The organism is Candidatus Buchananbacteria bacterium, assembly GCA_013359225.1.
In the GTDB taxonomy this organism is placed as follows: Bacteria; Patescibacteriota; Patescibacteriia; order Buchananbacterales; family UBA6539; genus JABWCG01.
Genome location: JABWCG010000001.1, coordinates 1 through 56618, shown reverse-complemented (window position 1 = coordinate 56618; position 56618 = coordinate 1). Strand labels below are relative to the sequence as shown.

Sequence of the window (56618 nt, the reverse complement as noted above, 5' to 3'; positions counted from 1 at the left end):
AGATGACGGGCTTCATAAATCCGTCGACGGTATGATTGAAAAAATGTTCAGTGTCCTGCAATTTCTCTGTCATGGAAAATAACAATCCGGCAATAAAAGCAGCTAAATATCCACTACCGCCAAACGCCACGGCCGCCGTAAAAGAAATCATCGGCACAAAGATAAAGAAAGCGGCGTCAACACCATATTCGCGGCGCGACCGCTGCTTTAGGCGCAATAATAGTTCCAATAATAAATACCCCAGGCCACCAAACAACAAGCCGAAAAACACTTCTTTAACCAAAAGTTCCAGTGCTTCGATGGTGAACAATGACTGGTAGCCCTGCCAAATTGTAGCAACCACCACACCACCGCTTAACAGCGACAAAAACATAATTGTCAGCAAAGAGCCGGTTACATCAGTCAGCGCGCTTTCGGCAACGATAATGTCTTTTGTTTCACGATTATTAAAGCGCAGATATTTCAGAACGGGAATAATGGCTGCCGGGTCGGTTGATGCCAGGGCGCTACCCAGCAAAATTGCCGCCATTACGCTGATTGGTGTACCAACCCACCAGCCAAAATACCACGTGACGTATGAAAGTAATAACGCAGTTAAAAATAATCCGATGAAAGACAGAGAATTAATTTTCCAAAAAAGTTTACGAAAATTACGAAGCGGCGTTTCTAATCCGCCGCCAAATAAAATCATCGTTGCTCCAATACCGACCAGTGCCCCCATTGAGTCAGGGTGAGAAATAATTGGGTTTAACAACGGCTGAGCGACCAACCCAAAAAAGATTGCCACCACAAAAGAAGGAAATTTTGTCGATAATGACAAATAATGAATGGCAAAACTCAAGCCGCAGATAACGGTGATTTGAAAAAATACAACCAGCAAGTCACGGTCCGAAGCATGATTAAAAAGCGCATAAACGCTGCTGGCGTTAACTGAAAGTAACGCCAAAATACCCAAGCCGGTACCTAGACGCATGTAAGGCAGCGGCTTTCTTAGTCTTTGAAGCATACATTAGAAAATTTAAATAAGGTTGAAGTTTTTATTGTAAAATATCATCCGAGAATGTCAAGAGTCATATTCTCAACCCCGGTAATCAAAACAAAAATGGCCGTAAATTACGGCCATTTTTATCTTTAAGGTAAAACTTACAGACTTCCCCGAGGGGTACTAACGCTAGAATTTTTCATCTCATTGCCATTCTGATCTTCAACCGTACCGCCAGTCTGGCTGGCGTCGCTTAAACTTTGACTAGTAATTTTAACGTCCGAACCGCCGGTGATGGTAATAGTCAACACTTTGCCAGTTGAATTTAACGCCAACTTGGAAGTGAACGTTCCTGGAGCTAAAACAGATCCGACGTCAAAAATGGCAATGTTCTGAATAATCACCGCGCCGGCTGAAAAAACACTCACACCACCGGTTAACGAGTACGGAACCCCCGTTACCGAATCCCCCTCTTCCAAGCTGCTGTTGATTGATTCCGGGTCAATGGCTTCACTAAACGTGATTTCGATTTTATCACCAATATCAATATACCCAGCATCACCGCCGTTAGTTGCCTGAATAGTCGTGATCGAAGGGTTGCCGCCGTCGTTACTGCCGTCATCAAGGCTGCCACCAAACGTTCCAGACGGATCATTGATGGTGGCATCACTATTCATCTCATTATCATCCTGATCCCTTAACGTACCACCGGTCTGGCTAGCATCCGAAAAGTCTTCATCGTTAATTTCCAGATCATTGCCGCTGGTTAAAGTAATAGTCAAAATCTTACCGGTTGAATTCAGGGCTAATTTAACCGTATAGGTTTCCGAATTTTCTACACCGCCGATATCAAAGGCAGCAATGTTATTGATAGTCACCTGCCCTGAAGAAGACACTCGAACCCCACCAGTTTCCGAGTATGATACTCCAGTCACTGTCTGGCCGGCTTCAAGATCATCATTGATTGATTCCGGGTCAATCGCCTCATTGAAAGTAATAGCAATCGCGTCCCCGACATCAACATATCCGTTATCGCCGCCATTAGTAACGGACATCGCCGTAATGTATGGATCGCTGCTGTCGTCGTTGCCGTCATCAAAACTGCCGCCAAACGTTCCGGTCGGGTCTGAGATACTGGTGTCACTTTCCATTACATTACCGTCTTCATCCTTAATTGTCCCGCCGGTTTGTTTAGCATCGTCAAAATCTTCGTCAGTAATTTCAACGTCCGAACCGCCGGTCAAAGTAATGGTTAACACTTTGCTAGTTGCGCTCAACGCCAGTTTAGCCGTAAATGTTTTTGAGTAAGCAACTGAACCGACATTAAATGTGGCAATATCACTGATAATCAATTCACCGGCTGAAGACACTCGCACGCCGCCGGTTTCTGAATACAATACATTAGTTACCGTCCCACCGGCTGACAAATCGTCATTGATTGATTCCGGATCAACGGCTTCGTTAAACGTAATTTCAATAGTATCACCAACGTCAATATATCCTTCCTCGCCACCGTCGGCCACTTCAATCGCCGTGATGTATGGATCGCTGTCATCATTATTAGCATTGCCGCCAAAGCTACCTGTCGGTTCACCAATACTGGAATCACTTGCCATTTTATTACCGTCCTGATCCTTGATAATGTCACCAATCTGGCTTGCCTCGCTAAAATTCTCGTCAGTAATTTCTAAGTCCGACCCGCTAGTTAAAGTGATAGTCAATACTTTGCCGGTTGAATTTAACGCCAGTTTAACCGTAAAGGTTTCCGAGCTATCAACTGCACCCATGTCAAACGAAGCGATGTTAGTGATGGTGACTTTCCCCGAAGAAGACACCCGCACGCCGCCGGTATTAACATAGGAAACGTTAGTGATATAGTCACCGACTTCCAAATCGTTATCAATTGACTCTGGATCAATGGCTTCACTAAACGTAATTTCGATCTTGTCGCCAGTATCAATATACCCGTCTTCCCCGCCATCGGCTACAGTGATGCCGGTAATATACGGACTTTCAGTTTCCACACCGCCAAACGTTCCGGTCGGGTCAGAAATACTAGAGTCACTTTTCATCTTACTGCCGGTTTGATCCTTGACGGTGCCGCCGGTTTGGCTAGCATCCGAAAAATCTTCTTTGATTATTTCAATATCAGAACCAGCAGTTAAAGTGATACTTAACACTTTACCGCTCGCACTTAAAGCCAGCTTAGTAACAAAATTTTCTGAGTAGTCAACCGACCCCATATCAAAGGCTGCGATATTCGTAACCGTCACCACTCCCGATGACGCCACCTTCACGCCGCCGGTTTCTGAATACGAAACATCGGTGACATAATCATTGCCCGCTTCCAGATTGGCGTTGATTGAATCAGGGTCAATTGTTTCGTTAAAGGTGATTTTAATAGTGTCGCCAGTATCAATATAGCCTTCTTCGCCGCCATTTGACACCTGAATTGCTGTGATATACGGTTCACCATTTACACTGCTGGGCGTGTCGTTAGCTGTATCGTCAGTCGTATCATCAGTTGTGTCGTCGTTGGTTATATTCGCACACTCACGAGCTTTTGAAGAACTAATCAGTCGGCATTTGACGGTTCGGGCACGCTTGGCATTACCCAGCGCTAAACCGTGGTTTGCTTCAATCGTATCAACTCCGGAAACCTCATCATCGGCGTTAAAATCAGACGTACTATCAATTGACTCTCCAATTTTATAGTTCACAAAAAATGAATCCGGAACATCGTCTATTAAGAGATTCCAGTTATCGCCATACAGATACTTTGCTATTTCTTCAGTTTCCACCCAGCGCAATACGCCGTTTTTAGTAACAGCATAAATTCGAGGATCTGTTTGAATCTTCACCAGTAGCACTCCCGGGCGATACAACACATTACCGCCAAGTGGCATTGAAGACATTTCCTCATATGTTAAAGTCACCACATCACGAAAGTCCGGAAACCATGATTTGAATATCTTTTCATTCGGAAAAACATATCGTTTGCCGTCGGAAGCAACATAATATAAAGAGCTTGAACCGCTCATTTTAACAATTTGACCGTTGTGGCTAGCCGCCTGGACCGGCATAGTAAACGAAAGACACGCCGACACAATAAAGGCGGCGACCAAAAAAGAGGTGGTAAATCTTTTTGTCATATTTTTTTAGTGAATAATAAACAAAAGTTAATATATAACACACCTAAATTATACCAAAATCCGACTTAGTCAACAAGAAATTCTGCCGACTTGGCCTAAATTTTCAAAAAATAAAAATTCTCTCACCCACCATATAATACCTAAAAACACCAAAAAAGTTACAAAAATACCTTGAATACCTAAAAACCGGGCAACAGACCCGGAGTTTTAGGCTTAAAATCAACTGACGGTAATGGTGTTTACTGATCAAAAAAATCGTTTTTCAAATAAGTTGTCAGATCGGCGGCTTTACTTTTTGCTAACGAAGCTAACTTATTTAAAGTCTTATTAACCTCATCTTTAATATATTTGACATTATTGTATTCAGACGGGTAACCGACCAGCTCCATAAAACCAAGGCCGGTTACTTTTTGGCCGGCACACTCACCGCTCACCCGCAGCGGACCTTCCCAATAATTAATCGAGCCAAACAGCATTTCCTGGTTATCAATTTTTGCCTGAAGTGCCAAATTGATTTTTGCCTTTGGAATTTCTATCGTCCAGTCCAAAGGGTAGACTGCCTTACTCTTAGGGCTCGTCCATACCCTGTCGCCGGGGATTATTTTAATTTTTTCATAATGTTCTTGCCGGCCGTCGGGGTAAGAGATATCTGCTAAATAATTTTTGACTTTACCGGCGTCGTACATATAACAAACAATTTCCGTGTCGTTATCTAGCTGAATTGAAAACCAATCCCAGCGGTCCTTGGTATATTGTGTATTCGCCCATTGATGATCCATCCACGACTTACCCGTGACATCAATCCAGACATCATTAATCTTTATCCGGCCTTTTGTTTTCAAATTGGTCAATGAGTAGTAATAGGTGGTTTTTGACTGCAAATCAAGAAATCCGGTGCCACCTTCAAGCAACGGAGCCTTAACCGATGTTAACAATAAATCCAAGTCTTCATTTTTTACGCGATAGGTTGATTCGCCGGTTTTTTCAATCAGACAATTATCATAACTTTTTTTAATTTCCGGATTAACGTATTCCACATAAAGCAGCGGCTTAGTGAAGCTGAGTTTAGAAACAATTGAAAACGGCGTAATACGATGATAAAAATACCGGGCGGCCAAATCAGTGACAAGCGAATGGGAAAAATAAGATATCTTTAACGGCACCTTGCTCAAAAAAGGTATCTTAACTTTTTTGACGTCGACCTTAAAAAGACAATTCATAAACGAATACTCCTTGCCGCTATGGTCCGTTAAGTGCCCGTTAAAATACCACCACTCAACGATGAAATCATGAGATGATTCATCTTCAGGAAATTGTATTGGTTTATACTCTGCTGTCATATTTTTAAAGCCTAATGATTGAAACTTACTGCTGCCAAATTATCTTATCCCCTCCTCAATAATAATTTCTTCTGACACCTTTTCTACCAGCCGGTCCTCGGTGGTAAGTTTCTTCTTCTTCCAATCCCCTTTAGCATACCAAGCAACAGTAATAAAAGCGATTAAAACGTTAGAAACTGGAAATGACCACCATAATCCACTAACACCAAGGCTGGTGTGTTTAGAAAACAAATACGCAGCCGGAAATTGAAGCACCCACTGCGAAACCAATGAAATAATCATAGTCGCCAACATGTTTCCTGACGCTCGAAATACTCCCATGAGCGCCAAATGTACTCCCATAAACCCAAAACTTAGCGCCATAATGCGGACAAAAGCTGTCCCGGTTTGAATAACCATTTCATCGCCGGGGACAAAAAAAGTAATCAGTTGTCTGGCAAAAATAAAAGCCACCAGCCCAATTATAGTGAGACTCGCAAAAGCAAAGACGCTTCCGAAGCGCGCAATATCCGAAGCGCGCCTGATGTTGCCGGCGCCAATATTTTGTCCAACCAAAACCGAAATTGCCATCGACAGGCCCATACCAGGAATAATAACCAGCTGAAGAATATTCGCACCAACGCCGTACGCCGCCATCGTCAGGGTGCCAAAGCTGGCAATCAAAAAGGTCATCACCATCAGGCCCAACGCTCGCGCCGACTGTTCAATGGAAGATGGAAATCCAAGAAAAAAAGCTTTTTTAATAAATTTGTAGTCTGGTTTAAAATCAGACAGTTTCAAGTGAATACCATATTTCCCCGTCAGTAGCAGCATAAACCCCACTGCCGCCGCCAGCGCCTGCGTTCCAAATGTCGCCATTGCCGCCCCCATCACCCCATATCCTGGGACACTGCCCCAACCAAAAATAAATAAAGGATCAAGGACGAAATTAAGCAATACCGTTGCTAATACAATATACATTGGCATAGTGACTTCGCCGATACCCCGCATGACTGATTGGAACATCGCGAAACCAAAAATAAAAACAATACCCAAAAACGACACCCGCATAAAGCCCAGGGCGCTGACAAACACCACCGGTTCTACATTCATCAACCGTAAAATCCCCGGTGCAATCAAATACCCAATCACCCCAAGCACCACCGAACTAAACGCAACCATCAGTAATGTCTGAGCCGCAACATGGTTTACCATTTTATGATTTTGTGCGCCAAAATACTGCGCCACCAATGTTGAGCCGGCAATAGCAAAACCGGCACCCAAAGAGATTAGCAAAAACACCACTGGAAAACTAACAGATACCGCCGCGACAGCCGCACCACCTAGTCGACCAACCCAAAAGGCGTCTGTCAACTGATACGCTGTCTGCAAAATATTTGCTAAAACAATCGGGATTGCCAAAGTAATTAATGACTGAAAAATTGGACCTTCAAGTGATTTTGAGGCTTTTGATTTCATAGTGTTAATAATTTTGTCCGGTTAGTTTGCGATGCAACGCAACATATTTAAGCAGTTCGTCATCGGTAAAAATATCAAAAAGTTTTGCAATTTCCTTTAGCCGTCTATTCTTTAGTGCATTAAAAGTTTTTCGAGCCCGGGACGAGAGTTCCAACATCGAAGCCCGGCCGTCGTCCGGATGGATCCGACGAACCACATACCCTTTTTTCTCAAGAATATTAACCAGTTGCGTCACCGCACTACTACTGATACCTAAAACCGTTCGAAGATCACGGATGGTTGGCTTACTGTGTTTGGCAATAAATGTTAACACCAACCACTGCGATTGAGTAATTGGGCAAGAGTTTGGTTCGATTAAAAATGAAGCATGCAGCTGCTGATACAAGCCCTTAAACCCGGCGACAATATCTTCAATATGTTTTTCTCTTTTTGATTGATTCATATATATGTAAGTATCTTACATATATATGAAAATAAAGTCAAATCTGACCAAGTGTATTTAATCGGCTTCCAACCTAAGCTGGCCATTTGCTGCCTTAAACGGATGTAAAGTATACTCAACTCCTGCCTTAGAAATATTCAACGAAACTGCCAAGCCCTCTTGGGTAAAATCCGAAAAATACTGATCAAAAATAAAATTACCCAAAGAATAAAAAATGGGCTTACTTTTGTATACTTCAACTTCTTGGACCACGTGCGGATGATGGCCGATAATCACGTCCGCGCCGCTGTCAATTAGCTCATGCGCCATTTGCCGCTGAAGCTTATTAGCGGCGGTATCATATTCCTCACCCCAATGAATGTTCACGATAATCCAATCCGTTTCCGCCGTAGCTGAACTGATTGCCTCTCGCACTTTTTCTGAATCAATTTTTCCTGCCGCCATATTCAGTCCAACCAAACCTATCTTTTTATGTTTAACCGGTATGACAGTTAAGCTGCAGGCCGAAATTGTTGCATCGGGACAACCTGAAAAATTAATCCCGAGCGCCGCTAAGTTTTTTTTAGTTTCCGCTATCCCCCGCTGCCCCTGGTCATTAAAATGGTTGTTAGCAAGATTAAAAAAATTAAACCCATATTCGGACAAACGGGCAACAACGGCCGGATCAAACGCAAAATCAAATTCCTTGGCCGGTTCATAGTGCTGCCCGCCGTCAGTGACCGCACCTTCAAGATTGGCGCCAACCAAATCATAATCGGCAAAAAAGTTATTGCTGACCAAGTCATCAAGAATATACTCAAATCCCTTCTGTTCAATCAGTGTTTTTACACCCCGATCAAGCATAATATCGCCCACAAACAATAAATTAATGTCTTGCCAAACAACGTACCCCGTCACGTAACTTGTCGTACTAGTCAGATCTGCTCGCCCGGACAACAACGCCGAATTAGAATTGTCTAGAAGCTCAAAACCGGCGCCGTTCAGCTGACTGAATTTAAGTAGCGTATAAATTGACGGCGGCGAATCAACATCTATATCGTAGATGCTGGAAAAATCAAAATTAGTAATCGCGGCAATTGACCTAACGTCATCGCGCTGGGCCTCCTGACTGGTTTTATAGTGAGAAAAATCAGCACTAACTAAAACCAAAATCTTTTTATCCTGAGAAATTTTAAATAACGTTTCCGCTAATTCCACTGCCTGCTGTTGATTAACCCCTGGTTTCAAAATCAACGGTGTGAATTTAGCTTGTGGAAAAGTCTTTTTGATAAAAGCTACTTCGCTACTTATTGCATGTTCACCCTGCACCACACTCTCCTCAACACCAACGTCCAGGCCGGAGACAAACAATAAATCATGCAACGTATCGTCATCATGCTCCAGGATGCCGTATGGCGTCTGCCAATCATACGCCGAAGTAATAATATCTGACTGGCCGGATAAAAAATGATTTGGACCAAGCAAAATGATTGAATCATAATTTTGACCTTCTAGATTATGGAAAAAATCAGCAATCAGGTCAGCGGCAAGCAAGTGGTGTGGAATAATCCCCGCCACGACGCGTTTACCGGACAGATCAATATTTTTGTCGGCAAAGTGATATGCCGTTTCAAAAAAATCTTTATCATCAGGATTGGCCGAATGCAATTTCGGTTGAATATCGCTGACGCTTGATGCTGACGGCCTGGTCAAAACTAAAAAAATAGCAAACAGGCCTGTTAACGACAGGCCTGCAATTATGGTAATAACTAACCTCTTGTGACTTTTAATCATGCTATTTTATTAACTGGGTTGACCAGGCGTCAGCCGCAGGTAACACACCATTATCTTCATAAACAGTGGCCTGCCAATCTTCATCGGATAATCGTTCACCAAACTTATCACTGAATTCATAATGGTTAAACACCACGCCGCGCGTCAACCGAGTGCCGTTGGCATCTTTGACAGCAATATACGCAATATACGGTTTACCGGTTGCTTCATACAATATCTGACCTTTAATGCCGTCCGTATGAATATCGGCAATAATGCCAGCGCGCTTTTCTCGTTTGGTCAGTTCTTGCCCAGGAATCGGCTCAACAATCCGGCCTAAAGTAAAACTAATAGTCCGAAGCTTCTCAAAATCTTCATCACTAATCTTTTCGTTCTTTAGTTCTTGCTCGGCCAACTGGCGGAAAAATTTACTGGTATCAATAAACAACTCATATTTGGTTTCGTAGTCGCCCGGAAAGACGCCGCGGCTCTCAAGTCCAGTTTTGGTGATTTCGGCCAAATCAATAATCTTGTTCCAAAATTCCAAATCCGGCTCCACGTAACCTTTTACTACCGGCGGCAATTGCGGGTTTTCACCTGGCCCGCCGCCGAGTTCAGCGTATGATTGTTTGGCATATAGCAGCGTATCGTGTTTAAGCTCGGTGAACGAACCCAAGGCCGTACCCAGATTCTTTTTTTGCCAGGCGTCTGTCTGCATAAAAGACGGATACCCCTCACCATACTTTTTCAACAAAGCCTTAAAAGCATCCAGCCAGCGCCAGTAAATATTTTTTGACCAAATAACTGCATCGTACCCGGCAAACTCCGCTTTCAAGCTACCTAACACTTTCGCAATCACCTTGTCAGACTGCCGGCCCTGCTGCTTGATTCGCACCGGATCATTAATCCACTGATCAAGATAGGCTTTCACCACCTCGTTATCAGGCGCCAATAAATGCATTGACATTAAAGCAGTCGGCATTGAGGGCAACATCTGACCGGTTTCTGGTTCGGGCAGCCCTTCCCCTTGCGTCAAATTATTAATAATATACGCGTCGGGCGTAAACCGCTGGCCCATAAAGCGAAACTGCTTAGTGCTGGCTAATAGCTCATCTCGCTGCCCGCCATTATCAAATACCCACAATAATTCAGAAACAATTTTCGGGGTCGGCAAATCCTTTTTAGCTTTAGCAATAAAATTATCCAATTGCTGTTCATCAGCAAAACTCTCGGACGTAACTTCGGCGCCATATACGTCGTTAATCACGCCGGTGTAGTGATAGGCGGTCAAGTCGTCAACCTCACCGACAAAAAAATCAATAACCGTCGCCATATCAGACCACAATTTTGACAAATCCTGATCGTTAACTTTCAGATTGTTAATTTGAGCCGTAATCAATAGCGCATCACGGGTCAGGGCCGGACTGTTCAACGGAAAGCCCATGCGGCCGTACCACATCATCGCCACAAAATAACTTTTTAAGACATCATTTTTAGTGTAGTGAGATCGCGGTTTAAATTGAGAATAGTCGTTTTCAAATTCTACCCGCAATGGCGTAAACAGCGGCGACGGCGCTTTGCCTTCGGCCTTTTGAATCAATGCCAATTCCGCGCTGGCTAAATCATAAATCTCATCACTTAAAACTTGGCCGTCATAAATCTTGTCGGCCAATGAAAATGTTAAATCGGCGGCGCTATTTTCTATTTTTTTTGCTTTCACCGCATCAAGATACTGGGCAAAAGTATCAAAATCTTTCGGATCAACATCCACCTGTGCTGACACGCTACCGGCATCAAGCGCCACTAGCGGAATTAAATAATAAACGGCTAGCCGCTTATACGAGTCTTTTAAGGCCGGGGCTGTAGCGGTATTATATTTTTCAAGAGAATCAGCAAACAAAGATTTGGTCATTGCCCGCAGCATTGGCTGAAACTTGGTTTCTTCAATACTTTGGAAACTGCGATCAATTAAAATATGGTAAAGATGCAATGCCAGGTCGCTAGTGATAAACACCGCATCGTCGCCCTGACGGTAATACTGATTGCTTGAACCGTCAAATTGGTCATACATGTCAACAAAATCGTCACGAATGGGTTCTTCGCCCACTAAATCATTGCTGGCTAAAAAGAAGCCGCTATCTTCCAAAGCCGCTTTTTGATCATCAGAAAGCACCACATTACTGTCGGCGGTAAAGCTACCAATATTTTCAATTTGCGCCACTGAAACCTTAGCAAACGGCACGGCCGGTTTGACCATAACGTTCTCCTGTCCGGATTGAGCAAATACCGGCTGAACCAAACCAAAATTCCAGCGCGTGGCATGCACCTGCTGATTTGTATTATTGACCGCCTGATCTGTTTTATTGGTGTTAATTAAAAAAGTATACATAACGCCAGCAACGGCCAAAATAGCTATAATAACAGCCGGCAAAATAAACTTGTAGATATTTTTACCGGCCCGGTTAGGAGTTAGTTGCGGCGAACTATCGTTTTGTTCAGGGTTCATATTTTTATAGAGTTAATTGATTTCATTATAGCAAAAAAATAAATAAAAGACATTTTCAGATAGTGCTGACCAAATGTCTTAAAAAAACAGCTGATTAAACTTCCAAACTCAAAACGATTCTATCCACTACGGCGTCCAGATCAAAAGATTCCCGTTCATTTTGGCACTCAGTTTGCGCTGGCTCGTCGTAGTTGGTGCATTGCGGATATCGCAAAACAAAACTGACCGTAACCAACCGCTCATGCCAAACCGTTGAATAGGCGTATTTAGTATAAACCGACCCGGCCGCGCCTTCGCTTGCGGCGTGGACACAGTAAACCCTGTCGTCAACCTGCCGGCGGATTATCCGAGCAGACAAACTTTTTTCCGGCGCGGTCTCCTGGCAATTTAATTCCTGAATGCTGGCATCCGTCATCACAACCGGCGGCCATTCAACAATAAAGACATATTGAGCTAACAATCGTTTGGGATATTTAAATTTAATGCCTTGATTATCATCAATAACAGTTTGCCACAAATCATCATCTGCCTGCTGCTTGCTTGACTCTTGTTCCTCCAGCTCAAAACCGACAGCGCTCGAACTAATTTTGGCCGACCAATCACCAGCCGGGTTAAAAAATATGCCAAGCTTCATGTCCGACATACCGCGCAAAAATCCTAGCGGAATTCTAAATAAAGTAAAAGATTCAACTTCTGCGCTCAAAGGCGTAGCGGAAACGATACGGCTTTCACCTAGCCATAAGGCTAGACGCTCAAACGGATTGTCGTAATGAGTGCTAACTGCCTGCATGACGTTTTTCCTGAAACTTTCGTCAACCGAAACTGTATCAAAAACAGTCAATTTGGTAATTGCCAGACCTGTTACCAAAACAATAATTACTATTGTAATAAAAATTAAAACGATTCTTATCTTTTTAGTCATATAAGCTGTATTAACTATTTAAATTTTGTTTTAAATATTTTAAATTTCACCGGATGAATTTTTTCTGATTAAAATAGCCATCCTCATATGCCTTTTCTTGGCAGTACACTATACCAAGTAACTTTATTTTTTTAGCTTCATATTCTACGCTACCTCAAACCGTGGTCGGAGATACTCTGAGAGATATGGTAACTGGGTTTGGTAGTCAGCAACTCCGCCTCCGTCAAGGCTTCGGCAGAGAAGCGTAATCGCTGGCGTATTCACTTAATACCATTTTAGTATAGCAAGCCTAATGCAATTTTTAAATCAAATAAAAAGAAATCGACCCGCAACAGAGTTAACCGTGCGGGTCGACGAATTCAAGTCCAAGGACTAAGTTCTCAGACCAAGAGTCCAAGTGCTTAAGTCCGTAAGGACTCAGTTACTTGCGGGAACCGCGACCTGGCCGTCGCCGCCGAACGGCAACCGCAGCCGGGGCGGGGGTGCCGAAGCGGTCGCAATCAAGCTGACGGTAGATCCAGCTCCACTTGTCGTTGAGACAGAAGAGGCAACGGACAAGCAGCCGGTCGCGCGAGTTTCGGTAAATCGTTCCCCAGAAGACGATGACTTTGCCCTTCCATTCATCGGGGATAAGGTTGGGGTGGGCCAGGTAGAAGTCCAGTAGGTTGGCGTTGTAGACCGGTTGGCCTTTGAGCTTCTCGCGAAGCTTATTGGCGATGATCACGCCGCCTTCCTTCTGCTCTTCATCGAGATGTAGCCCGACTTTAACCTGGTCAAACTCGAACTGACCGCCCTTAATGTGCTCTTCGACTTTCCAGTCACGGTAAACCATCGGGTCAGCGTCCAGATCAACGATGTACTTGGTGATGGTCACTTCGCCGAGTCCTCGCAGAACCGGCAAAATGCGGGTGAACATGTCACCCTCGGAAAGTCTTTTGAGATCGGTGTTGGTAGCACCGGCGCGCACGGCGGCGAGTTTGATCTCGTTGGCTTGTCCGACATCGAGCATGAGCTCCGTGCCCATGATAGATCTCCTGTGCAACTGTGTTCTTGTGAACTGCGTTGCCATTTTGGGATTGTGCTAGCGGACTACGGAATTGTAGTCATAGCCAGAAACCACACACAGGATCATTTTAAACTCGATTTTAGATCTGATAATTGGGTGACTTTTGGCTATGACTACATGTCTTTTGCAAGTAAATATATAGCTAAAAAGAGCGAATAATAAACTATACCATAAATGGTTAATTATGTCAAGCAAACCACTGAACACGTTTCAATTCTTGGTAAAGAAGAACAAAAGGTTTAAAGTAAAAAAGTTTATATTAAAACGTATACTAAATATCTTCTACAGAATGGCAGTATTTCCGATAAAAAAGATTTACTGATAAATTTGAAAAGTAAATTAATACTAACCGACAAAAAGCTTAAACTAGTAAAGTAAGTTAATACAAAAACACGGAAGCTAATCCGTATTTTTGTTTGTTTAAATATTTCAGTAACCACGTGGGTCGCCTGAAACTTTATATTCATGGCAGGGGTGGTAGGAATCGAACCCACGCTAACGGTTTTGGAGACCGCTGTACTACCACTATACGACACCCCCATATACTACTATTAAATTACTTTAGCCCAAGCCTCTTTATCAAAGAATTATAAACTGAACCACTAGTTTTCAGTCCTCGCTCTCTTTTTAAGGCTAAATATTTATCAGCAAACGCCTCATAATAAAATAACATTGGACTTTTACCTTTAGTGGTTTTAACGTTTCCTGATGTATGCTCTTTCAAGCGCTTCCATAAATCCGACGTATAACCAATGTAAAAATTTTTATCTTTTACACCATCAATTTTTAACAGATACACATACCACATAGATTTTGGAGACACCCCCTTGGCAAATAAGCCCCGGGAAGGATTCGGGACTTATTTGGTTTCTTTGTGCATGGTGTGTTTTTTGCAGTGCTTGCAGTGTTTCTTCATTTCCATTCTGTCTTTTAGAGTTTTTTTATTTTTTCGAGAAAAATAATTCACTCTCTTGCACACGGTACACTCCATTTTGATCAGATTATCCTGTGACATAGCAGTTATTAAATTATTAGTTTTTAAATTATTTAATCCAATGGAGCCAGCGGAGGGATTCGAACCCACGACCAACAGTTTACAAAACTGCTGCTCTACCAGCTGAGCTACGCTGGCTTGCTGGGTAATTACTTAAAGATACTATTAGTGGTGGGCCGGGAGGGATTCGAACCCCCGTAGGCTATTGCCAGCAGATTTACAGTCTGCCCTCGTTGACCGCTTGAGTACCGACCCAATTTTTTAAATGGAGCCGAGGCCGGGATTCGAACCCGGGACCCCTTCCTTACCATGGAAGTGCTCTACCAACTGAGCTACCTCGGCACATTACCCCTGTTTCATTCTACCCCGCATTTTCCTCGGGTTCAGTATTTTGCGTTTCCGGCAAATTGTTAATTTCTTCCTTGATTTCCGGCAATTTTGCATTTTCCGGATCAGCCTGCTCTAAACTAGAAAAGACCTCAAGGGCCAATTTTTTATTCTTTAATATTATACTGATTTTCATCAATAAGTCAAGAAATCTCGGATTGTTTGGCTCCAGCTCAACCGCCTTCTGATAATTAGTCAGCGCGTAACTATATCGGTGTTCAAGCTCGTACACATATCCCAGATCACCATAGCAGTTTGCCAAGCGGCGGCGCAGGAGGCTGCCTTCGTCAGCGGCTTTTTGCTGGTTAAATAATTTTAACAGATACTTGGCAGTCTCCCGCGCTTTCTTGTACTCGCGGCTTTTAATATAGATTTCAACCAGTAGTTCATAGGCTTCCAAATTTTGATTATCAAGTTCAATCGCTTCAATGCCGATTTCTTCAGCTTTCTCCAACTCCCCTTCTTTAAGAAGACGAGACGCCTCCGCAAGTTTATCTTGAGTTTCCTGATGTAAATCAATTTTTTTCAGCGGCTGTTTGCTAGAAACTGTTTTCTTTTCCAATTCCAGAATTTTTTGATACATTTTGGCCGAACCTTCTTTAACTTTTTCACCAACCGGTTTTAACAAAACGCCGACATTCTTTTTTAGGTTAAGCGAACTGCGGACCAGTCGTTCGGCCATAATGCGATTACGAACTCTAGTTTCTTTTTCCTGAGCGATTGTCTCAACATCAATCATTGCCAAATCGGGCAATTTTTTAAAAACCATAAAAATAATCGCCCCAAGGCTAACAACAATGATAATGGCGGGAATGATATAAATAATCATACTTGTTTTAAAAACTAATAAATCGGCGTCACGCGAGCCGAATTACTGGCTTAAATGTATCAAACGTTTTTGATAATTGATTTAAATGCCTCAACCTGAAGACTGGCGCCGCCGACCAGCACGCCGTCAATATTTTCCAGTTCCGTAAAGTAAGAAATATTTTCGCCGTCAACACTGCCGCCATAGATAACTGAAAAATTGTTATTAATGCTGGGCGCAGGGAAAATATCAAATAAACTCTGCCGGATAACCTGGTGCGACGCTGCCGCTTCTTGCGGATCAATCGCCTGTCCTGAACCAATAACCCACACCGGTTCATACGCGATAATCACACGCTGGTCGGGTCCGACTTCAAGCCCTTCCAAGGCTTTAGTCGTCTGCTCAATAATCACATAATCTTTGGCGCCGTTTTGCCGCTGTTCAAATGTTTCGCCAACACACAATACAGGAATTAAATTTGCTGCCAACGCCATTTTGATTTTTTTATGAACCATCTCATTAGTCTCGGCCAAATACTGCCGGCGCTCTGAGTGCCCAATAATAACAAACTCACAGCCCGCTTCCCGTAAATAATTTGCGGAAACTTCGCCGGTATACGCTCCGGACGCTTCCCAAAAACAGTCTTGCGCGCCGAGCTTTACCACGCTGCCCGAAAGCACCTTTGCCACTTCAGTCAAGCTGACAAACGACGGGCAAACCGCCACCTCAACATTGTTTGCGGAAATATTTTTTAAGCCCTTGGCCAGGTCCACGCTCTGCGGTACGCCAAGTTTCATTTTCCAGTTTGCAATGACAATTTTTTTTGACTGTCCCATAGTTTTCATCTATGAAAAACGCAAAAATACGGCCTCGGCCGATTTGAATTATCCATTAAAAGTCGCGCTAATATTATACAATTTAACTAAGAAAAATTCAAGACTGATTTAACGGCCACTGATAGTTGTTTAGCACCCAATCAACCAGCCCCTTAGCCTCCTGCCAACGATCATCAATCGTTTGCGCTCCCAATAATGCCACCAGCAATTCGACGCTGTCAGCAGTTTTAATTTTCATCACCAAACAGTAGCCGGCTTCATCCAAATAGCCGGTTTTGGCACCAACAATATCAAAGCTATCGCGATTCAAAAAACTGCTCAATAACTGATTAGTGCTTTTAGCCGCGCTGGGCCGGTTGTTGTTTATAACAGTAAACTCATACCGCTGAGCGGTTAATGCCTCAGTAATCGTCGGATTGTTAAACGCTGCGTTTGCGAGTTTTAATAGGTCGGCGGCCGTTGACGTATTGCGCGGATCAATGCCGCTTGGTTCAACAAAATAGCTATTAATCATCCCCAACTCCGCAGCCTTGCTGTTCATGGCAGCGGCAAAGTCAGTAAGTTCCAAACTGTCAGCCAACGCCAGAGCTGCTTCGTTGGCCGAACCAACCAGCATAATAGCAAACAAGTCTTTGGTGGTTACTTGCTCGCCGGGCAAAAGGTACACCTGCCCACCCTCGCGCTGATCCTTGGTCTTTACTTCAACAACCTTATTCCAATCCGGCTGGTGGTCAACCACCACCAAGGCCGTCAACAATTTGGTAATGCTGGCAATCGGCGTTATTGCAGCAGAATTTTTATCGTATAATGCCGCACCCGATTTCGAGTCGATGACTAAAATACTTTTAGCAGTGGTTTTTAAACCAAAGCTGTTATTCGCTAGCCGCACCGGAGCGTCAAGGACCGCTGAGTGATTGCTCACATATGAATAGTCAATTGCGTGACTGGTAAAAAAGTCAAAGCCCGCTGGAAAAAGCAGGCTTGTTAAAACAATACTGGCAATCAGGTTGATCATACGCTATTTTCTGACGGCTGAACTTCAGCCTGCTCAATAATTTTTTGCAAATTTTCATCTGAATTGAGCTTGTCGTAATCAGGCAGCTGTGATTGCTGATTAACTCCCAAAAATTTCAAAAAATCAAAGGTGATATTGTAGACACTTTGCATCTTTTTTTTGTCGTCCCGGCTTTCAACCAGGCCGCGCATTAAAAGATTGCGTAAAATCACCGCACAGTTAACCCCTCTGATTTGCTCAATTTCCGAGCGGCTGATCGGCCCGCGATATGCGACGATTGTCAGGGTTTCTAAAGCAGCTCGGCTCAATTCTCCGGTCGTTTCCTCTTTAATATATTCTTTGACCATTTTAGCATTGTCACCGGCCGTGGCCATTTGCACCTTATCATCAATTTTTTGAATCATCACGCCGCCGGCCCGATTAGCATACTCGGCCAATAGTTCATCCACGGCCAGTTTTACCTGGTCTTTATCGGCCTTGGTAATGTCGGCAAGTTTCTTCAAACTAAACGGCGTATTGGAGATGAAAAGCAAACTTTCAATTTTTGATTTTAGACTGGACATATGTTTAGACTATAGCAAATATTATTAGCTTTTTCCAGCCATTGTCGGCTGCCACCACCAATACCAAATAGCCAACCCCACAGCTGAAATCAAGCCGGAAAAAGTTACCGCCCACCACACGCCGACATACCCCCACAAACTGTTCCACCAATAGGCTAAAATTACTAATAAAATGACGCGTAAAACCGTGCTAATAAAAGAGTACATTGATTTGCCGAAAGCCTGAAATGCGGCCGACAGCGTCATGATTGCTGAACCGAAAATAAAACCCGGTGCCTGAATTTTCATCATCTCGCCCCCCACCACCAAGACTTCAGGCTCCTGATTAAAAATACCAATTACTGACCGAGAAAAAATAAATATCAGACCAGCAAACACCGACATGATTATCAGGCCAATACCGGTACTAACCCAGCCGCTGAGCTTAGCTCGTTGTAATTTCTGCGCCCCAAGGTTTTGGCCAACCATCGTAATTGTACCGGTGGCAATAGCTACCACCGGTAGTACCCCAAAGCTCTGGACGCGAAAGCCAATGCCATAGGCGGCAACAACTGCTGCACCATAAGTTGCAATAATCTTGACTGTAAAAAAAACACCAACCGCGTTTGAAATATTTCGCAACGACGCCGGAAAACCAATATAAAATATTTCTTTAATATATCCAAAATTAAAATTAAATCCTTGGTATTTAATCACGGTAAGCCATGGATGTGATTTTAAATACACTACATACAGCAAAAGGCTAACACCGTTTGCCAAAGCAGTTGCTAAAGCCGCACCGGCAACGCTCCAGCCAAAACCGAGAATAAATAGCGGATCAAGCACCATATTGACTATGTTAATAGCAATGCCAATTTTCATCGGTGTTGTTGTGTCTCCTTCGCCGCGCAAAATTGAGCTGAAAATAAAACTCATAAACATGCACACTGAAGAGATGAAAAAAATGTTTGTATACTGCAGGGCCAAATCAAACACTTCACCGGTTGCACCTATAAACCGAAACAGCCAGGCCGATACCGCCAAGCCGCTTATAGTAATGCCTGCCGACAGCAATAAACCGGCAATCACCGAATTTTGTGCAACTATATTTGCCGTCTTTAAATCTTTGGCACCATAATACCGAGCCACCAATGCGGTCACACCAATACTGGCGCCGCTTGCCAACGCAATGACAATAAAAATAATTGGCCAGGAAATTGAAACAGCAGCCACTGCTATAAAACTCACTTGGCCAAGCCAGAAAGTATCAACGATATTAAGCAAAGACTGAAAAAACATGGCAAAAATAATAGGAGTTGATAAACTAATCACTCCTTTAGCCAAACTGCCTTCAAGAATATACGGATTATGCTGTTTCATGCGGGTTAATCCAGCCGTCTAATTTCAATATCCTCAAAATTTTTCACCTGATGAGCACTGACTGTTTTTTGTTTAATTAATTCAAGCAGCGCCAAAAATGTCACAATTACTTCTGTGCGATCCTTTGCCTCTTTCAAAATTTCACTAAACTTTGTGGTCGCCTCACGAAAAATTCTGCTCCGGATGTGGGCAATTTTTTCTTGAATATTAATAGTCTTACGCACCACCTCGGTCGGTAAATTCAAAAATGGATTTAATGCCTTAATCACGTCACGCAGAGTATCAGCTAATTTTTCTTTAGTTAATTTCATCGGCGGCGCAAAACCGATTTCTTCTGCAGTTAATAGTTTTTGTCGTGAAAAACTAAACCGCTTTTTCCCAATCATCGCCTGAATAGCCTTAGTTGCCTCAAGATATTCTTTATAAATCCGGAGTTGGGTCGTTAATTCCTCAGTTTCATCATCCTCATCCCATTGTAAAAACGGCAACAACGCTTTCGACTTAATCAACAGTAGTCGAGCAGCAACCACTAAAAAATCAGCCAACTCTTCAGCCTTAATCTGGTCTTGAGATGACTGATTTAGAATCTGAATATACTGCTCGGTAACCTGTGCTAAGGAAACCTTGGTAATTTCAAGCTTCTGCTGCTCAATCAACTGTAGTAATAAATCGAGCGGGCCTTCAAACTGTTCAACTTTGACTTTATGCATGGTAAAAACCTATCTCCTTTTTTTGCTGATTTTTTTTGCTGATTTCTTTTTTCCAGAAGCCTTCTTTTTAGTTTTCTTAACTCCTGATTTTGACTTCTTAGTTTTTGGTCTGGCTGGCAGCTTATACCCACCAGCCTTGGCGAAGTTCGCCAATTTAGCCTCTTCAAGCTTAAGATAATCTTTAACTTTCATCCGAACTGAATCGGTAAAATTACCGGCCGAAATAATAATGTCTTTAGTTTTTAACAAACTTTTATCGGCCCAGACTTCAACCTTATGCAAACCGCCAAATGCAGTCATCGCCCCCGGCTTGACCCGAAACGCTTTTACCATCACTTTTTCTGAAGGAATACTGACTTTTTTTGCCCTAACTGCCGAACGAAGTTTACCAAGATCAATTCTCATATTGGCCGGCACCACCGCGATGATGTATGCCTTATCAGTCGCAATCAATAAACTCTTAGCAATAGACTTTAATTCCTGGCGTAACGTTTGAGCCGCATCATAGGCCGTATAAACGGTTTTATGAGCAATTTCATCATACTTAGCCAAGCGCTGATCTAAGTATTTTTTAGTAGTTTTAGGAATCGCCATACAATTTCGTTATTATTTTTTAGACTAACGAACTGGCAAAGGCTTAACTTCCGGATCATACACCTGAGAAGTAAAGCACTGACGACCGGCATCATGGTAATACCAATTCTTATCGCCATATCCATAATAGTACGATTCAGTATTGCGTTCATCTTCAACCGCCAAATCAAAGTCGGCGCACAGTTCATAGGTAGTCTGATCAATTGCACGGTATCCGTATGGTTCACTGGTTGCCGGATCGGCAAACTGCCCAAAACGCGGTTCACTCAGGTCCGCCGGAACTTTTTTATTCTCGTTGTAATAAACATTAATCAAATTATCAAGACCGGACAAATCATTAACCCGCTGCTGATCATATTTTTTCATCCGAGCAGTGTTTGGCGAATCGATAATGAAAAATGAACCAATGATTGAGGCAAGCGCTACCGCCACAATAACGCCAAAAAATATCTGTGACATCATGCTGCGGGAACTATAATCATGACGCTTGAGATCGTACCAGTAATACCCAAAAATCCCGCTGGCAATAAGCAACACCACCACAATCTTTAAAATGCTTGCGAGCGTATAATCGCCATCCAGTAACTGGAACACCAGCTGAATGAGCCGTCCGATAATATTTAACGCCGTTACTAACAAGATTAAATAAGTCAGCCAGCGATAAACGCCACTGTCATGGTTTAACGTCCCTTTACGATAATTCTGGTGAAGCAAATTAACAATCAGCAAAAAAATTGGCGTTACAATTAGGGCTGAGGCCACGCCGAATTTCAGACTTGATTGAGAATACACACTCAGATATCCAACCGCTCCCGGACTCAAAAACTTGTCAATAATCTGAAACAAAATCATGCCAATCGCGATTGCCATCCAACCCAAAGTAATTAGGCTGAATAAATTCAAGAACGCGTCAAGCGCGCCCTTCCCTTTAAACTTCTCCGCGTTTAATTGATCCATATAGTTAAATCTAATTATTATTTTTTAAATGGTAATTTTTGTTGAATGCCAAACAAATTTTTGGCCTCCAACCGACCCTTATTGGTCAATTTTACTTTATCAACAAACCACTTATGCGGTGTCTGCCACCCGTAACCGATGATTAGTTCCTTTTTAATTAACCGTTCAACACTTCGGCTGATAATATTAACTAAATCTTTTTGCTTAGGCTTAGCTTTGGAGTCACTATAAAACTTCTCCAGTACACTTTTGGAAACAGTTTTGTCCCGGGAAAGAAACGCCTGCTTTAAAATGTATTTTTGTAAAGCAGATAGTTTCATAAGTGGTTTACTCTTAATCGGCCATGGCCGTGTCAAACCCCTCCAGCCGCTCGCCCTTTTCTTTGGCCGCGGCAATTGCTTCTTCAGACAATCGGATATTAGCCTCTTTAAGCGTTTTGCTACTGACAATGTTTGGCGCGTCCATCAATAAATCTCGGCTGTCACCGGTTTTCGGAAAGGCAATAACATCTCTGATACTTGGTTCATTTTGTAAAATGCTGACAATGCGATCCAAGCCGGCGGCAACTCCCCCGTGCGGCGGCGCGCCATATTCAAACGCTTTAAGCATATGCCCAAACCGATTTTCCACTTCTTCCGGAGTTAAACCAAGAATGGCAAAAACTTTTTGCTGAATATCATGCAAGTGAATTCTGATTGAGCCGCCCCAAATTTCGGTGCCGTTTAAAATCAAGTCATACGCTCGTGAACGCCACATTTCCGGATTGTCCGGATACTGTTTCATGTCTTCTAGGTTAGGCATGGTAAACGGATGATGGGTTGCCACAAGCTTCTTTTCGGTTTCAGACTTTTTAAACGCCGGCGGTTCAACCATCCAGTGGAATGCCAGTTCGTTTGGGTCGGTTTTGTCTTTGCGCAAGTCCGCCTTATCACTATGATATTTCTTCATCAGCTCGTCGTAGGGCAGGCGCGGAAACGGCTGGGTGGTAATTTTTTTGTTTGGATATAGCTCCGTGACAATTTTGATCATTAATTCCTCAACCATCTTCATCACGTCTTCTTCATCAATAAAACTCATTTCAACGTCAATTTGCGTGAACTCCGCCTGACGGTCGCCTCTGGTGTCTTCATCGCGAAAACACCTGGCAATCTGAAAATACTTTTCAATACCGCCAACCATTAATAGCTGCTTAAACTGCTGCGGCGACTGCGGTAAAACATAAAACTTACCGGGCCACATTCTGGCCGGGACGATAAATTCTCTGGCGCCTTCTGGCGTCCCCTTAGTCAAAGCCGGCGTTTCCACTTCAATAAATCCGAGATTGTCATAATAATCGCGGGCCATTTTGATGATCCGGTGGCGCATTAGTAAGTTATTTTTCATCCGCTCGCGCCGCAAATCAAGATACCGATATTTCATTCGGATTTCTTCGCCCGGTTCCTGAGCACCATCAATTTCAAATGGCGGCGTTTTGGCCTCATTGATAATCTCTAGACCTTCTCCTGTCATTTCAACGGTACCGGTGGCAATTTTGGCATTAATCATCTTTTCCGGACGCTTGTTGATAGTGCCAGTAATCTTAATAACGAATTCAGAACGTAAATTATTTGCTAGGGCGTGGGCCTGCGCAAATTTTGGCTCAAAAACCACCTGTAAAATACCACTACGATCGCGTAAATCAATAAAAATAATCTTACCGTGGTCGCGCCTGGTATGAACCCAGCCGATCACCTCTACTTGTTGACCCGCCTTATTAACCACTTCGGCGATTGGTGTTCTTGCCATAGACTAAATAAATAAAAAATTAGCTGTTTAATACCTTAATCATACAATTTTTGCTTCTAAAAAGCAACCTTGCCCGGGCCGGCAATAAGCTCACAAACACTTGACAAAATTATCGTTTTACTTTATATTTATGTTTATCCTTAAATCTTGGCCACTAATCTCGCACAGAAGGGAGGTGAATCCGAAATGAGTGCCACAGCTGCGATTGCGGTTAACGGACAAGAAGAGTTCGAACATTGGTGCGCTGCCTGCGCCAAAAACAAAGGGGTCTTAGCGATCCCGGAACATCAGGCAGAAGAGTATTTGAACATTGCGCAAGCGGAAGGAGTGTATAATGGCTGGAAAGACCGGCAAGAAGGTGGGAAGTATCATTCCCAGTGTAGTTTCAGCCATCCGATCTTCGGGAGGCTGGTCTTCAACATCTGGAGTGCGTCTCCTATCTTCTCGTAAACCTCCCCCGCCCCGGCGCGACAAACACATCCAATTGTCGCGCTTCTTTTTTTACAAAAATTGTTGTTTTAACCAAAAGAAAAAAGCACGATTGTCACCAACCGTGCTTGATAAATTCCGTAGCAAAAACTAGCGGTGCAAAACCAGGCTGCCGTAACAGGCCTGAACCATTTCTTTTGCGGTGACTCGGTCACCACAGGAAATGCATTCCAAACCGGCATCGGCATAGTGGTCAGGCGTCTCGCGGCCCTTTTCGCCATGAACTCTGAAGATCGGCCTGGCGATATCGGTCCGACGCGTAATGCAGTTTTCGTTGAGGCAACGAAAGCCCTCAACTATTTCCGGCAGCGGATATTCAACCCGCAGGTAGCCGTGAGCGCTCTCGCCGGCATCTTCGCCTGTCTTGTCCATATGACTGAACTTGACGTGCGGCGAAATCAAGCCGTGCTTAAGCGCCTGTTCGGGCGAAATGCGGTAGCCATACAGCCACAACGTCCCCTTAGGACGACCCATGCAGGGCGAATCCAGACGACGGCCAGGCAGGATTTGTCGGCCACTAGCCTGATGATACACTCCGTCTTCACCGAAGATTTCGTCGTGCACCCGGATCATGTGCTCTTCGGTCCGATCAACGGCTGTTCCGTTTTCAATCGGTTCGATGATGACGTTGCGCCCCGCGGATTTGACTTTCAGCGCCTCAAAGTGAGCGTACCAGCTTTCCTGCTTGGTTACCCAAGCCTGGTCAAACCCGATTGAGGGCACCGAAATCAGGTCTTCGGTTTCAAACCGACCCCGATAGCACTCCATCAGCACTGCTTCGCGCGCCGGAACACCGCAAGCCGACTGCATCAGCATGATCACCTTGGGGTGATTCTTGAACTGATTCGGGATCATCGGCAATGCCTGGTCGCGCGGCTGAGCGTGAAGCAGCTTGCCCTGACAGCGGTCAAGATACTGCTCGTTTGCTTCAAGCGATTGAACAAGCCGAATCGCTTCGCGCTTGGTCATCGGACCAGGACTGTCCGGCGTGCCGGTCAGACGCTCGATTTGTGCCCGCATAAAATAGACATACGGGTACTCAAGCGAGGCGTCAAGGTCGGTAGTTACCGTCGAACGGTGCGGCGTCGCCCAGGTTTCCAGCTGAAACGGTTCCGGGGCGACAAAGCAGTATTCAATAGTGAAAAGTTCGCCAAGATCAGCCCACGAATGGACCACACGACTGTACTTCAAGTCGCCGACAAAACAAATCTTCAACCGGTCGAGTATCTCGCCGATCTTTTGATGCACCAGCTCTTCCGGTTGTTTAAGAAACTCGTCGATGACGCCGACCTGATCCATCCGCCGAGCACCAAGCTCGTTAAGGACAATGGTCAGACAATCGAGCAGAAGCTGCGTGGCGTGGGTTTTTTTGCCCTCACCACCAATAATCACCGACATGCCGCGCGGCAGCCAGGTTTCTTCGCCTTCAAGCTTTTGCAGCTCTTGGGCTAACCAGAGTCCGGCACCTTCTGTTTTGGTGCGCACAATCACGCCCCAGACGCCGTACTGACCAAGCATGGTCAAGGTGTCTTCCAGACTCTCGTTTTTGGCAAGCGAAGAATCGCTTACCGAAATGCCATGCTGCACATAGCAACGCAGCCGGGAAGCCGCCATTTCACTTGAGTTACGAGTTCTGGTACTCGCTTCTTCAAACACCGTTGCAACAGTCACCCGCTTGCCGGTGTCCAGCGGCGGCGGTTCCAAACCGCGGCCAAAATACGTGGCCTGTCTAAGGCCAAGCGCTAGCAGTCTGATAAACTGCTCGCGTCTTGCTTGGTTGGTTTTACCCAACAAGCGCGTTGAAATGTAATGCCTCATCCTGCCTATCTCCTACTGTCTTGCTGCCTTGTGCAACCTGCCAACACCCAATATGTTATTGTACAACTTCCCTCACTTTCACTCATTGCCAGACCAAGGAATTCTTGATCTGGACGCTTCAGCTACCCGATTTGACGCAAAAAAATAACGGCTCACATGCCGTTTTTGCTAAGGTTGTCAAAGTGCCAACCCCCTTCGACAAACATTATCAAAAAACCGAAATCTAGTCAAGTTGGCCAAAAAATGAAAGGAAAAAGCTTCGTTACCCCTCGAGACAACGAAGCTTAAAAGACAGATTCTAGGCGGCCAAGGTGTTTTGTAACTCTCGGCTAAAGTTCAAGAGCTCTTGGCAAGGATCATACCCCGCAGTCCAGCCCCAAAGTGTTGCGGCTGTAAGCACTTGAACCATAATCCCGCTGAATGTTTCTTTCCCGAATGGAAGATCTTTTGTCTCCTCAAATTTGTGACGTAAGTCGTCTTTTGCAACGGCAACGCGCTGCTGCAATTCTTCGACGCAACCCGCGTCTAATCGTTGTCCTGCCAGACTGCTTCTCATGAAGTCATACTCCTTATTCCTTGCGGAAATAATGATTGCATAAAATCTGCCCACAAAAAAAGACGGCTGTGAGCCGTTTTAGATTGCGGCCCTTCAGACCGTACTTAAGTGTTGTAAGGTACAACACCCTAGTTAATGGTAGGATAAAAGTTATCCCCTGTCAAACAGGAATCATTTTAGAAATAAATTTTTCCGTATTAAGCGGGAAATCTAGGTGAGAATCTAAAAACGCATTCAATTTTTTAGCGTCAGCCATAATATCAGCGCCCGGCGCCAGGCCCAATAATGTCAGCAGTTTAATAATGAATGCATGACGAATTACCTGCCATTCGGAATCAGTAAAATTATTCTGATCCAAGGCACTGAGATATTTAAAAAGTAATGAATAAATCCGCGAATCCGGTTCACCCGTTTTAGTTAAGACGTCAACAAGCTCCAAAGCAAAACATGCCAAAATTGATTTTTTAAAATCAGTTTTTAGATGCAAAAAATTATGTTGAATATCGGCGCCGGCGATATGATCAAAATTTTTCCCCGGTGCAATCATTAAATTAATCACGCTAAAACTCTGCAGCTGGCAATTAAGTTTACTGCTCACCTTTTTAGTCCCCCGGCCCAGTGCCATGATTTTGCCCGATGTGTCAGTATAAATATTAAAAAGCTGATCCGCTTCCCGGTAATCAGCTTGGCGCAAGATAATGCCTAAAAGATTATGAGTTGACATCGTGTTGTTGTCGGTCAAGGTAGGTCTGCAAAATCAACATTGCCGCCACGTGATCATCAGCACCCTTGTTACCAGTACCTCGGAGCAACCCACCGGCCATTTTACTGCTTAAACGCTCATCCTCAATTTCAATCGGCAAATCAATCTCATCTTTTAGCCAGTGAATAAAACTAAGCACCTCTTTCATCTGCTCATTTTGTAAATCAACTTGGCGCCAAAAAGTTTTTTTGCCGCCAGACTGAAAGCTAACCGGTACGCCAACAACAATTTTTTCAACTGCATGTTCAGCGCAGGTTTTTTTTAGAACTGCCAACGTTGCTGGTTTCGAGGTGTGAGAGATAATCCCCAGCGGTAACGCGAATTTATTTTGGTCATCAGATTTAGCTAGGCCGATTTTTTTTGCACCGTAATCAATGGCCAGAATAGACATACTATTTTTTGGTCAATATTTTAGCGCCATCCTTAGTCACCACAATGGTATGCTCATAATGAGCGCACAGTTTGCCGTCCGCCGTAACAATTGTCCAGCCGTCATCAAGGGTATCAATTTCATAGCTACCGACGTTCACCATCGGTTCAATTGCCAAAACCATCCCCGCTTCCAAAACTAGGTCGGATTGTCTGGGGTCAACATAGTTTGGTACTCTTGGCTCTTCGTGGACTTCATAACCAACGCCATGGCCAACCAACTGGCGAACAACCGAAAAGCCATTTTTCTCAATATAATTCTGGATCGAGCGGGAAACTTCGGACAAATGATTGCCGGCTTTTACTTTTTCCAGCCCGGCATAAAAAGACTCCCTGGTTACATCAATCAACTTCTTTGCTTCGGGTGAAATTTCACCGATCGGAATTGTCACCGCCATATCGGTAAAGTACCCCCGGCCGGAAGCCGGATATTTCATGCCAATATCAATACTCAAAATATCGCCTGACTTCAAGGCATATTTTCCAGCCGGCGTATGGACCAGCTGGTTATTAACCGACGCGCAAATCGTTGAAGGAAATGGCGGTTCGCTTAATCGGTCACGATAATTTTTAAAGGCGGGCACGCCTCCGGCTTCGATAATCAATTTTTCGGCCAATTGATCAAGTTCAATGGTTTTAACGCCCGGCTTGGCTTGTGCCACTAGCTGATCTAAAATTTCAGAAAGCTTTTTGCCACCCTCATTGATCATCGCTATTTCTTCCGGTTTTTTTATCATTTTATTGCTCATCTTTTTTTGAATGATTGTCTTTTATAATCTGATCAATCTGTTCATAGACTGATTCTATTTCTTTAGCACCATCAACGCGGTGCAAAATCCCCAGCTGATCATAAATATCCAGCAACGGCTCGGTCTCTTGATGATAAATTTCCAAACGTTTTTTGATTGCTTCCGGCTGGTCATCATCGCGCTTAAAAAGCGGGCTACCACATTTATCACAAATACCATCTTGTTTTGGCGGATTATGTTTTAAATGGTAACTCAAGCCGCACTTGCAAGCCAGTCTGCCACCCAAACGTTCAATGGCCGCTGCATCATCAATATCAATAATAATGGCAAAATCAATTTTACTAATGCTATTTAAAAATTCCAGCTGTGATTTATTCCTCGGATACCCGTCTAACACAAATCCGACCGAACAGTCCGGCTGATTAATTCGGTCACGGACAATTTGATTTGTTAACTCATCAGGCACCAGCTCTCCTTGATCCATATAGGCGGCGGCTTGCCGTCCAAGATCAGTTTCGTTTTTCAAATGATATCGAAAAATATCACCGGTTGAAACATAGGGCAATCCGTGTCGTCTCGCAATTAATTCCGCTTGAGTCCCCTTACCAGAACCCTGGGGGCCAAAAATAATAATATTCATAGTGGCATCTATTTAATCAGTGACAGGAGATTTTTTTTATCAATTTCTGATATTTCTCCCGCGGCGCGCAACTCACGAACGACTTTGATAATCTCCTCTTGGCTCACACCTCCGTCATCCAACTCTTTAACAAGAGCCGCCAAAACTTGTGGCCGCTCTTTATAATCAAGGCTTTGAATTTGATACAATGCGTCTTTAATCTGCTGAGTAGTATTAAAAATTTTTTTGGAGCTAAACCAGCCCATAGATATTGAGGTTAAAGCCCCTCGTAATCACGCATGGTCAGTTGAGATTCAATCTTTTTGAACGTTTCGATAACAACCGAAACAACAATCAATAAACTAGTACCGCCGATCGCCAAGGTTGCAACACCAGTAAAGCTTCGGACAATAAGGGGTAAAATGGCAATAAGCCCTAAGAATAAAGCACCAGCTAAAATTATTTTATGAGTGGTATTGGCTAAATATTCTTCAGTGTGCTTGCCAGGGCGAATGCCCGGGATGAAGCCGCCCTGTTTCTGTAAGTTTTCAGCAATTTGATCAGGCTTGAAAACAACCTCCGTATAAAAATAGGTAAAACCAAAGACTAGCAAGAAATAGGTAATGCCGTAGAAAAGCTGATCTTCAAAAATGGCAATGACTTTTTCGGCAATACTAACCAATAGCGGAGTCTTGGCTGTTAAGAAAAACTGAGCAATCATCGGCGGGAAAAGAATGATTGAAATCGCAAAGATAATCGGAATAACTCCGGCCATGTTCACCCGCAACGGCAAATGAGTATTAACGCCGCCGTACATTTTCATTCCTCGTACCCGTCTGGCGTATGATACCGGAACATTGCGTTGACCTTCGGTAATAATAACAACTCCAACAATGGTTAAAATTGCAATGGCTACAAAAATAATCAAATTTAGAATCTGGGATTGATCAAATGTTAATAATGTCTGCTGAACAGTGCTGGGCAATGAAGAAACAATACCGGCAAAGATAATCAACGAAATTCCGTTACCAATATTTTGTTCGGAAATTAATTCACCAATCCACATCAAAAACATTGTTCCGGCAGTGAGTGTAATTAAAATCATAACTAAATTCCACGCAGTTAAATCAACAAAAATTTGTCCGGAACTTTGATTTAAAATCGCAATCAAACCATAGGCTTGCATCAATGCCAACGGCACCGCAAGCATTCTGGTCCACTGGTTAATTTTACGCTGGCCGGACTCCCCTTCTTTAGAAATTTCTTCCAATTTGGGGATAATCATGACTAACAACTGAAAAATAATTGAGGCGGTAATATACGGCGCAACGCCCATCGCGACAACAGAAAAGTTCTCCATACCGCCGCCGGATAATACATTCATGATTCCCAACAGCTGGTTAGACGCAAAAAAATCGCTCAAAGCCTGAGCGTCAATGCCTGGGATCGGAATATGCGCAGCAACCCTAAAAATCACTAGCATTCCCATTACAAACACAATGCTTTGGCGCAAATCTTTAATCTTCCAAATTTGAATTAATTTTTTAAGCCACATGGGAGCGTTGCAAAATTATTTTTTGTTAACGACGCGCTTCTTGGACTTGTTTTGATTGATCAGTTTAACTTCGCCGCCTGCTTCTAGTATAGCTTGTTTTGCCGATTCTGAAAAACGATTGGCTTCAACGATAAACTTTTTAGTTACTTTTCCCTGACCCAAAATTTTGATGCCGTGCTTCAGGGTTTTTACCAAACCTTTATTCAACAGCTTTTTAGTAGTAATTAATTCACCAGCGTCAAAAACCTCTTGCAGATCAGCAATATTAACGATTTCTAATTTAGAACTCGGACTCTTGAAGCCACCCAGTTTTGGTTTGCTCTTAAGCATCTGAGCCAAACCACGTCGCTTCAAACCAGCACGGCCGCCAGAACGGGCACGCTGACCTTTAAGTCCCCGGCCGGAATAAGCACCACGACCAGAACCGCTTCCGCGGCCGACTCGTTTGCCGGTTTTACGTTTATTGCGAGTTAAATTGTGTAAACCTAATTCAGTCATAAAATTTATTTAGTAGCATCGCCTGACTTTTCGGCTGGCTTTTTAGCACTAGCTTTTTTAGGCTCAACGCGCTTAAGCATCTTTAATGCCTTAATCGTTGCGGCGATATTATTAATTTTGTTGCTCGTACCAAAAATTTTAGCAACGGCGTTAGAAATACCCGCCAAGTCCAAAACAATACGGACCGCGCCGCCGGCAATAACTCCGGTACCTTTCGTAGCCGGCTTAATTAAGATTCGAGCAGCTTTAACTTTCACTTGAACCTGATGAGGAATAGTGTCATTAATAATCGGCACGTTGATCAAACTCTTGCGAGCCTTAGTAACTGCTTTGTTTACCGCTAAAGTAACGTCTGCACCCTTGGCAACAGAATAACCGACGCGGCCCTTGCGGTCGCCGATGACTACACAGGCACGAAACCGCATACGCTTGCCACCGGCCATAACGCGGGTAACGCGGGCAATATCAACAATAACCTGATCAAATTCTTTCTCGGCTGGTGCGGCGTGTTGTTCACCTTTTTTTGTTCTTTTGAAATTCTGTTCTGACATAATGTTTAAATTTTTAACCCACCTTTTCTGGCACCTTCAGCCACGGCCTTAACTCGGCCATGATACTGAGCAGAACCTTTATCAAATACCGCTTCGGTAATGCCTGCGGCCAGCGCTTTTTTAGCCAACAATTCACCAACTTTTCCGGCAATTTCCGTCTTAGTTGCTTTAGCGTCTTTAATATCACCATCTTTTGCCGCGGCCAATGTCACACCCTTAACATCATCGATCAATTGGGCATACATATGACTTAAACTGCGATACACGCTAAGGCGCGGCCGTGTAGCGGTACCCGAAACCTTAGCTCGAACGCGGTTCTTTCGTCTAATTCTTTTCTGTGATTTATTTTTTTCTTTAGCAATAGCCATAGTCTTAATGGTTAGGCTGCACCCTTAGCAGCGGCCTTACCGGCCTTTCGTCTAATAATTTCATCACTATATTTAATCCCCTTGCCCTTGTAAGGCTCCGGTTTCTTTAACGATCGGATGTCAGCGGCGGTTTGACCAACCAACTGCTTGTTGCTTCCGGAAATGGTGATGACATTTTTTTCAACAGTCGCTTCAATACCCTCTGGAATCGGAAAATCAATCGGATGAGAATATCCAAGCTGAAAATTCAAGTGTTTGCCCTGAAGCGCGACTTTATATCCAACACCGTTAATTTCTAACTTTTTTGAAAAGCCTTGGGTTACACCCGCAACCATATTAGCAATCAAGCGCTGATATAAACCCCAAAGGGACTTTTGCTGCTTGTTTTCCGGATCATTGACCGTAACCAACAGTTCATTATCTTTTTGTTCAACTTTAACCAGGCTGTTTCCAGTCTGTGTCAGCTGACCCTTAGGGCCTTTCACCGTAATCAGATCGTTGGTAATTTTTACTTCAACGCCCTCTGGAATGGTAATAGGTTGTTTTCCAATTCTACTCATACTTAATAAACCTCACAGATTACTTCTCCCCCAAGATTTCGCTTTCGGGCTTCTTTATTTGTCATTAAGCCCTGTGGGGTTGAAAGGATGGCAATCCCTAAATGATTTAAAACGACCGGCAAATTATCTTTAGAAACATACACGCGATGTCCCGGCTTACTTACTCGGGCAATCTTGCTGATTGCCGGCTGACCACCGTTATATTTCAAAGTAATTTTAATTTGATCATGGCTTGTGCCGGCTTCCTGCTTGGACAATTTTTCAACTTTTTTAATATACCCAGTCTCTTTAAGAATTTCGGCAACGCTTAATTTAATCTTTGAGAATGGCAAAATCACTTCTGGCTTTTGCACCGCCATGGCATTTCTGATTCGACTAAGCATGTCTGCAATTGGATCTGTCATATTGATATTTGCTCTATAAAAGTTATTTAATTACCAACTTGATTTCCGGATACCTGGAATTTGCCCGTTGTCGGCTAATTCCCTAAAACAAATTCGACACATATTAAAATCTCGCATATAACCGCGATTGCGGCCACAACGCCAACATCTTCGAACCTTGCGGGTTGAAAACTTTGGAGTCTTTTTTGATTTTGCAATTCTCGCTTCTGTTGCCATAAAAATTATTCGTTACGAAATGGAAAACCTAATAACTTAAATAATTCTAATCCTTCTTCATGAGTCTTAGCATTCGTAACAGCCGTAATCTGCAAACCGTGAATTCGTTCGATCTCATCTGATTTGATTTCCGGAAAAGAAATATGTTCTCGAAAACCTAGGTTCAAATTACCTCGCGTATCAACCGACTTCAGATCAAGACCGCGGAAGTCTCGAACACGAGGCAACGTGATATTAATTAGTTTGGTCAAAAAATCATACATCCGTTCACCGCGCAACGTCACCGACATGCCAACTACTAAACCTTCCCGAATCTTGAAATTAGAAATAGCTTTTTTGGAAATAGTTTTGACAGGCTTTTGACCGGTAATTCGTAACAGCGTATCCTCAACCGCTTCGTTGTATTTCGGATCTTTCAAACCCTGGCCGGTACCGACATTTAAAACCACCTTCTCAATCTTTGGGACTGACAAATTATTCTTATAGCCAAACTTTTCTTTTAAAGTCGGCGCGATTTTTTTAGTATATTGTTCTTTCAAACTGTTAGACATACGTTTAAATAGCTTCTTTACACTTTTTGCAGGTTCTTGCTTTCTTAGCTTCGCCGACCTTCGTGGAACCAATTCGGCTGGCTTTACCGCATTTTGGACAAATAATGGCAACATTGCTCATTGGCAACGCCGCTGGAAACTGAATGCGCTGACCTTTTTCACCCTGTCGGCGCGGCTTCATATTCTTGTGCATCAAATTAACACCCTCAACCGAAAGCCGTCCTCGCTTAGTAAAGATCTGCAAGACTTTACCAGTTTTGCCCTGGTCCTTACCGCTTAATACTTTTACTTTGTCGCCTTTTTTAATTCTCATATAATTATAAAACTTCTGGAGCCAATGAAATAATTTTATTAAATCCGGCAGCGCGCAATTCTCGAGCAACTGGCCCAAAAATACGCGTACCTTTCGGTTCTTTTGATTTCTTATCAACTAACACTGCGGCATTTTCATCGAATCGGACGTAAGACCCATCAGTGCGTCGAATCTCTTTTCGGGTTCGAACAACCACCGCATGAGCGACCTGTCCTTTTTTAACAGCGCTATGAGGTACTGCTTCTTTAATAGAAACAGTAATAATATCACCGACTCGGGCATATCGCTTTCGGTTTGTTCCAAGAACCTTAATACACTGAAGCTTTTTTGCTCCGGAATTATCGGCAACTTTTAAAATTGTTCGTAACTGAATCATATTTAACTCTTACTTTCTTTACTTAAAACACGCCAGCGCTTGTCTTTGCTTAATGGTCGGCATTCTTCAAACACTACCTTGTCCCCAATTTTAAACTCATTAGCCGGATCGTGCACTTTATATTTCTTAGTAGACGTAAAACGCTTGTTGTATTTCGGATGTGGTTTAGCAGTTTCAACAGCAACAACAATAGTCTTGTCGTTCTTGTCAGAAACAACCGTTCCTTCAAATTTTCGCTTAATAATTTTTTTAGCGTCTGTCATAATTAGTTGGTTTCATTTTTAACTTCAGCTTCTGGTTTAGCCTGGTGTTTATTGGATAATAACATCAGAATTTGAGCGATATTTCGTTTCACCCGGCGCAACTCTCGGACATTCTTTAACTGATCAGCCGATGATTTGAATTTCAACTCGCGCAGATTAAGCCGAAAGTCGGCAAGCAACTTCTGCAATTCTTTTTCCGTCTTAGTTTTCAATTCTTTAAATTTCATACTTATTTGATAATAAAGCTAGTCTTACATGGCAACTTATGAGCCGCTAAGCGCATTGCTTCACGAGCCTGCTCTTCAGTGACACCATCCATCTCAAAGATAATCATTCCTGGTTTAATCACAGCAATGTATCGGTCAACCGCACCTTTGCCGGAACCCATGGTTGACTGTTCACCTTTTTTAGTAACCGGAACATCAGGAAAAATTCTGATCCAAATCTTACCACCACGCTTAATGAATCGGGTCATGGCGCGTCTGGCGGATTCAATTTGCCGGGCAGTCATCCAAGTATTACCAAGAGACTTCAAGCCATATTTGCCAAAACTAACCGTCGTACCCGCCGTGGCTTTGCCAGTCAGCGTGCCTTTAAAACTTTTTCGGTGTTTTTGCTTTCGTGGTGACAACATATATTACTTCTTAGCTTGTCTATTATTTCTTCGATTAGTGGTTGGGGCTTGCGCCTTGTCCTTATCTTTGTCAAAAATTTCGCCGCGGTAAATCCAAACCTTGATACCAATAGTTCCATAAGTGGTCTGAGCTACACCACGGGCATAATCAATATCGGCCCGCAAAGTGTGCAACGGCAAACTACCGGAAGCCAACATTTCAGTTCGGGCAATTTCTGCACCGTTAAGTCGGCCGGCAATAATTACCTTAATACCTCGGGCATCTGTTTTTTCCACTTTAGCAATCGCCTGCTTCATTACCCGACGATATGGCATACGCTTTTCAATATCAGCAATCATGGACTGCAAAACCAACTCGGCATTAACATTCGGATTAGTTACTTCTTGAATGTTGATATTTAAAGTTGATTTCTTGTTCAAAAACTTGGACTGAATTTTCTTTTTCAAATCTTCGACACCTTGACCACCACGACCGATAATTACGCCCGGCTTAGCAGAATGGATAATAATCGTTGTAGCGGCCGGCGTTCGTTCAATATCAATCTGAGAAACTGCGGCTTCGCGAAGTTCTTTCTTTAAAAATTTCTTAACTAAAATATCTTCCTGCAAAAATTTAGCGTAATCACGACGTGAAAACCACTTTGAATTCCAGGTGTAAAGACTACCGATTCTAAAAATTTTTGGATGTACTTTTTGTCCCATATGTTAACCTGTTTTACGTTGGAAGATACCTTTCATAAAGCCTTTTGAATCCTTGCCTTGGTCATCAGAAGCGATCATCCCACCAGATTTTGGGCCTGATTTCTTAACTTCATCCGGACTGACGACTTTAACCTCTTGAGCTTTTTGATCAGTTAATCTCTTAATTACCGGTTTAACTCCCGCTTTAATGCCCAAAACCAAAGTAATGTGGCTAGTACGTTTTCGGATCGCAGCTGATCGGCCATGAGCTCGCGGACGAAAACGCTTTAAAGTTGGACCTTCGTCGGCAACAATTTTTTTAATAAATAAATCTTTAATATTTAAACTAAAATTATTTTCAGCATTCGCAATGGCGGATTTAACCAATTTATATACCGGCTTAGAAGCGGCTTTATTAATAAACTGCAATTTTGTTACTGCGGTTTCAGCTTCTAGACCTCTCAACTGATCAATAACCAATCGAATTTTTCGTGGTGAAGTTCGGACAAACCGAGCCTTAGCCAAAACTTCCGTTACTTCCTTAGTCGACTTGTTTGTCTCATTTTTGACTCCTGTCTTCTTGACCACTGGCGATTTTTTCGGCTTTGCGGTTTTAGCAACTTTAAGGCTTGCAGATTTTTTGGTCTGATCTTTGGTCTGATCTTTAATTTTCTTGGTTTCCGTAGCCATAATAATATTAATTTATCTTACTTTTTTTCCGCGGCAGCCTGAGCCTTCTTGCGGTCATCAGCAGCTTTTTGAGCCGCGACTTTTTCCTGTTCCTTAGCAATCTTACCACCATGTCCGCGGAATGTCTTGGTTGGTGAAAATTCACCCAAACGATGACCAACCATATTTTCAACAATCAAAACTGGGGTATGGGTTCGACCATTATGAACACCAATTGTGTAACCAACCATTTCTGGAGTGATCATGCTTGCACGATCCCACGTCTTGATAGCATTCTTGTCGCCAACTTTAACCTTCTGCAACTTCTTAAGTAGCTTTTCATTAACGTATGGACCTTTTTTAAGACTTCTAGACATAGTATTTGATTAACGTCGACGCTTAGCGCGAGCGCGAACAATAAACTTAGATGAATATTTCTTTTTGCGGCGAGTTTTAACACCCAACGCTTTCTTTCCCCATGGCGTTTTTGGCGCCTTCATACCAATCGGGTTATGGCCTTCGCCACCACCGTGCGGGTGATCCACTGGGTTCATTACTTTACCACGAACGGTTGGTCGGATACCTAAATGACGCATCCGGCCAGCTTTACCAATTCGGATATGCATTGCATCAGGGTTTGAAACCTGACCGATCGTTGCGGCACAATCTTTCGGAATTAAACGAATTTCTCCAGACGGCATTCTAATAGTAGCATACTCCCCTTCAACTGCCATCAATTTAGCGGTGGAACCAGCGGTTCTGACCAGCTGGCCGCCCTTGCCGGGAGTAATTTCAATTTCATAAATCTGAGAACCAAGTGGCATTTCAACTAACGGCATTCGGTTGCCAACCTGAATATCAGTTCTGGTTTTTGAAGAGATAACAACAGCACCAACCTTCAAATCAACTGGAGCGATGATATAACTTTTCGTACCGTCTTCGTACTTAACCAACGCAATCCGAGCGCGGCGGTTTGGATCGTATTCAATTGCCTCCACTGTCGCTGGCATATCAAACTTGTTTCGACGATAATCAATTAAACGATAATACTGCTTAGCGCCACCCCCACGATGACGAACGGTAATTCGTCCCGAGGCATTTCGTCCGCCAGTTTTTTTCTTGATCAAAATCAAACTTTTTTCCGGCTTCTTTCTGGTCACATCAGCAAAAGTATCAACCGATGTCTGACGGCGACCTGGAGTGGTTGGTTTGTAAATTCTAATCGGCATAATGAATTATTTAAATTCCTTCGTAAACTTCAATTTTATCCCCCGGCTTAAGTGTTACAACGGCTTTTTTCCAACCTTTGGTAACACCACTGGTTTTGCCGTAGCGAACGCGCTTACCGGAAAAATTTAAAATATTTACCGCAATCGGATCAACATTATACACCGCCCGAATTGCTTTTTTAACTTCAACTTTATTAGTACTAGGCTCAACCGCAAAAACATATTTGTTTAATCCGCCAAGTCCGGAAGCTTTTTCGGTAATCATTGGCTTGATTAAAATACGGTAGGCTCGGTCAGTCTTACCTTTAATTTCTTGCGTCTTGGTAACTTTCTTAACTTTCTTTTCTGCTTTTACTGGCGACTGAACTTTTTTGTCAGCGCTAACCACTGCTGAAGTTTCTGGTGACACTTCGCTTGATTCTTCGTCTTTTTTGATTTTTAACTTTCCTAAGATACTCATACTTATTTAACAAAAGTTTTTTCAATTTGTTCAACTGCTGCAACAGGCATCAATAAATACTGACTATTCATAACATCTACAATATTCAAGCTGTTGGCGGCGATAATTTCCAGACCGGCCACATTGGAGGCGGCGCGATAAACGGTTTCGTCCTTTTTTGGCAAGATCAACAAAACTTTCTTTAGCTTTGACTTCTTAGACTTATTGTCGGCAACAGTTTCTTTTTTAACAGCATCTTTCTTTGCTTGCTTAACCGACTTAGCCCGAAGCTCTAAATTCTGTAATACCGCAAAGAATTTTTTAGTCTTAGCTGCTTCAAGCTTCAAATCATCAACTAAAACAATCTTGTTATGGGCTGCTTTATCAGACAGCGACATCAATAATGCCTTTTGTTTAGCTTTGCGATTGATTTTTACTGAAAAATTGCGTTCTGAAGTCGGACCAAAAGTAATTCCGCCGCCGCGCCATAATGGGGAGCGGATTGAGCCGTGTCGAGCGCGGCCAGTTCCCTTTTGACGCCATGGCTTACGGCCACCGCCGGAAACTTCTGCCTTACTCTTAACGTCGGCCAACACCTGTCGGCTATTAGCCTGCTGAGCAATAACGGCCTGAAAAATCACTTCTGGCTTTACTGCCACTCCAAAAACTTTTGGATTTAATTCCAACTCTTTGACTTTATCACCATTCTGATTGTAGACAGTTACTTTTGACATACGTGTTATTTAATTTCCCGCCTTGGCTTCTTCCTTAACCTCTTCATTAACGACTTCCGCTGCAGCAGTACCTTCAGCGCTAGCCTCTGGCGTTTCTTTAGCTTCGCTTACTTCCTGAGTTTCGGTCGCCGTCGCAACTGGTTCGGTAGCAATGATTAAATCACCAATGCCGGCAATCAACAATAAATTATTCTTTGCGCCAGGCAAAGCACCTTTAATAAAAATTTCATTATTCTTTTCGTCAACTTCCACAATTTCTAAATTAGTAACGGTTACCTGAGTTCCACCCATTTGGCCGCCCATCCGAGTGCCTTTAAAAACATGGGCTGGACCGGTTGCACCAATTGAACCGGGCATACGAAGCTGATCTTTGTGACCGTGGGTTTTTGGGCTGCCGCCAAAACCATGACGTTTGACAACACCCTGGAAACCGCGACCCTTGGTAACACCGGTAACCTTCACCTTATCCCCGGCCTGAAAAGTAGCAACATTAATCTTATTACCAACCGCCAACTTCTTAGCCTCATCGGCTGAAATTCTAAACTCTTTTAAATATCGGAAATTACCTAAATTTTTCAAATGTCCCTTAACTGATTTGGTTAATTTCTTTTTGGCGCCAAAACCAACCTGAACTGCAACATAACCGTCGGTATCCATTTGTTTAACCTGAGTAACAACACAAGGACCAGCAGTCACTTTGGTAACGGGAATAACAGTTCCGTCGGTACCGAACTTCTGGGTCATGTCCTGTTTTTCAGCTAAAATAAATTTCATAATCTCGTTTCAAAATAAAAACCTGCCTCAAAGAGCCAGATAGCTTGTTATAGCTGGCAAATTGTTGGCTTTTTTAATTAAGGTTGTTAATACTTTCATCAGCGACCATCAAAGCTACAAAGGTTTTTTCTAAAAACATGTTTTAGAAAGCTTTCTTTGTATCCTTAACTGTCACTTTGGTTTTACCTTACCAGGCAGTTAAAACTTATATACCCTTAGGCCATCTTGATTTCAACATCAACTCCGGCCGGCAAATTCAAGCTCTGTAAAGAATCAACAGTTTTTGGTGTCGGTTCAATGATATCAAGTAAACGCTTATGAATCCGCATTTCATACTGACCTCTGGCATCCTTGTGGACAAACGAAGATTTAAGTACGGTGTACTTTTTCTTTTCGGTTGGCAACGGAATCGGGCCAATAAAAGATGCACCAGTTCGCTTGATCGTATCCATGATCGTCTTGGTAGACTGATCAATGATTTTGTGATCGTACGCTCTGATTTTGATTCTAATTTTTTGTTTGCTTTCCTCGGCTTCTTCAGCTTTCTTAGAAGAAACTGGAATTCTTTTAATTGCTACCATTGTTTCTTTAGTAAAGAACTTGATTTAAAGTCCCCGGGGCCGTGTAAGGCCCCAGGGACTTTATAACATTACTTAATAATCTTAGTTACTGAACCAGCACCAATTGTTCGTCCGCCTTCGCGGATAGCAAAGCGCTGTTTTTCTTCCAAAGCAACCGGTTTAATCAACTTGATGACCAATTTAATGGTATCACCAGGCATAACCATTTCAGTACCTTCTGGCAAAATTACTTCACCGGTAACGTCTGCAGTTCCAATGTAGAACTGTGGCTTGTACCCCTTGAAGAAAGGACTGTGTCGTCCGCCTTCTTCTTTGCTCAAGATATATACCTGAGCTTCGTATTCGGTATGTGGGGTGATGCTACCAGGCTTGGCCATAACCTGACCACGCTCAATATCATCCTTTTTGGTACCGCGAAGCAAAATACCAGCGTTATCACCAGCGCGACCTTCGTCCAGTGATTTGTTGAACATTTCAATGCCGGTAACGACAGTCTTTTGGGTGTCGCGCAGACCGACAATTTCAACTTCATCGTTCAATTTCAAGACGCCGCGTTCAATACGACCGGTAGCAACAGTACCGCGACCTTCGATTGAGAAGATATCTTCAATCGGCATCAAGAAAGGTTTATCAACGTCTCGAACTGGTTCTGGGATATAGGTGTCAATCGCCTTAACCAAATCTTCAAGACACTTGGTAGCTTCAGCATCAGTTGGATTTTCCAAAGCTTTCAAAGCTGAACCGCGAACCACTGGGATCTCATCGCCAGGGAATTCATATTTCTTCAACAAATCGCGAACCTCTTCTTCAACCAAGTCAATTAATTCAGGGTCTTTAACCTGATCAACTTTATTCAAAAATACTACCATGGCTGGTACGCCAACCTGACGAGCAAGCAAAATGTGCTCGCGGGTCTGAGGCATTGGACCGTCGGTAGCGGCAACAACCAAAATCGCACCGTCCATCTGAGCGGCACCGGTAACCATGTTTTTAACGTAGTCAGCGTGACCAGGACAGTCAATGTGAGCATAGTGTCTGGTGTCTGATTCGTATTCAACGTGGGCAGTGGCAATAGTAATACCACGAGCCTTTTCTTCCGGAGCGCTGTCGATCTGATCGACTGATCGCTGAGTGGCCTTCATTCCCTTGGCATTTAAGTATGTCAAAAGGGCGGCGGTCAAAGTGGTCTTACCGTGGTCAACGTGACCAATTGTACCGACGTTTAAATGCGGCTTACTTCGTTCAAATTTATCTGCCATAGTATATTTTTTCCTTCTTTAAAGCGATCTTTTGTCAGCCAGCTTTGCGAAGGAATCAAAGCGGATCGCTATTGTTTAATTATTAAAATTAAAAGGTTTCTTTAAAAGAAACAAAGCACTTATGAGTATATAACAAATAATTGCTTATTGTCAATACTAGTCAACCGGCTCAAAATAGTACTTATTTTCATCTGACGACTGAGCATCTGCTTCCTGATTTATTTTGGCTTTGTTTAGCAAATTTTTATCGGTAACGGTAGTAATGCTGTCAATTGCTGCAGTAACGGCCTGCCAGTTATCAATTTCCTCTTGCTGAGAGCTGGCTTTCCATGAAGCAATGTCACGGTTAATCTTATCAATTAATTCCTCTTCGCTCAAACCAGCGACCTCGGCGCGGCCGATCACCATTTTTTGGTAGTCAGCCAAAGTCATTAAGACATATGCCGGGTTGCCTTCGTGGTCCAAAACAATGCAATTATCCCCTGTCTGCTTGATTAAATCGATAATTTTTTGCAAGGAATTTGGCATAAGTAAACTAATTAGTTTAACCCTAACCCCTCTTGGCCGTTATTTACCGCGTTCACCCTTGATTGTTTCAGCAACATTGCGGGGTACTTCCGCATAATCATTAAACTCCATACTGTATGATGCACGGCCCTGAGTCATTGATCGCAGTTCCGTCGCATAACCAAACATTTCGGCCAACGGAATTTTAGCGTCAATCACTTTAGACTGTCCGCGTTCGCGCATTTCTTCAATCTGTCCGCGCTTGGAGTTAATGTTACCGATAACATCTCCCATATACTGTTCAGGGGTAATGACTTCCACTTTCATAATCGGTTCAAGCAAAATCGGGTTAGCGCGCTTAGCCGCATCCTGAAACGCCATAGATCCGGCGATTTTGAAAGCCGCTTCCGATGAGTCAACTTCGTGGAAACTTCCATCATACACAGTTGCCCTAATATCAATCAACGGATAGCCGGCAACAACACCTTTATCCATCGCTTCACGAATACCTTTTTGAATAGCCGGAATATATTCTTTAGGAATAACTCCACCTTTGATTTCATCAACAAATTCAAAGCCCTCGCCGCGATTTCGTGGTTCAACTTTAACCCAGCAATGTCCGAACTGTCCGCGGCCGCCTGACTGACGAATGTATTTTCCCTCAGCTTCAGCTTCCGATTTAATGGTTTCTTTATAAGCAACTTGCGGCTTACCGACGTTTGCTTCCACCTTAAATTCGCGCTTCATACGGTCAACAATAACTTCAAGATGCAATTCACCCATACCGGCAATAATCGTCTGCATCGTTTCTTCATCACCGTGGACCTGGAATGTCGGGTCTTCTTCAGCTAACTTCTGCAACGCAATACCCATTTTTTCCTGGTCAGCCTTGGTTTTTGGTTCAACCGCAACCCGGATAACCGGATCAGGAAATTCAATTGATTCCAAAACCACCGGATTATTTTCGTCACACAAAGTGTGTCCGGTAAAAGTGTCCTTCAAACCAACGGCAGCGGCGATTTCACCGGCATACACGTCTTTTACCTCTTCGCGAGTATTGGCGTGCATTCGGACAATACGACCGATGCGTTCTCGTTTGTTTGAAGTTGAATTATACACATATGACCCGGCCGAAATCGTGCCAGAGTAAACACGGAAGAAACAAAGTTTTCCGACAAATGGGTCAACGGCAATTTTAAAAGCTAAAGCAGCAAACGGCTCAGCGTCATCCGGCTTTTTAATAATTTCAGTTTCCGGATGCTTTGGATCAAAACCCTTGAGCGGCGGAATATCAAGCGGGCTTGGCAAGTAGTCACAAACCGCGTCAAGCAAACGCTGAACACCTTTATTTTTCAAGGCTGAACCAACCAAAACCGGCATGATCGCACTGTCAATCGTCGCTTTGCGCAACACTGGCTTTAATTCTTCAACGGAAATTTCTTCACCATTCAAATACTTATTCATCAAATTTTCATCATGCGAAGCAATGGCTTCAACCAATTCGCCGCGGAATTTCTCGGACTTTTCTTTCATGTCAGCCGGAATGTCCGTTTCGTCAATCTGCTGGCCCAAATCATCTTTATAGACATACGCTTTCATGGTAAGCAAATCAATCACGCCCTGGAAATTACTTTCAGCGCCAATCGGCAACTGAATCGGAAAAGCGTTTTTAGTCAAGCGCTCGCGGATACTGTCTAGGTCGGCATAAAAATCAGCACCGGTGCGGTCCATCTTATTAATGAAACCCATCAACGGCACTTTAAATTTTTCCGCTTGATGGTAAACAGTTTCTGATTGCGGTTCAACACCGGCAACACCGTCAAATACCATAACGCCACCGTCAAGCACGCGTAGCGATCGCTGCACTTCGGCCGTAAAGTCAATGTGGCCTGGGGTGTCAATCAAGTTAATGCGACATTTTTTATCTTCTTCGCCACGCGGAGCCCAAAAACAAGTAGTGGCGGCTGAAGTAATAGTGATTCCCCGCTCCCGCTCTTGTTCCATCCAGTCCATTTCGGCAGCACCTTCGTGAACTTCGCCGATCTTATGCTTACGACCGGTATAAAACAAAATACGCTCGGAGACCGTGGTCTTACCGGCGTCGATATGAGCGATAATTCCAATATTTCTGGTTTTATCTAGAGGATATTCTCGGGGCATTAGTGTTGGTTAATTTTTAAAATTATCTGGCAAAATGAGCAAAAGCCCGGTTGGCTTCGGCCATTTTGTAAGTATCCTGACGTTTTTTAATAGCAGCACCTTCACGATTAAACGCCGCAATCATTTCATCAGCTAACTTTTCACCCATCGGCGCACCCTTGCGAGCCTTGGCGGCCGCAGTAATCCAACGGAAAGCCAGCGCTGTTCGGCGTTCACCAACAACGGCAACCGGAATCTGGTAGTTTCCGCCACCAATACGTTTTGATTTAACTTCAACTTCCGGTCCAACATTTCTTAATGCACCGTCAAAAATTTCAAGCGGATCTTTCTTGGTCTTTTCTTTGATTATTTCAAGACAATCATAAACCACCCGGCGTGCGGTTGATTTTTTACCGCGCCGCATGATGTGATTAATAAATCGGGCAATAATAATACTGTTATACTTTGGATCTGGTTCAATATTTCGTTTAGGAGTTTTTCCTCGCATAATTTCAATAGTTACGCCTTATTTGCTGGCGGGAGCGGATTTTTTAGCACCATAAAGACTGCGACCCTGCTGTCGGCCCTGAACGCCGGCAGTGTCATACACGCCGCGAACAATATGATAGCGAACACCAGGCAAATCTTTCACACGACCGCCGCGCAACAAAACTACTGAGTGTTCCTGCAAATTATGGCCTTCACCCGGAATATACGCAGTGACTTCCATACCATTTGAAAGCCGAACCCTGGCGATTTTGCGCAACGCTGAGTTAGGTTTTTTAGGGGTCATGGTTGTCACTTTCAAACAAACGCCACGCTTAAAGGCTGAGCCTTTTGGCATGTCTTTTTTAGTTCGGCGCAAAGTGTTTGAAACAACACGAAGACCAGGAGTCTTACTCTTTTTGGCTTTACTCTTTCGCTTTTTTCTGATTAATTGGCTAATTGTAGGCATTTTTTACCTTTTAGAAGTCTTAAAAACCTGCCTATAAGGCAGTTTGAGCTTGTACACGAGATATATTAACGAAAAATATTCAATAAGTCAATACTTTTGGTTATAAGCCAAAAATTGTTATAAATAAGCCAAAAATATAGTTAAATAATAAACTGATAACAGGCATCAAAATAAACAAAAGTGCAATAGAAATCACCAAACCGTACTGAGCCATAAAAATCGGGTTGGCCAACGGCGTTTGGTTCATCAAAATAGCAATCGGACGAAAAGTTCCCAAGAAATTCCAGCCGTCAAACCCCGGCAACGGCAACATATTAAAAATCGCCAAAACGATATTAATTTGCATCATTGAGCTAAAAAATATCACTCCTACATTATTGAAACCAATGCCCAAATACTGGGTGGTAATCTTAATGACGATTGCCGAAACAATAGCTAAGACTAAATTAGTGACAACCCCAGCCGCTGAAACCAGTCGGTAAGATAAAGGCTGGTTATTGAGTCGCAGCGGGTTAACCGGCACAGGTTTAGCCCAACCAAACAGAAAACCGGCACTGGAAACATACAACATTAACGGCACTAAAATTGAACCAACCGGGTCAATATGAACAATTGGATTAAGCGATAATCGACCAGAAATTTTAGCCGTATCATCGCCAAATTTATAGGCCACGAAACCATGGGCAATCTCGTGCAAAATAACGCTGCCAATAAAGGTGACAATAAAAATAATGAAAATTAACGGTTCCATAGTTTTACTATCATACCACAGAGGCTTGATTTTTTAAACCTATTTTGCTATACTGCTTTCATTGATTATTAAGTTATTTTTTTGTATGGCAATGTGTTACTTGTGCAAGCGAGAACCCCTGAAAGGCAACAACGTCAGCCATTCCAATATCAAAACTATCCGCCGCCAAAAGCTCAATTTGCAGAGCCGAAAAATTGGCGCTGTCCGACGTTTGATTTGCACTCGCTGTATCAAAACTCTAGCAAAACAAAAAACTAAGTAGTCACCTCCCCTAACTTAGTGGTGGCACTACTTAGTTTTTTATTTGGAAAAATTTATGCTAACCATTTGCCCCGAAAGGCAAAATCGGTTACGCTGCGACGAACTCGGGAATTTTCATAGCGTTTTTTGAGTAATGCCGGATCCACCTTACTTTCATCACCCGGATACCCAACACCCATCATCACCAATAACGACACCTCTTTTGGTATCTTAAACAACTCATAGGGTTTTTCTTTATCAAAACCACCCACCTCATGAGCAACTAACCCCATGTCAACAGCTTGCAAAAACAGGGCGTGCGCGGCGGCACCAGTATCATACTGATGCATTCGGTTCGGCAAATTTTTATAGGCGAAATTTTGAACCGCACAAACCAGCATCAACATATACGCGTCTTTGAGGTAGCCATTATCTTGTGTTAACAACGAAGCCAGCTGGTCAAAAATCTCGCCATCATCTTTAGTGGCGTAAATAATTCGCCACGGCTGTTCATTGCGGGATGACTGGGTCCAGCGCATCGCCTCAAACAATGCCGTAATTTTTTCGGCTTCAATTGGCTCAGACGAAAACGCCAACGGACTCCAACGACGCTTGATCGCCGAAAGCAGCTGGGCATCGGTTGGCGCCGGATTTTCCGGGTACGGAAATTTAGACATACGTTTTTTATCCTTTCCTGGCTGAAGCAGTCAAAATGATAAAACTTAAAATCAACGCCATAAGAAAAAATATGGCACCATAAAAACAAGGGGTATAAATCGGGTTAACTACTCCCACGGCACAGCCGGTTTGGCACGCCTCATTACGTAAATAACTAGCCAACTCGCGGAAAAAATTAAACCAGGCAAAAATCGTACCGCCGAGCAAAACAATAAATTGCGTCAAAATGATATTTTTCATATTTTTTTGATTAATTATGTTTGGTCGGGCTGGCGGGACTTGAACCCGCGACCTCACGCACCCCATGCGTACGCGCTAGCCAACTGCGCTACAGCCCGATAAAGTTCGCTTTCATCTTACCCCTAAAAAAACAAACCTGCAAACAGGTTTTTAATAGTGAACTCCACTTATAATTGATAAAAGATTTGGCTTGAAACAAGCCCGCCGTGTCGACTCGCCGCCCTATTGCAGACATCTATTTCTAGACAGCTGAACGTTTGGCTTGTCGCGTTTGGCTTTGGAGCACTCAGACTGATCAACCCAAAGGTTGCAGTCGATATTGTAGCCCTACGTATGAAGTTTGTCCCAAAACTTTTACCAACTATAGAAGTGAAGTTCATTGTTATTTTATCACTAGAAGTTTTGCTGTGTCAAAATAAAAAGCACTTTTCCGCAAAAAAACGAAAAAATGCCCTAAAAACCAAATCAACGAATTGATTTGACGCCTTTTAAGAAAGAGCGAAGATCGTCAACCTGACCGTTGCCCCTTACCGCCAGCCAACTGACGTCACCATGATTGGTAACCCGAATCTCTAATTCGGGAAAAAGCTTTCTGGCGACATCGGCCAAAGTATCGGCTGACGCCGAATCAACATTAATCCACAAAGTTCCTGCCATGAAACAAGCCCTCCTTGTCGCGGCTATTCTTTTTTCTTGATTACCAAGAATGTCGTTGTGTTGAACGGATCATGGTGCATACCATATTCAATAATTGGCAGCTGATAAATACGGGCCGCTTCCTGAGAAGCAAGTGTCGCTGTTGTTGGCGGTAACTGATGCTCAGCAATCATCTTGACGCAGAGCGCCGTATCATCGCTGTCTTTGCCTTCGGTCAGCTTGATGTCGGGATATTTCTCGGCGAAGGTGCGCTTACACTGGCTGACTGCCTGCGGATGGCCAAACACTTCTTTAATTTCACTAACATCTTTGATTGACGGGTCAGTAATTAAACATTGCAGAATTTCCATGCCATAAATTGCCAGAACATCAAACTGGTTACTGCCCATTGCATGCATACTTGAAACATACGCGCCGGATCCGGAGTTGGCCATTGCGAACACCCCTCGGTCGGTTTCACCGTTCACCACAGCCGCAATAACCCGCTGGGCTTCGACTAAAAATTTCAAATCTAATTTTGCCGGATTAATCCCCAACTCCTCAGCTAACCGCAGAGCCGACTCGTGAGTGAAGCAGCCGGCAATGCCATGAATACCAACCGTGACGCGGCCGGACTGATTGACGGGAAAGATTTTTGACTTGTCAGAGTCAAGATATTGAATATTAAGTTTTGGTTTCATCGGAATATTTTTATGAAAAGAAAAAACCTTTTGGGTTGAATCAACAAACCAGCGCTCAATCCACTGTCGGATGCGTTGGCGTTCCAGTTTCGGCAACCGAGCCACTACTTCATGCTGGTGTTTAATTTTTTCTTCAACCTGTTGGTTTGTTAGATGATTTAATTTTTCAAATGCGGCAGCGGCACTAGCGGCCAAGTCACCGTGAGCGTTAGTAATCAAATCAGTCCGCAGCCATTCCGCCGAACTATTGATTGAGTGAACATACGAACTGAACAAGGCGTTTGAAGCCGGCACTGCCCATTCCATCAGTTTTGCCATATCCGGTGTTGGTTGATGACAATCTTTAGCATACTGACTGATCAAAGCATCAATGACGATGGTTAATAATTCCGGCATTGATAGGACAACACCGATCATGAAATCGTGCTCATCTTCAGAATTTGCCGGCAAAAAGCTAATACCCTGCTCTTTTAGATAATGAATAATTTTTTGAGCGTTGCCATTAACGGATAATACTTCATCCGCATTAATCATCACCCATTTCTGACCATTGAGCGGCACACGCGGACCGTTTAAAGGATGTAAAGAAAGAGAAGCGGCGCCAGTCTGTTTAACTGTCTCAGCCAGACGCCGCTTAATGCTACAGATATCTATGACCAGCTGATCAGGTCGGAGCGTAATGCCACTCAAAACTTTGGAGATCTCATCGCGAGGTATCGCAAGCCAAATGACATCGGCCTGCCAAACCTGATCCCATTCCTGGGTTGAAGCGTCACGGCTAACCGTGCGAACTTCTCCTAAATTTTTGAGTAGAGGTGTCAGAAGATTTTTTCCCATGTCTCCCGACGCTCCGATGATTGCATTAATCATAGATTCCTTTTTGTCTCGAACTGTTGTTCGTCAAAAACCAATTGTTGCCAGCGACAACGACTCGTGAACGCGCTTGAGAAGCTCAACACCATGCTTGGTGACGCCGCCGAAAAACACCATGTCCGGCGTCCCAAAATCGTGGAGGCGTTCCAGACCCTGTTCCAGACGTGCAGTTTCGGTCGTGATGCAAGCATCAGCCTGACCCGACTTGACCATTTCAGCGGCAAAACCATTGGAGTTGGCTTCAACCCACGTCGTCTGCGGATTATGATCCAGCAAGCCGTTCAAGAGCGGTTTGGGCGACGGATGCGACGCCAAGCGTTTCCAGTGGCCCGGAAGCAGTTCAAGATCACAAATTGTACGAACAGCTTCCAAAGTCAGCTTTCCTGGCAGGCAGGCAAGCTGCATGTGATCCAGCGGCATCACCTGTGAAAACAAGAACATGTGGGTGTTGACGGCATCGCCGAAGAAGAGTTCCTTCTCCTTGCCGTAGACCGCACAGGTCCAAAACACCGGCACGACGCCTGGTTCATGAACCGCTTGAGCCTCGAGCAGATAGTGGTCGGGACGCTCCCCAATCACCAATTGCGCTTTATCTTCAAGGCCGTTTTGGCGCAACCACAATTCACAGGCTTGCGGAATGTTGCTGATTTTGCGCGGCCCCAAAACGAAACAGCGCACTTCGCTGACCTCGTCGCAGCGCAACAACGCGACCGTTTCTGCCTCGGTAGAAGGCAAACCAACTTTGGACAAAAATGTCGGCAATCCCATACTCAGTCTCCTTGCAGCGGGTTGGTTGACAGTGACGAAAAGTTCAAAACATATTGTTAAAGTGGGCTTAACTGCCCATTTCGTGACTCCATCAACATGAAGGCACAAAATAGACCGTAAATAAAAACTGATCTACCTTGGCGGGTAGATCAGTTGAATGTTGAGTTATGTATTCCTATGTTTTTTTAGCTCAAACTCGCCTAACCTACCGGCAGGTAAAAAAGTAAAAGCTAAAAAACCAATTGTTCAATCTGTTATTTTGCATAGGATATTATTACGGTATCGCAAATCAAAAAAAATGTCAACCCCGCCTAAATTTTTGCAGCGCAAAGGTTTAGGCGGGGTGAAAATTGGTCGGGGTGGCGAGGATTTGAACCAACGCACCTGCTACTCCCAAAGTAGCTGCTCTCACACATCCCCAAAGGGACCCCAGAGCCTTCATCTCAAGGCCAGGCGACAACAAGGCTTCGGGACTAACCTCATGATGGCAAACTTGAGACTCGGAAATAGGTCTAAAGCTACACCCCGTTAATGAACAAACAGTCGGGACGGCAAGGATTTGAACCTGCAATCTTTTTTCGCTCTTGGTGAAAAGCGAAAAACGCTTTAACCAGTTTAAGCTATCGCCCCGAAAAAATTTGATAATAAAAAACCAGCCCGGAAAGCTGGGCTGTCATTTTAATTGAACGTGAGCACACGTAACCCAACTTCCCTGCTAGCAGCAAGGTGGGGTTGGCAAAATTGAATTCAGGTGCTTGTTCATATAATGATTGTAGCAAACGTTATTTTTTCTGTCAATTGTTTTAAAAATAAAAAGAGACTTGGGAAATTTTTTATTTCCAAGCCTCAAGAATCAAAGATCGTTTCAATGAACACCGTTGGTTTCGCCGCGCGCCAGGCGGTTAAGTGCCTGCATGTAGGCGCGGACCGACGCCATGACCGTGTCGGTGTGTACACCTTCACCCTGGCACTGCTTGCCGCCAAGCGACAACACGCATGTTGCCTTGGCCTGGGCATCGGCACCACTGGTGACATTGGTAATTTGGTAATCTTCAACTGACACCGGCAATTTGGTAGAGCGGCAAATCGCTCGATACACCGCGTCAACCGGACCGTCGCCAGTCGCACACTGCGGCTCCAGCTGTACCCCGTCGTTAGTCAGGATAACTGTTGCGGTTGGCACCGGTGAACCGGCGAGCGCTACCGCATGAACACATTCCCAAGTCAGCTTACCGCGCAAACCAATCGCGTCACGCACCACGGCGTTAATGTCGGCCTGAACCAAACCTAGTTTATGGGTCTGCAAGCGCTTGAACGCGTCAAACGCTTCAGCCAGTTCTTCAGGCGTTAACGCACCGCGCTCTTCGCTGACTAGCTTCAGCGCCGGTTGAAGCAGCCTCGCTTCATCAGGCAAAATGTTACGCCCGGTTTCCATGATGATCTTATGGACTGCTGTGTAACCGGACTGACTGGTGAACTCCAGCTCTTCGTCGTTGGCCCGACCAACAAACGCCGGGTCAATCGGCCGATACGCACCTTTAGCGCGGCCAAACGTCTGCACCGCACCATGCTGATGAATGCCAGAACGCTGCATCAGGCAATCAGAGCCAATCAACGGCGCCTTTTCCGGGATGGCTACGCCGGACAACTCCGCAACCTTAATGGCCGCTTCGTAAAACTGTTCGAAGTTGAGATCAACCGCAACGCCGTTACAATGTAACGCTGTTGCCGCCTCATACAGATTGGCGTTACCTGATCGTTCACCCAGACCATTCAAGGTCACTTCCAGTTGCTGAGCGCCGACGAAGTAGCTTTCCACTGTACTCGCGGTACCCATGCCAAGATCGTTATGGCAATGCACCGATACCGTCACCGAAGGCGGCAACGCTTGACGAACTTTGTCCACCATCGCCACAAAAATCGCCGGCCGATAACGCTCAACTGTGTTAGGCAGATTAAAGATGTTCACACCGGCTGAAACCAGTTCGTGAAACACCTCAATCACCCAATCCAGATTTTCCAGGCAATCGCCGAAGTGCTCAGGACTGAACTGAATTAAGCCGCGTTCGCCCAAGCCCGACCGAGCCTGCTTGACTGCTTCAAGCGCCATCAGCCGCACTTCCGCCGGAGTCTTATGAAGCACATGCTCCATGTGGTAAGGCGACATTCCGACGAAGGTATGAATCATTGGTGTTGCCACCAATGTCTGGTTGAACGCCTCAATCGCCGAGCGAATATCGCGTTCAGTGGTTCGTGCCAAAGCCCCAACCACCATCGTGCTGGAAGCCTGCATCGCCAGATTGGCCACGCACTCAAAATCCATCTCGCTCGCGCCGGGGTATCCCAACTCAACGCGCGGGATGCCAAGAGCCTGCTGCAGATTGAAGATGATTTCTTTCTGCCGCTGATTCCAGGGTTTGCGCAACGCCTGATTGCCGTCGCGCAAAGTGACGTCGTGAAAGATTGGTTTTGCCAAGGCAACGCTTGGCACAAGTTGTAATATCGCCGGTACACCCGATACTGTCACCAGACTTTGTCCTGCCATTGCTAATTCACTCCTCTTTGGTTTTTGTGTTCAGACAAGGACAGGCCACCTGACCTTCAGTCATCAGCCTGCCACAACGTTCACACATCAACGGGGCGTTTTTGACTTGAATAACCAACCAAGCCCAAGCTGCTGCTAGTAACAACAAGCCGAGTGCTGCCAATACCTTGATCAGCATTGTGCTACTCCTTATGTTGTAAAGACCACTGGTTGTCGTGCCGACAAACAAAAAAGCCTTTCTGGTGAAAGACTTGCCGGTATGTATCTAATTTGACTTTATTTAGCTAGACACAAGTAAATCTTCCACCTTTTGGCTGGATAAGCAACAAACCTAGCAATAGCAAGCTTGATTGTTTAGTGAAAGAATTCATAATATTTATACCCTACTCTAACATAAAAATTTTGTCAAATTAAAAAGGCCAGGGTCAAAAGACAATGGCCAACGGTTTCACTTAGGCGTTTGACGCCACATTCTCGGCACGCAGTTCTGCTGCCGCAGGTTGTCGCAAAGGAACAATATTGCTTTCGGCCCTGGCGTGTACTGTATATGTCCGCCAATCTTCTTCAGTAAAATTCAGACGCGGATCCACATAGGTTAATGCCGGCCATGCTTCCCATATCAGCCACGCTAACCCGATCACGTCAGACACCACCACGACCAAAATAATCTTCCACAGCATAGTTACCCTCCATGTCTACTACGTTCGTTCTTATTCTATGCACACAAAAACTAAAGTATACACTAAATTTTTGATTTGTCAACTAGTAACAATAAAAAAGCCCACTGAGAAATCTCATTGGGCTTAGGCAGTTAAGGCCGTACATTAGACCTCAACATTGAGTTTATAAAGAGCCATCAGCTGATCGCTGTCAATCGCTGTGATGTAACGAATGCACCGCACCACATGGGGTGTACACCGGCAACGCAGTTGTTCCAGCCGCTTCTCCTGTCGCCGACGCTTATCGGCAACTTCAGTCGTTTGCGGTTCGCAACTAATCTTGTGTTGCAATGAGGACATTTCCATGATATACAGTCCCAGAATCTGCTTCAACCGCACGACTGAAGATGATATCGGCGCAGACGCTACGCCTGACAATGGAATCTGGTCTCCCGGATAGGAATCCTGCTCGATAGAAGCGCAATCTACCATGACATCACTTCTCCTTTTGTGATTGTTTCTAACATCCGCACTGATGAAGCACCATGTCACGCGTTAGCATAGACATCCCCATAGTTGCTCCTTCGTACACCTCCAGCCGATCATGACGCAGCCAGACAATACAATTAGCAGAGGCGCCGGCGCCAAAGCTCCGGCTAAACTGCACACAGGTATCCTGATGGGCTTTGCCATCAATTTCCAAACCACCGTCGGCAGTCACCGTTACGCGGTGACGCTCATAAACAATATGTCCCCCGGGCTTCGGCCTGGGAAAAACGGCAACTGGCTTTAAATCAGACATCGCCTTGTCCTCCAATGCGATTTTAGAAAAAGGTACACAATAAACAAAAAACTAGTCTTTGTGAGACTAGGTGTTTTTCTAAAGATTTCTACTGCTCAAATCAAACCACCTAGTCTCCTCTGACTAGTACAACGACGTTTACAACGACGGTTTTTCGAGCAATAGATTTCATACCTTTACCTTATACCCTCAGTTAGTCTTTGTCAAACAAGATTTTTTGGCTTATTTATTCACCCATCAAAATAGTTTTCCACAAATAAAAAGAGCCACTTCTCAATATACTTAAGAAATGTGGCTCTGAATACTCTAATGAGCATCCCGTACAAGTTCACGGAAACTATGACGCCGCCGGCACTTCAGCGACACTGGCACCAAACCGGGGGTGGCCGTTAGAAACCAGCTTGTAGATATACGCCTGTAACAGCGCATCCCACGACGCCTCAATGATATTTTCGTGCACCGCACAAGTACACCAACTTTTGGCGCCGTCCGTGAATTCAATCCGGACTCGAATCTTTGCGGCTGTCCCGCGCGACGCGTCAACAATACGCACCTTATAGTCTTCAAGCCGGACCGCCATCAGCTCCGGATACTTTCGGCGCAGCGTGCGACGCAACACTTCATCAAGCGCGTTGACCGGACCGTCCCCGTCGGCGTTGTGCAGTTTGGGTTCACCATCAAGCACCAACCGCAGACTAGCTTCGGTCGAAACGCTACGATCAGCGTGTTTCTCAATGATCGCCCGAAAGCTAACAAAGTCAAAGAATGTCGGCAACTGTCCAAGCTGTTCAAGCAAGAACAGATAAAACGATGCGTCGGCCAAGCCGAAGTCACCACCGGCGTCCACAATTTGCTGGTGCGCTAAAGCGATCTGCTCAACTTTGTCGGCCGGGATTTCCAAGCCAAGCTCGCGCGCTTTGCTCACGATATTTGCCTTGCCCGACTGATCGGTTACACCGACTCGGACGCGATTGCCGACTAACGCCGGGTCAGCGTGCAGATAATTGCCTCTATCCCGTTCGTTGCCGGATTCATGCATGCCGGCTTCGGTGTAAAACGCCGCGCCGCCAACCCAAGGGTTATTGTTACGGGGCGCAACGTTTAAGACATCACACACCAGCAAATAGGTTTCGGTCAGCCAAGCGAGCTGCTCAGGACTAATACCCTGCGCGCCATATTCGACAACCAAGTTCGGCAATAGCGTGCACAAATCCAAGTTACCGGTTCGCTCACCCACGCCGCCGATCGTGCCTTCAACCAAACTCACACCGTGCAAAAATGCCGTTTCCGCGTTGACAACGGCCCGACCGCGATCGTTGTGGGTATGAATTCCCAAATGTTTAGCCGGAATTACCGTCTTGACGATGTTAATCGCCTCAGTGATTTTTTCCGGCGACATCTTACCGTTCGTGTCGCACAAAACGATCCAGCCAGCACCGGCATTCAAAGCGGCTTCAAGCGTCTGGAGCGCGTACGACCGATCGTCTTCAAACAACGCCTGAAACAAATGCTCGGCGTCGTAGATCACTTCTGCGCCAGACTTGGCCAGCGCGCTTACCGAATCGTGAATCAGTTTCAGATTTTCGTCGAGGTTTGATCGACGAATCACTTTAATCACGTCATTGGCGCGGGTCTTGCCAACAAACACCGCAACAGGAACTTGCAGTTCCAACATCGCCGAAACATCCGCCGGATGCGTTCGACCAAAGGCCGCCACTTTGCCGGACAATTCAAGGTTCATCGCTTCACGAATCCGCTCGCGAATCACTTCGCTGGCAAGAGCAAAACCAACTTCGTGGTAGCGCACTCCCAGCCGGTCAATGGCTTTGATCGCCATCAATGTCCCTTTAAGGTCGGTGACCTCAACGCCTTCTGCCTGGACACCATCCCGAAAGGTGGTGCACTTAACGACCAATTCCCTCATTATGTCCGTCTCCTTATACGGTTACCTGTCTAAATTGCCAAGGTGCATTTTGTCCTGCCTAAGCAATAAGCAAAACAACCAAAAAAGCCTTTCCGGGTGGAAAGGCTTTCTCAATTCTTTAGCGTAGTGTTTTTACACAGTTGAAAGACTTCCACCCGTAGGCTGGCTAATAATGCTAATGCTGATAATAATGTTTTTCGCGAAAGTCATAAGTGTAATAGTGCTATCTTAGCGTAAGGACTTAAAATAGTCAAGCTAGAGTTCCTCACCCCCCACCGGGTTTTCTTCTTCAACCACCACTGGCTCAGGCTCAGGCTCAATGACCTCTTCTTGAACTATTTCTTCTTCCGTTTCTTGGTATTCACAAGTCCCATCATCATCCGTGGCAGTTTGGTTGTAGTTAGTGGCAGTTTGATCCGTACAGCCATAGATAATGACTAAGTCTGGGGTGGGGTTATTTGGCTCTTGGGGAGGAGTAGCAGGGTTAGCGACAA

68 protein-coding genes and 6 tRNA genes (1 of these 74 running past the window's edge) are annotated in these 56618 nt (G+C 44.2%); 2 read left to right on the top strand and 72 right to left on the bottom strand.

Annotated elements, in window-relative coordinates; translation table 11 throughout:
- From HUU49_00370 to aspS, 25 genes are all read right to left on the bottom strand, one after another.
- Positions 1-1006 carry the 5' portion of a cation:proton antiporter gene (locus HUU49_00370; GenBank protein ID NUM25059.1) on the bottom strand. 776 nt of this gene lie to the left of the window's left edge, so 1006 of the gene's 1782 nt are visible here — the first part of the coding sequence; it begins with the start codon at positions 1004-1006; its stop codon lies off the left edge, out of view.
- 137 nt (positions 1007-1143) lie between these two features.
- Positions 1144-4134 carry a hypothetical protein gene (locus HUU49_00365; GenBank protein ID NUM25058.1) on the bottom strand — a complete coding sequence of 997 codons (2991 nt, stop codon included), beginning with the start codon at positions 4132-4134 and terminating at the stop codon, positions 1144-1146.
- Positions 4135-4373: 239 nt separating this feature from the next.
- Positions 4374-5474: a hypothetical protein gene (locus tag HUU49_00360; GenBank protein ID NUM25057.1), complete on the bottom strand. Its 1101-nt coding sequence runs from the start codon at positions 5472-5474 to the stop codon at positions 4374-4376.
- A gap of 39 nt (positions 5475-5513) precedes the next feature.
- Positions 5514-6932, bottom strand: a complete 1419-nt coding sequence (locus HUU49_00355) for an MATE family efflux transporter (protein ID NUM25056.1) — start codon at positions 6930-6932, stop codon at positions 5514-5516.
- Positions 6933-6936: 4 nt separating this feature from the next.
- A complete protein-coding gene (locus HUU49_00350) occupies positions 6937-7374 on the bottom strand; it encodes a MarR family transcriptional regulator (protein NUM25055.1) in 438 nt (145 codons plus the stop codon).
- A gap of 57 nt (positions 7375-7431) precedes the next feature.
- The gene (amrB, locus tag HUU49_00345; GenBank protein ID NUM25054.1) at positions 7432-9147 is read right to left on the bottom strand and encodes an AmmeMemoRadiSam system protein B; all 1716 of its coding nucleotides are present in this window, start codon (positions 9145-9147) and stop codon (positions 7432-7434) included.
- A 1-nt stretch (position 9148) separates the two neighbouring features.
- A complete protein-coding gene (locus HUU49_00340) occupies positions 9149-11632 on the bottom strand; it encodes a DUF3160 domain-containing protein (GenBank protein NUM25053.1) in 2484 nt (827 codons plus the stop codon).
- A gap of 94 nt (positions 11633-11726) precedes the next feature.
- Positions 11727-12554, bottom strand: a complete 828-nt coding sequence (locus HUU49_00335; GenBank protein NUM25052.1) for a hypothetical protein — start codon at positions 12552-12554, stop codon at positions 11727-11729.
- 421 nt (positions 12555-12975) lie between these two features.
- Positions 12976-13578, bottom strand: coding sequence for a hypothetical protein (locus HUU49_00330; GenBank protein ID NUM25051.1), 603 nt, complete (start codon positions 13576-13578; stop codon positions 12976-12978).
- Positions 13579-14086: 508 nt separating this feature from the next.
- Positions 14087-14160, bottom strand: a tRNA-Trp gene (locus tag HUU49_00325).
- Positions 14161-14176: 16 nt separating this feature from the next.
- Positions 14177-14428 carry a GIY-YIG nuclease family protein gene (locus HUU49_00320; protein ID NUM25050.1) on the bottom strand — a complete coding sequence of 84 codons (252 nt, stop codon included), beginning with the start codon at positions 14426-14428 and terminating at the stop codon, positions 14177-14179.
- Positions 14429-14479: 51 nt separating this feature from the next.
- On the bottom strand, positions 14480-14635 hold the full coding sequence (gene rpmG / locus HUU49_00315) for a 50S ribosomal protein L33 (protein NUM25049.1): 156 nt from the start codon (positions 14633-14635) through the stop codon (positions 14480-14482).
- 41 nt (positions 14636-14676) lie between these two features.
- Positions 14677-14752 (bottom strand) — tRNA-Thr (locus HUU49_00310).
- Positions 14753-14783: 31 nt separating this feature from the next.
- Positions 14784-14869: transfer RNA gene (locus tag HUU49_00305), tRNA-Tyr, on the bottom strand.
- A gap of 11 nt (positions 14870-14880) precedes the next feature.
- Positions 14881-14956: transfer RNA gene (locus HUU49_00300), tRNA-Thr, on the bottom strand.
- 19 nt (positions 14957-14975) lie between these two features.
- The gene (locus HUU49_00295) at positions 14976-15830 is read right to left on the bottom strand and encodes a hypothetical protein (GenBank protein NUM25048.1); all 855 of its coding nucleotides are present in this window, start codon (positions 15828-15830) and stop codon (positions 14976-14978) included.
- 59 nt (positions 15831-15889) lie between these two features.
- Positions 15890-16645, bottom strand: a complete 756-nt coding sequence (locus tag HUU49_00290; protein NUM25047.1) for a triose-phosphate isomerase — start codon at positions 16643-16645, stop codon at positions 15890-15892.
- A 97-nt stretch (positions 16646-16742) separates the two neighbouring features.
- On the bottom strand, positions 16743-17660 hold the full coding sequence (locus HUU49_00285; protein NUM25046.1) for a D-alanyl-D-alanine carboxypeptidase: 918 nt from the start codon (positions 17658-17660) through the stop codon (positions 16743-16745).
- Positions 17657-18223 carry an SMC-Scp complex subunit ScpB gene (scpB, locus tag HUU49_00280; protein ID NUM25045.1) on the bottom strand — a complete coding sequence of 189 codons (567 nt, stop codon included), beginning with the start codon at positions 18221-18223 and terminating at the stop codon, positions 17657-17659. Before scpB ends, HUU49_00285 begins: the two co-directional genes overlap by 4 nt.
- Before the next feature lie 24 nt (positions 18224-18247).
- Complete coding sequence (locus HUU49_00275) at positions 18248-19582, bottom strand: MATE family efflux transporter (GenBank protein NUM25044.1); 1335 nt, start codon at positions 19580-19582, stop codon at positions 18248-18250.
- 5 nt (positions 19583-19587) lie between these two features.
- The gene (locus HUU49_00270; GenBank protein NUM25043.1) at positions 19588-20292 is read right to left on the bottom strand and encodes a segregation/condensation protein A; all 705 of its coding nucleotides are present in this window, start codon (positions 20290-20292) and stop codon (positions 19588-19590) included.
- Between the two features lie 9 nt (positions 20293-20301).
- A complete protein-coding gene (locus HUU49_00265; protein NUM25042.1) occupies positions 20302-20886 on the bottom strand; it encodes a YbaK/EbsC family protein in 585 nt (194 codons plus the stop codon).
- A gap of 24 nt (positions 20887-20910) precedes the next feature.
- Positions 20911-21843 carry a hypothetical protein gene (locus HUU49_00260; protein NUM25041.1) on the bottom strand — a complete coding sequence of 311 codons (933 nt, stop codon included), beginning with the start codon at positions 21841-21843 and terminating at the stop codon, positions 20911-20913.
- 17 nt (positions 21844-21860) lie between these two features.
- Complete coding sequence (locus HUU49_00255) at positions 21861-22163, bottom strand: hypothetical protein (GenBank protein NUM25040.1); 303 nt, start codon at positions 22161-22163, stop codon at positions 21861-21863.
- A gap of 13 nt (positions 22164-22176) precedes the next feature.
- Positions 22177-23628, bottom strand: coding sequence for an aspartate--tRNA ligase (aspS, locus tag HUU49_00250; GenBank protein ID NUM25039.1), 1452 nt, complete (start codon positions 23626-23628; stop codon positions 22177-22179).
- A gap of 147 nt (positions 23629-23775) precedes the next feature.
- On the opposite strand from aspS, the gene HUU49_00245 reads away from it, so the two are divergent.
- Positions 23776-24078, top strand: a complete 303-nt coding sequence (locus HUU49_00245) for a hypothetical protein (GenBank protein ID NUM25038.1) — start codon at positions 23776-23778, stop codon at positions 24076-24078.
- A gap of 129 nt (positions 24079-24207) precedes the next feature.
- Here HUU49_00245 and HUU49_00240 read toward each other — a convergent pair whose 3' ends face one another.
- From HUU49_00240 to HUU49_00075, 34 genes are all read right to left on the bottom strand, one after another.
- Positions 24208-25935 carry a hypothetical protein gene (locus HUU49_00240; protein NUM25037.1) on the bottom strand — a complete coding sequence of 576 codons (1728 nt, stop codon included), beginning with the start codon at positions 25933-25935 and terminating at the stop codon, positions 24208-24210.
- 298 nt (positions 25936-26233) lie between these two features.
- Positions 26234-26491 (bottom strand): hypothetical protein, encoded by a 258-nt coding sequence (locus HUU49_00235; protein ID NUM25036.1) that lies wholly within the window; start codon positions 26489-26491, stop codon positions 26234-26236.
- 160 nt (positions 26492-26651) lie between these two features.
- On the bottom strand, positions 26652-27215 hold the full coding sequence (gene recO, locus HUU49_00230; GenBank protein ID NUM25035.1) for a DNA repair protein RecO: 564 nt from the start codon (positions 27213-27215) through the stop codon (positions 26652-26654).
- On the bottom strand, positions 27202-27645 hold the full coding sequence (gene ruvX / locus HUU49_00225) for a Holliday junction resolvase RuvX (GenBank protein ID NUM25034.1): 444 nt from the start codon (positions 27643-27645) through the stop codon (positions 27202-27204). The genes recO and ruvX overlap by 14 nt, the downstream gene beginning before the upstream one ends.
- Before the next feature lies 1 nt (position 27646).
- A complete protein-coding gene (gene map, locus HUU49_00220) occupies positions 27647-28420 on the bottom strand; it encodes a type I methionyl aminopeptidase (protein ID NUM25033.1) in 774 nt (257 codons plus the stop codon).
- A 1-nt stretch (position 28421) separates the two neighbouring features.
- Positions 28422-29072 (bottom strand): adenylate kinase, encoded by a 651-nt coding sequence (locus HUU49_00215; GenBank protein ID NUM25032.1) that lies wholly within the window; start codon positions 29070-29072, stop codon positions 28422-28424.
- Between the two features lie 8 nt (positions 29073-29080).
- Entirely contained in the window at positions 29081-29317 is a 237-nt protein-coding gene (locus HUU49_00210) for a hypothetical protein (GenBank protein NUM25031.1), read from the bottom strand.
- A gap of 11 nt (positions 29318-29328) precedes the next feature.
- Positions 29329-30606 carry a preprotein translocase subunit SecY gene (gene secY, locus HUU49_00205; GenBank protein NUM25030.1) on the bottom strand — a complete coding sequence of 426 codons (1278 nt, stop codon included), beginning with the start codon at positions 30604-30606 and terminating at the stop codon, positions 29329-29331.
- Between the two features lie 15 nt (positions 30607-30621).
- Positions 30622-31104, bottom strand: coding sequence for a 50S ribosomal protein L15 (rplO, locus tag HUU49_00200; protein NUM25029.1), 483 nt, complete (start codon positions 31102-31104; stop codon positions 30622-30624).
- Between the two features lie 5 nt (positions 31105-31109).
- A complete protein-coding gene (rpsE, locus tag HUU49_00195; GenBank protein NUM25028.1) occupies positions 31110-31655 on the bottom strand; it encodes a 30S ribosomal protein S5 in 546 nt (181 codons plus the stop codon).
- Positions 31656-31660: 5 nt separating this feature from the next.
- Positions 31661-32023, bottom strand: a complete 363-nt coding sequence (rplR, locus tag HUU49_00190) for a 50S ribosomal protein L18 (protein ID NUM25027.1) — start codon at positions 32021-32023, stop codon at positions 31661-31663.
- A gap of 11 nt (positions 32024-32034) precedes the next feature.
- On the bottom strand, positions 32035-32583 hold the full coding sequence (gene rplF, locus HUU49_00185; protein NUM25026.1) for a 50S ribosomal protein L6: 549 nt from the start codon (positions 32581-32583) through the stop codon (positions 32035-32037).
- A 2-nt stretch (positions 32584-32585) separates the two neighbouring features.
- Positions 32586-32993: a 30S ribosomal protein S8 gene (rpsH, locus tag HUU49_00180; protein NUM25025.1), complete on the bottom strand. Its 408-nt coding sequence runs from the start codon at positions 32991-32993 to the stop codon at positions 32586-32588.
- Positions 32994-33017: 24 nt separating this feature from the next.
- Entirely contained in the window at positions 33018-33203 is a 186-nt protein-coding gene (locus HUU49_00175) for a type Z 30S ribosomal protein S14 (GenBank protein ID NUM25024.1), read from the bottom strand.
- Positions 33204-33208: 5 nt separating this feature from the next.
- Complete coding sequence (gene rplE / locus HUU49_00170; GenBank protein ID NUM25023.1) at positions 33209-33754, bottom strand: 50S ribosomal protein L5; 546 nt, start codon at positions 33752-33754, stop codon at positions 33209-33211.
- A gap of 4 nt (positions 33755-33758) precedes the next feature.
- Positions 33759-34067, bottom strand: a complete 309-nt coding sequence (locus tag HUU49_00165; GenBank protein ID NUM25022.1) for a 50S ribosomal protein L24 — start codon at positions 34065-34067, stop codon at positions 33759-33761.
- A gap of 4 nt (positions 34068-34071) precedes the next feature.
- Positions 34072-34443 (bottom strand): 50S ribosomal protein L14, encoded by a 372-nt coding sequence (gene rplN, locus HUU49_00160; protein ID NUM25021.1) that lies wholly within the window; start codon positions 34441-34443, stop codon positions 34072-34074.
- A gap of 2 nt (positions 34444-34445) precedes the next feature.
- Positions 34446-34688, bottom strand: a complete 243-nt coding sequence (gene rpsQ / locus HUU49_00155) for a 30S ribosomal protein S17 (GenBank protein NUM25020.1) — start codon at positions 34686-34688, stop codon at positions 34446-34448.
- Positions 34689-34708: 20 nt separating this feature from the next.
- Positions 34709-34933: a 50S ribosomal protein L29 gene (gene rpmC / locus HUU49_00150; GenBank protein ID NUM25019.1), complete on the bottom strand. Its 225-nt coding sequence runs from the start codon at positions 34931-34933 to the stop codon at positions 34709-34711.
- Positions 34934-34935: 2 nt separating this feature from the next.
- Complete coding sequence (rplP, locus tag HUU49_00145; protein NUM25018.1) at positions 34936-35340, bottom strand: 50S ribosomal protein L16; 405 nt, start codon at positions 35338-35340, stop codon at positions 34936-34938.
- A gap of 3 nt (positions 35341-35343) precedes the next feature.
- Entirely contained in the window at positions 35344-36042 is a 699-nt protein-coding gene (rpsC, locus tag HUU49_00140; protein ID NUM25017.1) for a 30S ribosomal protein S3, read from the bottom strand.
- Positions 36043-36045: 3 nt separating this feature from the next.
- Positions 36046-36711 carry a 50S ribosomal protein L22 gene (gene rplV, locus HUU49_00135; protein NUM25016.1) on the bottom strand — a complete coding sequence of 222 codons (666 nt, stop codon included), beginning with the start codon at positions 36709-36711 and terminating at the stop codon, positions 36046-36048.
- 17 nt (positions 36712-36728) lie between these two features.
- Positions 36729-37067, bottom strand: a complete 339-nt coding sequence (rpsS, locus tag HUU49_00130; GenBank protein ID NUM25015.1) for a 30S ribosomal protein S19 — start codon at positions 37065-37067, stop codon at positions 36729-36731.
- Between the two features lie 9 nt (positions 37068-37076).
- Entirely contained in the window at positions 37077-37919 is an 843-nt protein-coding gene (gene rplB / locus HUU49_00125) for a 50S ribosomal protein L2 (protein ID NUM25014.1), read from the bottom strand.
- A gap of 10 nt (positions 37920-37929) precedes the next feature.
- Entirely contained in the window at positions 37930-38379 is a 450-nt protein-coding gene (gene rplW / locus HUU49_00120; protein NUM25013.1) for a 50S ribosomal protein L23, read from the bottom strand.
- 2 nt (positions 38380-38381) lie between these two features.
- Entirely contained in the window at positions 38382-39092 is a 711-nt protein-coding gene (gene rplD / locus HUU49_00115; GenBank protein NUM25012.1) for a 50S ribosomal protein L4, read from the bottom strand.
- Between the two features lie 9 nt (positions 39093-39101).
- A complete protein-coding gene (gene rplC, locus HUU49_00110) occupies positions 39102-39869 on the bottom strand; it encodes a 50S ribosomal protein L3 (GenBank protein ID NUM25011.1) in 768 nt (255 codons plus the stop codon).
- 212 nt (positions 39870-40081) lie between these two features.
- Positions 40082-40447: a 30S ribosomal protein S10 gene (rpsJ, locus tag HUU49_00105; protein NUM25010.1), complete on the bottom strand. Its 366-nt coding sequence runs from the start codon at positions 40445-40447 to the stop codon at positions 40082-40084.
- A gap of 68 nt (positions 40448-40515) precedes the next feature.
- The gene (gene tuf, locus HUU49_00100) at positions 40516-41706 is read right to left on the bottom strand and encodes an elongation factor Tu (GenBank protein ID NUM25009.1); all 1191 of its coding nucleotides are present in this window, start codon (positions 41704-41706) and stop codon (positions 40516-40518) included.
- A 156-nt stretch (positions 41707-41862) separates the two neighbouring features.
- Positions 41863-42234, bottom strand: coding sequence for a hypothetical protein (locus HUU49_00095; GenBank protein NUM25008.1), 372 nt, complete (start codon positions 42232-42234; stop codon positions 41863-41865).
- 39 nt (positions 42235-42273) lie between these two features.
- Complete coding sequence (fusA, locus tag HUU49_00090; GenBank protein ID NUM25007.1) at positions 42274-44373, bottom strand: elongation factor G; 2100 nt, start codon at positions 44371-44373, stop codon at positions 42274-42276.
- A 22-nt stretch (positions 44374-44395) separates the two neighbouring features.
- Positions 44396-44860, bottom strand: coding sequence for a 30S ribosomal protein S7 (gene rpsG, locus HUU49_00085; protein ID NUM25006.1), 465 nt, complete (start codon positions 44858-44860; stop codon positions 44396-44398).
- An 18-nt stretch (positions 44861-44878) separates the two neighbouring features.
- Positions 44879-45307, bottom strand: coding sequence for a 30S ribosomal protein S12 (rpsL, locus tag HUU49_00080; GenBank protein ID NUM25005.1), 429 nt, complete (start codon positions 45305-45307; stop codon positions 44879-44881).
- Positions 45308-45407: 100 nt separating this feature from the next.
- The gene (locus tag HUU49_00075; protein ID NUM25004.1) at positions 45408-46058 is read right to left on the bottom strand and encodes a site-2 protease family protein; all 651 of its coding nucleotides are present in this window, start codon (positions 46056-46058) and stop codon (positions 45408-45410) included.
- Between the two features lie 85 nt (positions 46059-46143).
- On the opposite strand from HUU49_00075, the gene HUU49_00070 reads away from it, so the two are divergent.
- Positions 46144-46320 (top strand): 50S ribosomal protein L28, encoded by a 177-nt coding sequence (locus HUU49_00070; GenBank protein ID NUM25003.1) that lies wholly within the window; start codon positions 46144-46146, stop codon positions 46318-46320.
- A 52-nt stretch (positions 46321-46372) separates the two neighbouring features.
- Here HUU49_00070 and HUU49_00065 read toward each other — a convergent pair whose 3' ends face one another.
- The 13 genes from HUU49_00065 to HUU49_00005 form a co-directional block, all read right to left on the bottom strand.
- Positions 46373-46975, bottom strand: coding sequence for a nitroreductase family protein (locus HUU49_00065; protein NUM25002.1), 603 nt, complete (start codon positions 46973-46975; stop codon positions 46373-46375).
- A gap of 7 nt (positions 46976-46982) precedes the next feature.
- Entirely contained in the window at positions 46983-47216 is a 234-nt protein-coding gene (locus HUU49_00060; protein ID NUM25001.1) for a hypothetical protein, read from the bottom strand.
- Positions 47217-47237: 21 nt separating this feature from the next.
- Positions 47238-47314: transfer RNA gene (locus tag HUU49_00055), tRNA-Pro, on the bottom strand.
- Positions 47315-47681: 367 nt separating this feature from the next.
- On the bottom strand, positions 47682-47873 hold the full coding sequence (locus HUU49_00050) for a hypothetical protein (protein NUM25000.1): 192 nt from the start codon (positions 47871-47873) through the stop codon (positions 47682-47684).
- A gap of 23 nt (positions 47874-47896) precedes the next feature.
- Positions 47897-49423 (bottom strand): prephenate dehydrogenase/arogenate dehydrogenase family protein, encoded by a 1527-nt coding sequence (locus HUU49_00045; protein NUM24999.1) that lies wholly within the window; start codon positions 49421-49423, stop codon positions 47897-47899.
- 30 nt (positions 49424-49453) lie between these two features.
- Positions 49454-50194 (bottom strand): hypothetical protein, encoded by a 741-nt coding sequence (locus HUU49_00040; GenBank protein ID NUM24998.1) that lies wholly within the window; start codon positions 50192-50194, stop codon positions 49454-49456.
- Positions 50195-50737: 543 nt separating this feature from the next.
- Positions 50738-50825: transfer RNA gene (locus tag HUU49_00035), tRNA-OTHER, on the bottom strand.
- Positions 50826-51059: 234 nt separating this feature from the next.
- Positions 51060-52739 (bottom strand): 2-isopropylmalate synthase, encoded by a 1680-nt coding sequence (locus HUU49_00030; protein ID NUM24997.1) that lies wholly within the window; start codon positions 52737-52739, stop codon positions 51060-51062.
- A 452-nt stretch (positions 52740-53191) separates the two neighbouring features.
- A complete protein-coding gene (locus tag HUU49_00025; GenBank protein ID NUM24996.1) occupies positions 53192-53419 on the bottom strand; it encodes a hypothetical protein in 228 nt (75 codons plus the stop codon).
- A gap of 144 nt (positions 53420-53563) precedes the next feature.
- A complete protein-coding gene (locus HUU49_00020; GenBank protein ID NUM24995.1) occupies positions 53564-53764 on the bottom strand; it encodes a hypothetical protein in 201 nt (66 codons plus the stop codon).
- 154 nt (positions 53765-53918) lie between these two features.
- Complete coding sequence (locus HUU49_00015) at positions 53919-54215, bottom strand: hypothetical protein (GenBank protein NUM24994.1); 297 nt, start codon at positions 54213-54215, stop codon at positions 53919-53921.
- A 322-nt stretch (positions 54216-54537) separates the two neighbouring features.
- Entirely contained in the window at positions 54538-56124 is a 1587-nt protein-coding gene (locus HUU49_00010; GenBank protein NUM24993.1) for a citramalate synthase, read from the bottom strand.
- Positions 56125-56379: 255 nt separating this feature from the next.
- A partial coding sequence (locus HUU49_00005) for a hypothetical protein (GenBank protein NUM24992.1) occupies positions 56380-56618 on the bottom strand: 239 nt, incomplete at its 5' end.

Coding starts and splice junctions, on each gene's coding strand:
- HUU49_00365 (NUM25058.1), bottom strand. CDS start 4,134: ATGACAAAAAGATTTACCACCTCTTTTTTGGTCGCCGCCTTTATTGTG.
- HUU49_00360 (NUM25057.1), bottom strand. CDS start 5,474: ATGACAGCAGAGTATAAACCAATACAATTTCCTGAAGATGAATCATCT.
- HUU49_00355 (NUM25056.1), bottom strand. CDS start 6,932: ATGAAATCAAAAGCCTCAAAATCACTTGAAGGTCCAATTTTTCAGTCA.
- HUU49_00350 (NUM25055.1), bottom strand. CDS start 7,374: ATGAATCAATCAAAAAGAGAAAAACATATTGAAGATATTGTCGCCGGG.
- amrB (NUM25054.1), bottom strand. CDS start 9,147: ATGATTAAAAGTCACAAGAGGTTAGTTATTACCATAATTGCAGGCCTG.
- HUU49_00340 (NUM25053.1), bottom strand. CDS start 11,632: ATGAACCCTGAACAAAACGATAGTTCGCCGCAACTAACTCCTAACCGG.
- HUU49_00335 (NUM25052.1), bottom strand. CDS start 12,554: ATGACTAAAAAGATAAGAATCGTTTTAATTTTTATTACAATAGTAATT.
- HUU49_00330 (NUM25051.1), bottom strand. CDS start 13,578: ATGGGCACGGAGCTCATGCTCGATGTCGGACAAGCCAACGAGATCAAA.
- HUU49_00320 (NUM25050.1), bottom strand. CDS start 14,428: ATGTGGTATGTGTATCTGTTAAAAATTGATGGTGTAAAAGATAAAAAT.
- rpmG (NUM25049.1), bottom strand. CDS start 14,635: ATGTCACAGGATAATCTGATCAAAATGGAGTGTACCGTGTGCAAGAGA.
- HUU49_00295 (NUM25048.1), bottom strand. CDS start 15,830: ATGATTATTTATATCATTCCCGCCATTATCATTGTTGTTAGCCTTGGG.
- HUU49_00290 (NUM25047.1), bottom strand. CDS start 16,645: ATGGGACAGTCAAAAAAAATTGTCATTGCAAACTGGAAAATGAAACTT.
- HUU49_00285 (NUM25046.1), bottom strand. CDS start 17,660: ATGATCAACCTGATTGCCAGTATTGTTTTAACAAGCCTGCTTTTTCCA.
- scpB (NUM25045.1), bottom strand. CDS start 18,223: ATGTCCAGTCTAAAATCAAAAATTGAAAGTTTGCTTTTCATCTCCAAT.
- HUU49_00275 (NUM25044.1), bottom strand. CDS start 19,582: ATGAAACAGCATAATCCGTATATTCTTGAAGGCAGTTTGGCTAAAGGA.
- HUU49_00270 (NUM25043.1), bottom strand. CDS start 20,292: ATGCATAAAGTCAAAGTTGAACAGTTTGAAGGCCCGCTCGATTTATTA.
- HUU49_00265 (NUM25042.1), bottom strand. CDS start 20,886: ATGGCGATTCCTAAAACTACTAAAAAATACTTAGATCAGCGCTTGGCT.
- HUU49_00260 (NUM25041.1), bottom strand. CDS start 21,843: ATGGATCAATTAAACGCGGAGAAGTTTAAAGGGAAGGGCGCGCTTGAC.
- HUU49_00255 (NUM25040.1), bottom strand. CDS start 22,163: ATGAAACTATCTGCTTTACAAAAATACATTTTAAAGCAGGCGTTTCTT.
- aspS (NUM25039.1), bottom strand. CDS start 23,628: ATGGCAAGAACACCAATCGCCGAAGTGGTTAATAAGGCGGGTCAACAA.
- HUU49_00240 (NUM25037.1), bottom strand. CDS start 25,935: ATGAGGCATTACATTTCAACGCGCTTGTTGGGTAAAACCAACCAAGCA.
- HUU49_00235 (NUM25036.1), bottom strand. CDS start 26,491: ATGAGAAGCAGTCTGGCAGGACAACGATTAGACGCGGGTTGCGTCGAA.
- recO (NUM25035.1), bottom strand. CDS start 27,215: ATGTCAACTCATAATCTTTTAGGCATTATCTTGCGCCAAGCTGATTAC.
- ruvX (NUM25034.1), bottom strand. CDS start 27,645: ATGTCTATTCTGGCCATTGATTACGGTGCAAAAAAAATCGGCCTAGCT.
- map (NUM25033.1), bottom strand. CDS start 28,420: ATGATAAAAAAACCGGAAGAAATAGCGATGATCAATGAGGGTGGCAAA.
- HUU49_00215 (NUM25032.1), bottom strand. CDS start 29,072: ATGAATATTATTATTTTTGGCCCCCAGGGTTCTGGTAAGGGGACTCAA.
- HUU49_00210 (NUM25031.1), bottom strand. CDS start 29,317: ATGGGCTGGTTTAGCTCCAAAAAAATTTTTAATACTACTCAGCAGATT.
- secY (NUM25030.1), bottom strand. CDS start 30,606: ATGTGGCTTAAAAAATTAATTCAAATTTGGAAGATTAAAGATTTGCGC.
- rplO (NUM25029.1), bottom strand. CDS start 31,104: ATGACTGAATTAGGTTTACACAATTTAACTCGCAATAAACGTAAAACC.
- rpsE (NUM25028.1), bottom strand. CDS start 31,655: ATGTCAGAACAGAATTTCAAAAGAACAAAAAAAGGTGAACAACACGCC.
- rplR (NUM25027.1), bottom strand. CDS start 32,023: ATGGCTATTGCTAAAGAAAAAAATAAATCACAGAAAAGAATTAGACGA.
- rplF (NUM25026.1), bottom strand. CDS start 32,583: ATGAGTAGAATTGGAAAACAACCTATTACCATTCCAGAGGGCGTTGAA.
- HUU49_00175 (NUM25024.1), bottom strand. CDS start 33,203: ATGGCAACAGAAGCGAGAATTGCAAAATCAAAAAAGACTCCAAAGTTT.
- rplE (NUM25023.1), bottom strand. CDS start 33,754: ATGTCTAACAGTTTGAAAGAACAATATACTAAAAAAATCGCGCCGACT.
- HUU49_00165 (NUM25022.1), bottom strand. CDS start 34,067: ATGAGAATTAAAAAAGGCGACAAAGTAAAAGTATTAAGCGGTAAGGAC.
- rplN (NUM25021.1), bottom strand. CDS start 34,443: ATGATTCAGTTACGAACAATTTTAAAAGTTGCCGATAATTCCGGAGCA.
- rpmC (NUM25019.1), bottom strand. CDS start 34,933: ATGAAATTTAAAGAATTGAAAACTAAGACGGAAAAAGAATTGCAGAAG.
- rplP (NUM25018.1), bottom strand. CDS start 35,340: ATGTTGTCACCACGAAAGCAAAAACACCGAAAAAGTTTTAAAGGCACG.
- rpsC (NUM25017.1), bottom strand. CDS start 36,042: ATGGGACAAAAAGTACATCCAAAAATTTTTAGAATCGGTAGTCTTTAC.
- rplV (NUM25016.1), bottom strand. CDS start 36,711: ATGGCTACGGAAACCAAGAAAATTAAAGATCAGACCAAAGATCAGACC.
- rpsS (NUM25015.1), bottom strand. CDS start 37,067: ATGTCTAGAAGTCTTAAAAAAGGTCCATACGTTAATGAAAAGCTACTT.
- rplB (NUM25014.1), bottom strand. CDS start 37,919: ATGCCGATTAGAATTTACAAACCAACCACTCCAGGTCGCCGTCAGACA.
- rplW (NUM25013.1), bottom strand. CDS start 38,379: ATGAGTATCTTAGGAAAGTTAAAAATCAAAAAAGACGAAGAATCAAGC.
- rplD (NUM25012.1), bottom strand. CDS start 39,092: ATGTCAAAAGTAACTGTCTACAATCAGAATGGTGATAAAGTCAAAGAG.
- rpsJ (NUM25010.1), bottom strand. CDS start 40,447: ATGGTAGCAATTAAAAGAATTCCAGTTTCTTCTAAGAAAGCTGAAGAA.
- tuf (NUM25009.1), bottom strand. CDS start 41,706: ATGGCAGATAAATTTGAACGAAGTAAGCCGCATTTAAACGTCGGTACA.
- HUU49_00095 (NUM25008.1), bottom strand. CDS start 42,234: ATGCCAAATTCCTTGCAAAAAATTATCGATTTAATCAAGCAGACAGGG.
- fusA (NUM25007.1), bottom strand. CDS start 44,373: ATGCCCCGAGAATATCCTCTAGATAAAACCAGAAATATTGGAATTATC.
- rpsG (NUM25006.1), bottom strand. CDS start 44,860: ATGCGAGGAAAAACTCCTAAACGAAATATTGAACCAGATCCAAAGTAT.
- rpsL (NUM25005.1), bottom strand. CDS start 45,307: ATGCCTACAATTAGCCAATTAATCAGAAAAAAGCGAAAGAGTAAAGCC.
- HUU49_00075 (NUM25004.1), bottom strand. CDS start 46,058: ATGGAACCGTTAATTTTCATTATTTTTATTGTCACCTTTATTGGCAGC.
- HUU49_00070 (NUM25003.1), top strand. CDS start 46,144: ATGGCAATGTGTTACTTGTGCAAGCGAGAACCCCTGAAAGGCAACAAC.
- HUU49_00065 (NUM25002.1), bottom strand. CDS start 46,975: ATGTCTAAATTTCCGTACCCGGAAAATCCGGCGCCAACCGATGCCCAG.
- HUU49_00060 (NUM25001.1), bottom strand. CDS start 47,216: ATGAAAAATATCATTTTGACGCAATTTATTGTTTTGCTCGGCGGTACG.
- HUU49_00050 (NUM25000.1), bottom strand. CDS start 47,873: ATGGCAGGAACTTTGTGGATTAATGTTGATTCGGCGTCAGCCGATACT.
- HUU49_00045 (NUM24999.1), bottom strand. CDS start 49,423: ATGATTAATGCAATCATCGGAGCGTCGGGAGACATGGGAAAAAATCTT.
- HUU49_00040 (NUM24998.1), bottom strand. CDS start 50,194: ATGGGATTGCCGACATTTTTGTCCAAAGTTGGTTTGCCTTCTACCGAG.
- HUU49_00030 (NUM24997.1), bottom strand. CDS start 52,739: ATGGCAGGACAAAGTCTGGTGACAGTATCGGGTGTACCGGCGATATTA.
- HUU49_00025 (NUM24996.1), bottom strand. CDS start 53,419: ATGCTGTGGAAGATTATTTTGGTCGTGGTGGTGTCTGACGTGATCGGG.
- HUU49_00020 (NUM24995.1), bottom strand. CDS start 53,764: ATGGAAATGTCCTCATTGCAACACAAGATTAGTTGCGAACCGCAAACG.
- HUU49_00010 (NUM24993.1), bottom strand. CDS start 56,124: ATGAGGGAATTGGTCGTTAAGTGCACCACCTTTCGGGATGGTGTCCAG.